The sequence below is a fragment of the Streptomyces sp. UF-297 genome (assembly GCF_058245575.1).
Genome location: NZ_JBSIBZ010000053.1, coordinates 1 through 57,671 on the forward strand (window position 1 = coordinate 1; position 57,671 = coordinate 57,671).

General features: G+C 69.6%; 44 protein-coding genes and 3 pseudogenes (1 of these 47 running past the window's edge). 24 read left to right on the forward strand and 23 right to left on the reverse strand.

Annotated features, from left to right (window positions below):
- From AC4IJH_RS26420 to rsmI, 4 genes and pseudogenes are all read right to left on the reverse strand, one after another.
- A pseudogene (locus AC4IJH_RS26420) lies at positions 1–390 on the reverse strand (hypothetical protein); the annotation flags it as partial.
- 148 nt (positions 391–538) lie between these two features.
- Complete coding sequence (locus tag AC4IJH_RS26425) at positions 539–1,408, reverse strand: TatD family hydrolase (RefSeq protein ID WP_490854357.1); 870 nt, start codon at positions 1,406–1,408, stop codon at positions 539–541.
- A 51-nt stretch (positions 1,409–1,459) separates the two neighbouring features.
- Positions 1,460–1,948 carry a hypothetical protein gene (locus tag AC4IJH_RS26430; protein WP_490854358.1) on the reverse strand — a complete coding sequence of 163 codons (489 nt, stop codon included), beginning with the start codon at positions 1,946–1,948 and terminating at the stop codon, positions 1,460–1,462.
- Positions 1,949–2,118: 170 nt separating this feature from the next.
- The gene (gene rsmI / locus AC4IJH_RS26435; RefSeq protein WP_490854359.1) at positions 2,119–2,988 is read right to left on the reverse strand and encodes a 16S rRNA (cytidine(1402)-2'-O)-methyltransferase; all 870 of its coding nucleotides are present in this window, start codon (positions 2,986–2,988) and stop codon (positions 2,119–2,121) included.
- An 87-nt stretch (positions 2,989–3,075) separates the two neighbouring features.
- Here rsmI and AC4IJH_RS26440 point away from each other — a divergent pair, with 87 nt between their 5' ends.
- From AC4IJH_RS26440 to AC4IJH_RS26455, 4 genes are all read left to right on the forward strand, one after another.
- Entirely contained in the window at positions 3,076–4,797 is a 1,722-nt protein-coding gene (locus AC4IJH_RS26440) for a dolichyl-phosphate-mannose--protein mannosyltransferase (RefSeq protein ID WP_490854360.1), read from the forward strand.
- Between the two features lie 130 nt (positions 4,798–4,927).
- Positions 4,928–6,589, forward strand: a complete 1,662-nt coding sequence (locus AC4IJH_RS26445; RefSeq protein WP_490854361.1) for a penicillin-binding transpeptidase domain-containing protein — start codon at positions 4,928–4,930, stop codon at positions 6,587–6,589.
- A gap of 169 nt (positions 6,590–6,758) precedes the next feature.
- Positions 6,759–7,259, forward strand: coding sequence for a YbaK/EbsC family protein (locus AC4IJH_RS26450; RefSeq protein WP_490854362.1), 501 nt, complete (start codon positions 6,759–6,761; stop codon positions 7,257–7,259).
- The gene (locus tag AC4IJH_RS26455) at positions 7,256–8,107 is read left to right on the forward strand and encodes an EamA family transporter (protein WP_490854363.1); all 852 of its coding nucleotides are present in this window, start codon (positions 7,256–7,258) and stop codon (positions 8,105–8,107) included. The genes AC4IJH_RS26450 and AC4IJH_RS26455 overlap by 4 nt, the downstream gene beginning before the upstream one ends.
- Positions 8,108–8,210: 103 nt before the next feature.
- Here AC4IJH_RS26455 and AC4IJH_RS26460 read toward each other — a convergent pair whose 3' ends face one another.
- The 5 genes from AC4IJH_RS26460 to AC4IJH_RS26480 form a co-directional block, all read right to left on the reverse strand.
- Positions 8,211–8,993, reverse strand: coding sequence for an SDR family NAD(P)-dependent oxidoreductase (locus AC4IJH_RS26460; RefSeq protein ID WP_490854364.1), 783 nt, complete (start codon positions 8,991–8,993; stop codon positions 8,211–8,213).
- A gap of 110 nt (positions 8,994–9,103) precedes the next feature.
- A complete protein-coding gene (locus AC4IJH_RS26465) occupies positions 9,104–10,312 on the reverse strand; it encodes a serine hydrolase domain-containing protein (protein WP_490854365.1) in 1,209 nt (402 codons plus the stop codon).
- Positions 10,313–10,508: 196 nt separating this feature from the next.
- Complete coding sequence (locus AC4IJH_RS26470) at positions 10,509–11,306, reverse strand: energy-coupling factor ABC transporter ATP-binding protein (RefSeq protein WP_490854405.1); 798 nt, start codon at positions 11,304–11,306, stop codon at positions 10,509–10,511.
- Entirely contained in the window at positions 11,303–12,064 is a 762-nt protein-coding gene (gene cbiQ / locus AC4IJH_RS26475; RefSeq protein ID WP_490854366.1) for a cobalt ECF transporter T component CbiQ, read from the reverse strand. Before cbiQ ends, AC4IJH_RS26470 begins: the two co-directional genes overlap by 4 nt.
- A 1-nt stretch (position 12,065) precedes the next feature.
- Positions 12,066–13,184, reverse strand: coding sequence for an energy-coupling factor ABC transporter permease (locus tag AC4IJH_RS26480; RefSeq protein WP_490854367.1), 1,119 nt, complete (start codon positions 13,182–13,184; stop codon positions 12,066–12,068).
- Positions 13,185–13,429: 245 nt separating this feature from the next.
- Between AC4IJH_RS26480 and AC4IJH_RS26485 the strand changes: the two genes are divergently transcribed.
- From AC4IJH_RS26485 to AC4IJH_RS26495, 3 genes are all read left to right on the forward strand, one after another.
- The gene (locus tag AC4IJH_RS26485; protein WP_490854368.1) at positions 13,430–15,457 is read left to right on the forward strand and encodes an MDR family MFS transporter; all 2,028 of its coding nucleotides are present in this window, start codon (positions 13,430–13,432) and stop codon (positions 15,455–15,457) included.
- 115 nt (positions 15,458–15,572) lie between these two features.
- The gene (locus AC4IJH_RS26490) at positions 15,573–18,848 is read left to right on the forward strand and encodes a S41 family peptidase (RefSeq protein WP_490854369.1); all 3,276 of its coding nucleotides are present in this window, start codon (positions 15,573–15,575) and stop codon (positions 18,846–18,848) included.
- A 179-nt stretch (positions 18,849–19,027) separates the two neighbouring features.
- Complete coding sequence (locus AC4IJH_RS26495) at positions 19,028–19,639, forward strand: hypothetical protein (protein WP_490854370.1); 612 nt, start codon at positions 19,028–19,030, stop codon at positions 19,637–19,639.
- 91 nt (positions 19,640–19,730) lie between these two features.
- On the opposite strand, the gene AC4IJH_RS26500 is transcribed toward AC4IJH_RS26495, so the two are convergent.
- From AC4IJH_RS26500 to AC4IJH_RS26515, 4 genes are all read right to left on the reverse strand, one after another.
- On the reverse strand, positions 19,731–19,967 hold the full coding sequence (locus AC4IJH_RS26500; protein ID WP_490854371.1) for a hypothetical protein: 237 nt from the start codon (positions 19,965–19,967) through the stop codon (positions 19,731–19,733).
- A gap of 81 nt (positions 19,968–20,048) precedes the next feature.
- On the reverse strand, positions 20,049–20,942 hold the full coding sequence (locus AC4IJH_RS26505) for an SDR family oxidoreductase (protein ID WP_490854372.1): 894 nt from the start codon (positions 20,940–20,942) through the stop codon (positions 20,049–20,051).
- Positions 20,939–21,880 (reverse strand): alpha/beta fold hydrolase, encoded by a 942-nt coding sequence (locus tag AC4IJH_RS26510; protein ID WP_490854373.1) that lies wholly within the window; start codon positions 21,878–21,880, stop codon positions 20,939–20,941. Before AC4IJH_RS26510 ends, AC4IJH_RS26505 begins: the two co-directional genes overlap by 4 nt.
- The gene (locus AC4IJH_RS26515) at positions 21,877–23,412 is read right to left on the reverse strand and encodes a flavin-containing monooxygenase (protein WP_490854374.1); all 1,536 of its coding nucleotides are present in this window, start codon (positions 23,410–23,412) and stop codon (positions 21,877–21,879) included. Before AC4IJH_RS26515 ends, AC4IJH_RS26510 begins: the two co-directional genes overlap by 4 nt.
- A gap of 247 nt (positions 23,413–23,659) precedes the next feature.
- Between AC4IJH_RS26515 and AC4IJH_RS26520 the strand changes: the two genes are divergently transcribed.
- Positions 23,660–24,400, forward strand: coding sequence for a MerR family transcriptional regulator (locus tag AC4IJH_RS26520; protein ID WP_490854406.1), 741 nt, complete (start codon positions 23,660–23,662; stop codon positions 24,398–24,400).
- Between the two features lie 61 nt (positions 24,401–24,461).
- Here the strand turns inward: AC4IJH_RS26520 and AC4IJH_RS26525 are convergent, their stop codons facing one another.
- Positions 24,462–25,259 (reverse strand): exodeoxyribonuclease III, encoded by a 798-nt coding sequence (locus tag AC4IJH_RS26525; protein WP_490854375.1) that lies wholly within the window; start codon positions 25,257–25,259, stop codon positions 24,462–24,464.
- Positions 25,260–25,326: 67 nt separating this feature from the next.
- Here AC4IJH_RS26525 and AC4IJH_RS26530 point away from each other — a divergent pair, with 67 nt between their 5' ends.
- The 4 genes from AC4IJH_RS26530 (at position 25,327) to AC4IJH_RS26545 (ending at position 28,393) form a co-directional block, all read left to right on the forward strand.
- Positions 25,327–25,803 (forward strand): GNAT family N-acetyltransferase, encoded by a 477-nt coding sequence (locus AC4IJH_RS26530; protein ID WP_490854376.1) that lies wholly within the window; start codon positions 25,327–25,329, stop codon positions 25,801–25,803.
- Positions 25,804–25,897: 94 nt separating this feature from the next.
- Positions 25,898–26,869: an ABC transporter ATP-binding protein gene (locus AC4IJH_RS26535; RefSeq protein ID WP_490854377.1), complete on the forward strand. Its 972-nt coding sequence runs from the start codon at positions 25,898–25,900 to the stop codon at positions 26,867–26,869.
- Positions 26,866–27,924 carry an ABC-2 membrane transporter-related protein gene (locus tag AC4IJH_RS26540; RefSeq protein ID WP_490854378.1) on the forward strand — a complete coding sequence of 353 codons (1,059 nt, stop codon included), beginning with the start codon at positions 26,866–26,868 and terminating at the stop codon, positions 27,922–27,924. Before AC4IJH_RS26535 ends, AC4IJH_RS26540 begins: the two co-directional genes overlap by 4 nt.
- A 73-nt stretch (positions 27,925–27,997) precedes the next feature.
- Positions 27,998–28,393, forward strand: coding sequence for a GntR family transcriptional regulator (locus tag AC4IJH_RS26545; RefSeq protein WP_490854379.1), 396 nt, complete (start codon positions 27,998–28,000; stop codon positions 28,391–28,393).
- 160 nt (positions 28,394–28,553) lie between these two features.
- Here AC4IJH_RS26545 and AC4IJH_RS26550 read toward each other — a convergent pair whose 3' ends face one another.
- The 3 genes from AC4IJH_RS26550 to AC4IJH_RS26560 form a co-directional block, all read right to left on the reverse strand.
- Entirely contained in the window at positions 28,554–29,051 is a 498-nt protein-coding gene (locus tag AC4IJH_RS26550) for a DUF1269 domain-containing protein (RefSeq protein ID WP_490854380.1), read from the reverse strand.
- Positions 29,052–29,149: 98 nt separating this feature from the next.
- Positions 29,150–30,448 carry an ATP-binding protein gene (locus AC4IJH_RS26555; protein ID WP_490854381.1) on the reverse strand — a complete coding sequence of 433 codons (1,299 nt, stop codon included), beginning with the start codon at positions 30,446–30,448 and terminating at the stop codon, positions 29,150–29,152.
- A gap of 121 nt (positions 30,449–30,569) precedes the next feature.
- Positions 30,570–31,013 (reverse strand): hypothetical protein, encoded by a 444-nt coding sequence (locus AC4IJH_RS26560; protein WP_490854382.1) that lies wholly within the window; start codon positions 31,011–31,013, stop codon positions 30,570–30,572.
- Positions 31,014–31,313: 300 nt separating this feature from the next.
- On the opposite strand from AC4IJH_RS26560, the pseudogene AC4IJH_RS26565 reads away from it, so the two are divergent.
- Positions 31,314–31,754, forward strand: a pseudogene (locus tag AC4IJH_RS26565) (MerR family transcriptional regulator); the annotation flags it as partial.
- Positions 31,755–31,786: 32 nt separating this feature from the next.
- Here the strand turns inward: AC4IJH_RS26565 and AC4IJH_RS26570 are convergent.
- Positions 31,787–33,868 carry an endo-beta-N-acetylglucosaminidase gene (locus AC4IJH_RS26570; protein ID WP_490854383.1) on the reverse strand — a complete coding sequence of 694 codons (2,082 nt, stop codon included), beginning with the start codon at positions 33,866–33,868 and terminating at the stop codon, positions 31,787–31,789.
- Positions 33,869–34,079: 211 nt separating this feature from the next.
- Between AC4IJH_RS26570 and AC4IJH_RS26575 the strand changes: the two genes are divergently transcribed.
- On the forward strand, positions 34,080–34,664 hold the full coding sequence (locus tag AC4IJH_RS26575) for a M23 family metallopeptidase (RefSeq protein WP_490854384.1): 585 nt from the start codon (positions 34,080–34,082) through the stop codon (positions 34,662–34,664).
- 464 nt (positions 34,665–35,128) lie between these two features.
- On the forward strand, positions 35,129–36,310 hold the full coding sequence (locus tag AC4IJH_RS26580; RefSeq protein ID WP_490854385.1) for a Cmx/CmrA family chloramphenicol efflux MFS transporter: 1,182 nt from the start codon (positions 35,129–35,131) through the stop codon (positions 36,308–36,310).
- Between the two features lie 180 nt (positions 36,311–36,490).
- Here AC4IJH_RS26580 and AC4IJH_RS26585 read toward each other — a convergent pair.
- A pseudogene (locus AC4IJH_RS26585) lies at positions 36,491–37,396 on the reverse strand (IS5 family transposase).
- 161 nt (positions 37,397–37,557) lie between these two features.
- Between AC4IJH_RS26585 and AC4IJH_RS26590 the strand changes: the two are divergent.
- The 5 genes from AC4IJH_RS26590 to AC4IJH_RS26610 all read left to right on the forward strand — a co-directional run bounded on the left by AC4IJH_RS26590 (position 37,558) and on the right by AC4IJH_RS26610 (position 49,388).
- Positions 37,558–40,461: a hypothetical protein gene (locus AC4IJH_RS26590; RefSeq protein ID WP_490854386.1), complete on the forward strand. Its 2,904-nt coding sequence runs from the start codon at positions 37,558–37,560 to the stop codon at positions 40,459–40,461.
- Complete coding sequence (locus tag AC4IJH_RS26595; protein ID WP_490854387.1) at positions 40,458–41,549, forward strand: hypothetical protein; 1,092 nt, start codon at positions 40,458–40,460, stop codon at positions 41,547–41,549. Before AC4IJH_RS26590 ends, AC4IJH_RS26595 begins: the two co-directional genes overlap by 4 nt.
- Positions 41,546–47,113 carry a DEAD/DEAH box helicase gene (locus tag AC4IJH_RS26600; RefSeq protein WP_490854388.1) on the forward strand — a complete coding sequence of 1,856 codons (5,568 nt, stop codon included), beginning with the start codon at positions 41,546–41,548 and terminating at the stop codon, positions 47,111–47,113. The genes AC4IJH_RS26595 and AC4IJH_RS26600 overlap by 4 nt, the downstream gene beginning before the upstream one ends.
- 518 nt (positions 47,114–47,631) lie before the next feature.
- On the forward strand, positions 47,632–48,198 hold the full coding sequence (locus AC4IJH_RS26605) for a DUF4365 domain-containing protein (protein ID WP_490854389.1): 567 nt from the start codon (positions 47,632–47,634) through the stop codon (positions 48,196–48,198).
- Complete coding sequence (locus AC4IJH_RS26610; protein ID WP_490854390.1) at positions 48,195–49,388, forward strand: hypothetical protein; 1,194 nt, start codon at positions 48,195–48,197, stop codon at positions 49,386–49,388. The genes AC4IJH_RS26605 and AC4IJH_RS26610 overlap by 4 nt, the downstream gene beginning before the upstream one ends.
- A 215-nt stretch (positions 49,389–49,603) precedes the next feature.
- On the opposite strand, the gene AC4IJH_RS26615 is transcribed toward AC4IJH_RS26610, so the two are convergent.
- The 3 genes from AC4IJH_RS26615 to AC4IJH_RS26625 all read right to left on the reverse strand — a co-directional run bounded on the left by AC4IJH_RS26615 (position 49,604) and on the right by AC4IJH_RS26625 (position 53,506).
- On the reverse strand, positions 49,604–51,439 hold the full coding sequence (locus tag AC4IJH_RS26615; RefSeq protein WP_490854391.1) for a Druantia anti-phage system protein DruA: 1,836 nt from the start codon (positions 51,437–51,439) through the stop codon (positions 49,604–49,606).
- 137 nt (positions 51,440–51,576) lie between these two features.
- Positions 51,577–53,034 (reverse strand): ATP-binding protein, encoded by a 1,458-nt coding sequence (locus AC4IJH_RS26620; RefSeq protein WP_490854392.1) that lies wholly within the window; start codon positions 53,032–53,034, stop codon positions 51,577–51,579.
- Positions 53,035–53,122: 88 nt separating this feature from the next.
- The gene (locus AC4IJH_RS26625; protein ID WP_490854393.1) at positions 53,123–53,506 is read right to left on the reverse strand and encodes a hypothetical protein; all 384 of its coding nucleotides are present in this window, start codon (positions 53,504–53,506) and stop codon (positions 53,123–53,125) included.
- Between the two features lie 254 nt (positions 53,507–53,760).
- Between AC4IJH_RS26625 and AC4IJH_RS26630 the strand changes: the two genes are divergently transcribed.
- Positions 53,761–54,204 carry a hypothetical protein gene (locus AC4IJH_RS26630; protein WP_490854394.1) on the forward strand — a complete coding sequence of 148 codons (444 nt, stop codon included), beginning with the start codon at positions 53,761–53,763 and terminating at the stop codon, positions 54,202–54,204.
- Positions 54,205–54,433: 229 nt separating this feature from the next.
- Positions 54,434–54,904, forward strand: coding sequence for a hypothetical protein (locus tag AC4IJH_RS26635; protein WP_490854395.1), 471 nt, complete (start codon positions 54,434–54,436; stop codon positions 54,902–54,904).
- 188 nt (positions 54,905–55,092) lie between these two features.
- Here AC4IJH_RS26635 and AC4IJH_RS26640 read toward each other — a convergent pair whose 3' ends face one another.
- Positions 55,093–55,524 (reverse strand): helix-turn-helix domain-containing protein, encoded by a 432-nt coding sequence (locus tag AC4IJH_RS26640; RefSeq protein WP_490854396.1) that lies wholly within the window; start codon positions 55,522–55,524, stop codon positions 55,093–55,095.
- On the opposite strand from AC4IJH_RS26640, the gene AC4IJH_RS26645 reads away from it, so the two are divergent.
- Both AC4IJH_RS26645 and AC4IJH_RS26650 read left to right on the forward strand, forming a co-directional pair.
- A complete protein-coding gene (locus AC4IJH_RS26645; protein ID WP_490854397.1) occupies positions 55,516–56,427 on the forward strand; it encodes a site-specific integrase in 912 nt (303 codons plus the stop codon). The two genes, AC4IJH_RS26640 and AC4IJH_RS26645, sit on opposite strands and share 9 nt — an antisense overlap.
- A gap of 26 nt (positions 56,428–56,453) precedes the next feature.
- Positions 56,454–57,671, forward strand: the 5' portion of a protein-coding gene (locus AC4IJH_RS26650; protein ID WP_490854398.1) for a hypothetical protein. 531 nt of this gene lie beyond the right edge of the window; the window shows 1,218 of its 1,749 coding nt (coding positions 1–1,218); its start codon is at positions 56,454–56,456; its stop codon lies off the right edge, out of view.

Here is a 57,671-nt window from a genome sequence, read left to right on the forward strand (position 1 = left end):
AAGAGACTGGCGCCGGGCGGCGGCCCGGCCGCCGGGGTCGGCCTCGGCGGCCGGTGCCGCCCCGTCGGGAGCCGCGGTCTGGCGGGGCACCCGGCCGCGCGCGCTGACGTGCGGTTCGTAGGGCGCGTCGTCGGGGGCGGCGGGCTCCGGGTCGGCGCCCGCGTACGGCTCGTAGGGGGCGGGCGGCTCGGCGGCGGGCGGGTACGGCTGCCCGTAGGGGCCGTACGGGTCGAACCCGGCGCCGATCGTCTCGTGCGCCGCGTACGCCGCGTGCGCCGCGCCTGCTCCGTCCGGCGCGAAATCGTGCGCCGGGTAGGCCTCGTACGACGGCTCGGCGTGCAGGCCGCGGCTGCCGCGCGCGGCACGGTGGCTGCCCTGCGAATGACTCACGACGCTCCACATGGCACGGGGTCCGGTTGACGGCCCGGAATGTAGCGGAGCGGAAGTAACTCTCCAAAGCATGCCCACTACGGAGCGTTGCGGCGCTATCCTGCCGCGCCACACTGCCGCGACCGTGCTGTGGCCGCTCCGTGGCCGGTCAGTAACCGAAGGCGCGGGCTGTATTGGCGGCCACGGCCGTGGCCAGCGCTTCCTCGGACAGGCCCTTGACCGCCGCCATGGCCCGCAATGTGACCGGAATGAGATACGGCGCGTTAGGCCGTCCGCGGTACGGGGCCGGGGTCAGGAAGGGCGCGTCGGTCTCCACCAGGACGAGTTCGGCGGGCGCGACGGCCAGGGCGTCCCGCAGCGGCTGAGCGTTCTTGAACGTCACGTTTCCGGCGAAGGACATGAAATACCCCGCTTCGGCGCACTCCTTGGCCATATCGGCGTCGCCGGAGTAGCAGTGGAAGACGACGGTGTCCGGTGCGCCTTCCTCACGCAGCACCCTTAGCACGTCCTGGTGCGCCTCACGGTCGTGGATGACCAGGGCCTTGCCGTGCCGCTTGGCGATCTCGATGTGTGCGCGGAAGGAGCGTTCCTGCGCCGCCATGCCCTCGGGGCCCGTACGGAAGTAGTCCAGGCCCGTCTCGCCGACGCCGCGCACCTCGGGGCGGGCGGCCAGCGCGTCGATCTCGGCGAGCGCCGCGTCCAGCGCCGCCTCGCCGCCCGGCACCCGGGCGCCCTGCCGGGACCAGCCGTCGGGGTCACCGAGCACGATGCGCGGGGCTTCGTTGGGGTGCAGGGCGACGGTGGCGTGCACGCTCTCGTGGGCCGCGGCCGTCTCGGCGGCCCAGCGCGATCCCGCCAGGTCGCAGCCGACCTGGACGACGGTGGTCACCCCGACCGAGGCCGCTTTGGCCAGGGCGTCCTCGACCGTGCCCTCCTGCATGTCCAGGTGGGTGTGCGAGTCGGCGACCTGGACGGTCAGGGGCTCGGGCAGCGGCGGGGCTTCGGCCTTGTTGCTCATGGGCGCGATCCTACGAAAGCCTCGCAGGACCGCGCCCAGGAGATCACCGCGTCACTTGCGGTGGTGGTGCTGGAAGGGGTGCAGCAGGTCGGACAGGTGCCAGTGGTGCTCGCCCGCCCGTGCCGGGTCCTCCCCGCCCGGCTCCGCGCCTTCGGGTCCGGCCGGCGCTTCCTGTACGGAGCCGGTGCGCGCGGCGGGATGCCGCTGGTGCAGGCTCGCCAGGGCGTCGGAGACCAGGGAGACCTGGCCCGCCCGCATGATGCGCACGACGTGTCCGCCGCAGTTCAGGCAGGTGGGGCGGGTCAGCGGCGAGGGGACGCGCTCGCCGTCGGCGAGATAGACGGCGTGCGTCCGGCCCTCGGCGTCCACGTGGTGCTCTATCTCGTAGGACTGCTCCCAGCCGTGGCCGCAGCGCATGCACGCGAAGGCGTACGCCTCGTGGGCCGGGGGCTCGGTGCTGGGTGTGGGGTGTGCTTCGCCGGTGGTCCGCGTCGTACGCGCCGTACGCGTCTCTCCCTGGGTTCCCGCTATTTCGCTCATGGCCGCTCCTCTTGTCCTGTGGACAAGGTCTCCGGGGACGAACGTCCCACCTCCCAGTGGACGCCTTTCCCGGCCGCCGCGCAGCAGATCTTGTGCCTAGTTGGCGCAGATTTGGCAGGACCTAGGGATACCGGCCTCTTGCGCGGGCCTGGCTTTACCTTCCAGGCTAGTCATTTACTTTCGCCGCGTCCCGTTCGAGCCGCATTCTTTGCCGCGACGACGGCGTCGAAGACGTCCCGCTTGGGTACGCCCACCTCGGCGGCGACCGCCGCAATGGCCTCCTTGCGGCGCTCCCCCGCCTCCTCGCGCACCTGCACCCTGCGCACCAGCTCCTCGGGGCCCAGGTCCTGCGGCCCCGGCTCGCCCGCCCCCTCGACGACGACGGTGATCTCGCCGCGTACGCCCTCGGCCGCCCACGCCGCCAGCTCGCCCAGCGGGCCGCGCTTGACCTCCTCGTACGTCTTGGTCAGCTCGCGGCACACGGCCGCCCGCCGGTCGGCGCCGAAGGCCTCGGCCATGGCGGCCAGGGTGTCGTCCAGGCGGTGCGGCGCCTCGAAGTAGACCAGGGTGCGGCGCTCGTCGGCGGACTCCTTCAGGCGGCCCAGGCGCTCCCCCGCCTTGCGCGGCAGGAAGCCCTCGAAGCAGAAGCGGTCCACGGGCAGCCCGGACAGGGCGAGCGCGGTCAGCACGGCGGACGGGCCGGGGACCGCGGTGACCTTGATGTCCCGCTCGACGGCGGCGGCGACCAGCCGGTAGCCGGGGTCGGAGACCGAGGGCATACCGGCGTCCGTGACCAGCAGCACCCGCGCGCCGCCCGCCAGCGCCTCGGCCAGCTCGGGGGTGCGGGCGGACTCGTTGCCCTCGAAGTAGGACACGATCCGCGCGGTGGTGTGCACGTCCAGCGCCTGTGTCAGGCGGCGCAGCCGCCGGGTGTCCTCGGCGGCGATGATGTCGGCCGCCGTCAGCTCGGCGGCGAGCCGGGGCGGGGCGTCCGCGGTGTCGCCGATGGGGGTCCCTGCGAGTACGAGCGTTCCAGTCACGCCCCCATCCTCCCAGGGCGCACCACGCGCCGCCGCACCCGGCGGCGTGCATCGGTACACCACAGGGCCCTTCCCTACGATGGCCCGGTGACGAGTGAGACCGCGACAGACGACCCGCGTGCCAAGGGGCTCGCCGAGCCGCCCCACCAGTGGCAGCGGCGGCTGCGCCGCTTCGGCTACGCGGCCCGCCCGCAGGCCGGTGTCCGCGAGCGGCTGGTGCCGGCCTTCCCCGAGCCGTCCACGCGGCTGTGGGCGGTGCTGGGCCTGGGCCCGAAGGCGGCGGGGCGGCTGGCGCGCTTCTCCGGCTGGGGCGGCCCGCTGCTCGTCGCGCTGTTCGCGGGGCTGCTGCGCTTTTGGAAGCTGGGCAGCCCCGGCAAGGTGATATTCGACGAGACGTACTACCCCAAGGACGCCTGGTCGCTGCTCCAGTACGGCTACGAGGGCACCTGGGCCAAGAACGCCAATGACGCGCTGATCGCCCATCCGCCCAAGATCGAGCTGACGCCCGACCCTTCCTATGTCGTGCATCCGCCCATAGGGAAATGGGTCATCGCGCTGGGCGAGTGGGCGTTCGGCATGAACCCCTTCGGCTGGCGGTTCATGGTCGCCCTGCTCGGCACGCTCTCGGTGCTGATGATCTGCCGCATCGGCCGCCGGCTGTTCCGGTCCACGGCGCTGGGCTGTCTGGCGGGCGGTCTGCTGGCCGTGGACGGGCTGCACTTCGTGATGAGCCGCACCGCGCTGCTGGACCTGATCGTGATGTTCTGGGTGGTGGCGGCCTTCGGCGCTCTGCTGCTGGACCGCGACCGCACCAGAGCCCGGCTGGCGGCGGCGCTTCCCGTGGGGGAGGACGGCCTCGTACGGCCCGACGCGCAGGTGGGCGACAACCTGCGCCTGGGGTGGCGCCCTTGGCGGATCGCGGCGGGCGTCTGTCTGGGCCTGTCGGCCGCCACCAAGTGGAACGGCCTGTACTTCCTCGCCGCCTTCGGCGTGCTGATGATCCTGTGGGACGTGGCCGCGCGCCGCACCGCGGGCGCCACCCGCCCGCGCCGCGCCGTCCTCAGGCGCGATGTGCTGCCCGCGTTCGGCTCCACCGTCGTCCTGGCGCTGGCCACCTACCTCGCCTCCTGGTCGGGCTGGCTGGCCACCGACCGCGGCTACTACCGCGACTGGGCGCTGACCCCCGACGGACGGGCGAACTCCTTGCCCCTCCTGCCGGACTGGCTGAACAGCCTGTGGCACTACCAGCAGGAGGTCTACACCTTCCACACCGGCCTGACCACGCCGCACACCTACCAGTCCAACCCCTGGAGCTGGCTGGTGCTGGGGCGCCCGGTCTCCTACTTCTACGAGGACCCCAAGGCCGGCGTCGACGGCTGCACGGCGGCGGAGGGCTGCGCCCGCGAGGTCCTGGCGCTGGGCACGCCCCTGCTGTGGTGGGCGGGCTGCTTCGCGCTGCTGTACGTGCTCTACCGCTGGCTGTTCCGGCGCGACTGGCGCGCGGGCGCGATCGCCTGCGGTGTCGCGGCCGGCTATCTGCCCTGGTTCCTGTACCAGGAGCGCACCATCTTCCTCTTCTACGCCGTGGTGTTCGTCCCGTTCCTGTGCCTGGCGCTGGCCATGATGATCGGCGCGATCCTGGGCCCGCCCGGCTCGGACGAGCGGCGCCGGACCGTCGGCGCCATCGGTGCGGGCGTCCTCGTCCTGCTCATCATCTGGAACTTCATCTACTTCTGGCCCATCTACACCGGCTACCCCATTCCCAAGTCGGCCTGGCACCACCGGATGTGGTTCGACACCTGGGTCTGAGACCGGCGGTGAGGGCGCTCACCTGCCGGTCCCCGTAACGAGGCTCACTCAATTACCCCGTGTCCCATAGAGTGCACAGCACGTTCTTGTGTCGTGGTCAAGGACGAGGCTCCAGGAGGGGATCGGTGTCATGCGCCGTGAGGTGAGGTACGGGCTGATCGGCGGGGCGGTCGCCCTGGTTGTGGGCGGGGTGAGCGGCTGCTCGATGTTCGGCGGCTCCGACGCCGAGGGCAAGCCGCAGCAGGTACGGGCCGCGGCCGACGACGGCAAGCCCGGCGGCAACGACCCCAAGGCGCAGACCGGTCCGCTGACGCAGGACGAAGTCCGCACCACCGCCGAGGAGTTCCTGGCCGCCTGGCAGTCGGGCGACACCGCCAAGGCCGCGGAGCTGACGGACGACGCCCAGGCCGCGGGCGCCGCGCTCAAGTCCTTCGCCGGGCAGGCGCACTTCTCCAAGGTGACGCTGACGCCGGGCAAGCCGGGCGGCGGGAAGGTGCCGTACTCGGTCGCGGCCGAGATCGACTACAAGGGCGCCAAGACCCCCTACTCCTACGCCTCTTCGCTGAGCGTGAAGCGGGACGCCGGGACCGGAAAGCCGGTTGTCGCCTGGCAGCCCGCCGTCGTCCACCCCAAGCTCGGCAAGGGCGACGTCCTGCGCACCGGTGAGTCCGCCGCGCCGCCCATCAAGGCCGTCGACCGCAACGGTGTGGAGCTGACCAAGGAGGCGCACCCGGCGCTGGCCGGGGTGCTGGACAGCCTGCGGGACAAGTACGGCAACAAGACCGACGGCAAGCCGGGCGTGGAGTTCTTCATCCAGCGGGCCAAGAGCACCAAGAGCGCACAGCAGCCCAACGAGACGCTGAAGGTGCTCTCCAAGGGGACGCCGGGCACGCTCAAGACCACACTGGACGCCAAGGTGCAGGCCGCCGCCGAGAAGGCCGTCCAGGGCAAGGGCCGGGCCTCGGCCGTCGCCCTCAAGCCCAGCACCGGCGAGATCCTGGCCATCGCCAACTCCCCCGCGCAGGGCTTCAACGTGGCCACCCAGGGGTCCCTGGCGCCCGGCTCCACGATGAAGATCGTGACCGCGGCGATGCTGATGGACAAGGGGCTGACCGCGCCGGGCAAGGCGCACCCGTGCGAGAAGTTCGTGACGGTGGGCGGCTGGAAGTTCCAGAACCTGAACAAGACCGAGATCAAGAACGGCACCTTCGCGCAGAGCTTCGCCTCCTCCTGCAACAACGCCTTCATCTCCCAGGCCGAGAAGCTCAGCGACGACGACCTGACGAAGTACGCGCGCGACGTCTTCGGGATCGGCCTGAACTGGCAGGCGGGCATTCCCACCTTCGACGGGCGGGTGCCGGTGCAGAGCGACGCGCAGATGGCCGCCTCGCTGATCGGCCAGGGCGGGGTCCGGATGAACCCGCTGAACGTGGCGACGCTCGCCGCGACCGCGCAGACCGGCAGCTTCCACCAGCCCTACATCGTCTCCCCCGCCCTGGACGGCCGCTCGCTGGCCAAGGCGCCCGCCGCCATGAAGCCGGGCACCGCCTCCGGCCTGAAGTCGCTGATGAAGCTGACCGCGACCTCCGGTACGGCGGCCGAGGCGATGAACGGGATCGGCGGCGACATCGGCGCCAAGACCGGCTCGGCCGAGGTCGACGGGCAGAAGAAGCCCAACGCGTGGTTCACCGCCTTCCGCGGGGACATGGCGGCGGCGGCCGTGGTCCCGGCCAGCGGGCACGGCGGCTCCAACGCCGGGCCGGTGGTACGCACCATCCTCAGCGCGGGGTAGGACGCGCCCTCCGCAGCGCGGGGTGAAGCGCGCGGTGCGGTGCGGGACGAACTCCCGTACCACCAGCGCGAGATGGGCTCCCGCCCCACCCGTACCACCTGCTGAGATGGCACCCCGGCCGACTATTTCCGGTCGCATGGCCCGCACGCCGTTGGTTAGCGTGCGGGCCATGAGTCATTCTCCGGACAGTTCTGACACCCTCGCCCACCCCCGATTCGCCGAGGCCCTGCGCGAGCTGGGGCTCCAGGTCGAGGTGCGCCGCTTCCCCGAGGCGACCCGTACCGCCGCGCAGGCCGCCGAGGCCATCGGCTGCGGGCTCGGCCAGATCGTCAAGTCGCTGGTCTTCGCCGCCGACGGCCGGCCCGTACTGGTGCTGATGGACGGCGCCTCGCGGGTGGATGTCGAGCTGGTACGGGCCGAGTTGGGGGCCGCCGAGGTCGCACGGGCCGACGCCGGTCTCGTACGGGAGACCACCGGCTATGCCATCGGCGGCGTGCCGCCCTTCGGGCACCGCACCCGCACCACCGTGCTCGCCGACCGGGGGCTGCTCGCGCACGGCACGGTCTGGGCCGCGGCGGGCACCCCGCACACCGTCTTCCCGCTCGACCCCAAGGCACTGGTCGAGCACGCGGGGGCGCGGGTGGTGGATGTGCGCGAGCGCGGGGCATGACCCCGCTGGTGGTGGCGGCGGTGCTGATCGCCGCGGTGACGCACGCGAGTTGGAACGCCATCGCGCACGGCATCAAGGACCAGCTGCTCGCCTTCACGCTGGTCGGCGGCGGCGGGGCGGTGTGCGGGGCGGTGCTGGCGTGTTTCACGCCGGTGCCGGCCGGGGCCGCCTGGCCGTACCTGATCGGCTCGGCCGTGCTGCACGTGGTCTACCAGGTGCTGCTGATGCAGTCCTTCCGGCTCGGTGACTTCGGGCAGATGTACCCGATCGCGCGCGGCACCGCGCCGCTGGTCGTCACGGTGCTGGCCGCCGTCTTCGTCCACGAGGTGCCCGACGGCTGGGCGCTGGCCGGGGTGGCGCTGGCCTCGGCGGGTCTGGTCGGCGTCGCCCTGTGGGGCATCCGCGGCTCCGGTGCCCGGCCGCACTGGCCCGCGATCGCCGCAGCGCTCGCCACGGGTCTGTCCATCGCCTCGTACACGACGGTGGACGGCGTGGGCGTACGCGCCTCCGGCAGCTCACTGGGGTACATCGCCTGGCTGATGATCCTGGAGGGCCTCGCCATCCCGGCGTACGCGCTGGCCACCCGGCGGCGTCAACTGGGCGCCCAGCTGCGGCCGGTGGCGGTGCGCGGGCTGGTCGGCGGGGCGCTGTCGATGGCCGCCTACGGGCTGGTGCTGTGGGCGCAGACGCGCGCCCCGCTGGCACCCATCGCCGCGCTGCGGGAGTCCTCGATCATCGTGGGCGCGGCGATCGGCGCGGTGTTCTTCAAGGAGCGCTTCGGCGCACCGCGGATCGCGGCGGCGGGGCTGATGGTGGTGGGCATCGGGCTGATGCTGCACACCAGTTGAGCAGCTCCGCTGCGCTGCGGCAGGGGCCTGTCGCCGAAGTCCCGTCGTCCGCCCGCAGGCCGGACGGGACTGTGACGGCAGGCCCTGCGGCCTGCGCGGTGTCTCAGTCGCCGCGCAGGGCCCGGGACAGGTCGGTGTGGGCGGTGAGGATGCCGCCGTCGACGGGGAGGGTGACGCCGGTGATCCAGGAGGCATCGGTGGAGGCGAGGAAGGCAACGGCGGCCGCGATGTCCTCGGGGCGGCCGACCCGGCCCAGCGGATAAACGCCTGCCGCGCGCTCCAACGCGGCCCGGCTGTCCGCCCAGTTGGGGGTGTCGACGGTGCCCGGCGCGACGAGGTTGACGCGCACGCCGCGCGGCGCGGCGTGCGCGGCCAGGGTACGGGTCAGGCTCTCCAGGCCCGCTTTGGCCGCGCTGTAGGCGTGGTTGCCGAAGGCGTGGATGCCGTTGACCGAGCCGATGCTCACGATCGCGCTCCTGCCGGGGGCGGCGGCGAGGTACGGGAGCGCGGCGCGGGCGCAGCGGAAGGCGCCGGTGAGGGTGATGTCGAGGTCCCGCTGCCACTCGTCGTCGGGTTCGTCCTCGAACAGCGGGCGGTCGGGGGTGCAGTGAAAGGCGTTGTTGACCAGGACGTGCAGGCCGCCGAAGCGTTCTGCGGCGTGCGCCACGGCGGCCTCGACGGCGGCGCGGTCGCTCACGTCGCAGGCCAGCGCCTCGGCCCGGCCGCCGCTTTCCCCGATAGCGGCGGCGGCCCGCCGCGCCCGCTCGCCGTCTTGGTCGGTGACCAGCACGCCCGCCCCTTCGGCGGCCAGCCGCCCCGCCGTCGCCGCACCGATCCCCCGGCCCGCGCCGGTGACCAGCACGCCGTACCCCTCGAACCGCCGCACGCGCTCACACCCTTCACCGGGGCCGTCTGCCGGGCGCAGCGTAGGGGACGGGATCGGGCGGGGGTAGGCCCCACGCCCGCAGCTTCACATCCGCGCTTCCAGCGGAGCGCTCAGGCCGCCGTCACGCTCGTGCGCAGGGCGCGGACCAGGGACTGGGCGCGGGGGTCGGCGGTGACGTTCTTGTGCATGCCGTTGGTGACGTAGCCGAAGGAGATGCCGGACTCGGGGTCGGCGAAGGCGAGGCAGCCGCCGCGGCCGGGGTGGCCGAAGGAGCCGGGGGCCAGGAGGGGGGAGGCCGGGCCGTGCAGCATGAAGCCCAGGCCGAAGCGGGTGTTGACGACCAGGGTGCGGTCGGGGCCGGCCGACTCCTCGGTACGGGCCAGCGTCAGCGTCGCCGGGGCGAAGAGGCGGGGGTGGTCCTCGACCGGGCCGATCAGGGCGGCGTAGCAGCGGGCCAGCGCGCGGGCGGTGGCGACGCCGTTGGAGGCGGGGAGTTCGGCGGCGCGGTAGGCGGGGGCGTTCTCGTCGGGGAGGGGGGCGATGGCGGCGAAGGCGCGCCGGGTCAGGGAGGCGGGGTCGGCGTAGGCGGCGGAGACGTTCGCCTTGGGGCGTACCCGAAGACCCGCAGAGGCGGGCGCGGCGGGGGCCTCGATCTCGGCCATCCGCCCGGCCCGGCTCTGGCGGGAGCCGGGCAGACCGACCCACAGGTCCAGGCCGAGCGGCCCGGATATCTCCTCGGCGATCCAGGTGCCGATGGTGCGCCCGGTGACGCGGTGGACGAGTTCGGCCAGCAGCCAGCTGTAGGTCTGGGCGTGGTAGCCGTGGTCTGCGCCGGGGGTCCAGGCCGGGGCCTGGGCGGCGAGCGCGGCCGGGCCGCTGACGCCGTCCAGGGCCTGGTCGGGGGTGAGCGGGGTGTCCAGTACGGGCAGTCCGGCGCGGTGTGACAGGAGGTGGCGCACCAGCACCCGCTCCTTGCCCGCGGCCTTGAACTCGGGCCAGTACGTGCCCACGGGGGCGTCCAGGTCCAGCAGTCCGCGCTGGTGCAGCAGCAGCGGGACGATCGCCGCGATGCCCTTGGTGGCGGAGCGGATGACCTGGGCGGTGTCGCGCTCCCAGGGGGCGGCGAGCGGGGAGGCGTCGTCGGCGTGCTTGGTGCCCGCCCACAGGTCGGCGACCTTGCGGCCGTGCCGGTAGACGGCAACGGCCGCGCCGCGCTCGCCGCGCTGCGCGAAGTTCGCCGCGAAGGCGTCACGGACCGGCTCGAAGCCGTCCGCGACCGTGCCCTGGACGTCCACCACTGATTCCCGCTTCCCACTCATCCGTCGCGTTTGTGACCTATCAATGGTGCAACGCGTGGATCAGTGCTCGTGACCCGGACCACGGGGGCCGTGGGGATCGTCACAGCGGGTTTGTCACCCACGGCGCCCTACGGTGCGGCGCGTAAGGCGTGCCACGGCCGCGCGGGCCCTACGGCAGGAGAGAGGGCCGACGACTGGAGCGAGGCAGCGCCGGCGCTCACCGCGGCACGGTCACCGAGCGCGGGTCGAAGCCGAAGGGCAGCTCCAGGCGGTGGGTGCGCATCAGTTCCCTGTCGCACAGCAGGTCCTGGGTGGGGCCGTCGGCCGCGGTGACGCCGCCGGAGAGCACCACCGAGCGCGGGCACAGCTGAAGGGCGTACGGCAGGTCGTGCGTGACCATGAGCACGGTGATGTCCAACGACCGCAGGATGTCGGCCAGTTCGCGGCGCGAGGCGGGGTCGAGGTTGGAGGAGGGCTCGTCCAGTACGAGGATGTCCGGGCGCATGGACAGGACGGTGGCCACCGCGACCCGGCGGCGCTGCCCGAAGGAGAGGTGGTGCGGGGGCCGGTCGGCGAAGGCGGCCATGCCGACCTGTTCCAGCGCCCGGGTCACCCGCGCGGCCAGTTCGGCGCCGCGCAGCCCGGCCGTGGCGGGGCCGAAGGCGACGTCCTCGCGGACGGTGGGCGAGAAGAGCTGGTCGTCGGGGTCCTGGAAGACGATGCCGACGCGGCGGCGGATCTCGGGGAGATGGCGCTTGGCGACGGGCAGCCCGGCGACGGTGACCGTACCGGCGCCCGCGTCCAGGATGCCGTTGAGGTGCAGGACCAGGGTGGTCTTCCCGGCGCCGTTGGGGCCCAGCAGCGCGACCCGCTCGCCGCGCCGCACGGTGAGGTCGACGCCGAAGAGGGCCTGGTGGCCGTCGGGGTAGGCGTACGCCAGGCCGCGTACCTCCAGGGCGGGCGGGGCCGCGTCGCGGGGGCCGGAGGCGGCGGTCATCGGGTCCACGGCGGTCATAGGGTCCATCCCACGAGGCAGACGGCGAGGGCGGTCAGGGGCAGCGCGGCGGCGCGGGTCCACTGGGCGCCGGTGGCCGCTGGCCGGTCCGCGGCCGGCCAGGTGCCGGTGTAGCCGCGGCTGAGCATGGCGAGGTGGACGCGTTCGCCGCGTTCGTAGGCGCGGATGAACAGGGCTCCGGCGGACTTGGCCAGCACGCCCCAGTGGCGCGGGCCGCGGGCCGTGAAGCCGCGGGAGAGCCGGGCGATCCGCATCCGCCGCAGCTCGTCGCCGACCACGTCCCCGTACCGGATCATGAAGGCGGCGATCTGTACGAGCAGCGGCGGCATCCGCAGCCGCTCCAGGCCCAGCAGCAGCGCGCGCAGCTCGGTGGTGGCGGCCAGCAGGACGGAGGCGGCGACGCCGAGGGTGCCCTTGGCGAGGATGTTCCAGGCGCCCCACAGGCCGGGCTCGCTCAGCGCCGTCCCCAGGATGTGGACACGCGGCCCCTCGGCGACGAAGGGCATCAGGACGGCGAAGGCCACGAACGGGACCTCGATGAGCAGCCGCTTGAGCACGAAGCGGGCGGGGATGCGGGCTGTGGCCGTCACGGCGGCGAGCAGGAGGGCGTACAGGGCGTAGGCCCACATCGCGGTGCGGGGAGTGGAGACCACGACGAGGACGAAGCAGAAGGCTGCGGTGATCTTGCAGTGCGGGGGCAGGCGGTGGACCGGGCTGTCGCCGGCTCGGTGGAGCTTGTGGAGGTGGCCGGTGCCCATGTCAGGCGGGCTCGTTCTGTGGGGCGGGCGCCTGGGCGGTGGTGCGGCGGCGGTGGCGGACGAGCACGAAGACGCCGGTGCCCGCGGCGAGGGTCGCGCCGACGCCGATGACGCCGGCGAGGCCGCCGGAGAGCCAGGGGGTGTCGACGTTCTCGACGCCGTAGTCGGCGAGGGGGGAGTTCTTGGTGACGGCGCCCTTGGTGTCCGCGGCCTTTTTGTCGATGCCGTGGTCGGTGGCGACCCGTTCCAGGCCGTCGGGGCTGGTGGAGGCGTAGTAGCTGATGCCGCCGGCGCAGAGCAGGGCGGTGGCCAGGCCGGTCAGCCAGAGGTGGCGGGTGCGGAGGCGGGTGGGCGGCTGCCCGCCGGTGGGGGTGCCGCTGTGCCCGCCCTGCCGCCCCGGCGGCAGACCGCCCACAGCTGGGTGGGGTGCGGATGCCGTGCGGATTTCCAGGGGTTTGGCCAGGCCTCGGGCGGCGTATACGAGGTCGGGGCGGACGGCCAGGACGGCGGCGACGGTGAGGGCCGTGATGGCGGCCTCGCCGATGCCGATCAGGACGTGTACGCCGACCATGGCGGCGAAGACCTTGCCGAGGGCGACCTCGGTGGTGCCGCCGAGCGCGTACAGGCCCGTGAAGGCGACCGCGGCGGCCGGGACGGAGACCAGGGCGGCGGCGAACGCGGCGACGGTGACCGAGCGGCGGGTGCGCGGCAGCACCTTGGCCAGGCCGCGGAAGAGGCCGTAGGCGACCGGGACGGCCACCACCGCCATGTCCGTGACGTTGACGCCGAGCGCGGTCAGCCCGCCGTCGGCGAAGAGCACCCCCTGCATCAGCAGCACCACGAAGATGCACAGCACTCCGGTGTACGGGCCGACCAGGATGGCCGCCAGCGCACCGCCCAGCAGATGCCCGCTGGTCCCGGCGGCGACGGGGAAGTTGAGCATCTGGACGGCGAAGACGAAGGCGGCGACCAGGCCCGCCAGCGGCGCCGTACGGTCCGCGCCGGGGCCGTCGGCGAGCTCGCGGCGGGCGCCGCGCAGGCTGAGGGCGACCGCGGCGGCGGCCAGGCCCCCGGCGGCGAGGGAGACGGGGGCGTTGATGAATCCGTCGGGTACGTGCATGAGCGGGCCTCTCCGATCGGAGCGGGACACCTTCGGCCGGCCACCCGCGCTGCGGGCACCTTCGAGCCAGGCGACGCATCATTCGAGCCACGCGACGTCCCCATGGTGGTGGCCACTGCGAACGCCTTGCAAGAGCGCCTGGGGCGCGAAAGGGAGGCGCCCGCACTCCCGCGCACCACCGGGCCCACTCACCCCGGCACCACCAAAAGGTGGCGGGAGCGGGCGACTGCCCGAAGTCTGGGGTCATGACCACGGCCACCGTCGCCACCCCCGCCTCGCCGCCCGCGCTCGGCCGCCGCCGTACCAACCTGGTGTTCGTCACGATCGTGCTCGGCATGCTGCTGGCGGCCCTGGACCAGACGATCGTCTCCACGGCGCTGCCGACGATCGTCGCCGACCTGGGCGGCGGCGGGCACATGGCGTGGGTGGTGACCGCGTACCTGCTGGCCGAGACGGTCTCCACGGTCCTGGTCGGCAAGTTCGGCGACCTCTTCGGGCGCAAGGTGGTCTTCCAGCTCAGCGCCGTCGTCTTCGTCGCCGGATCGATCCTGGCGGGCGCGGCGAACAGCATGCTCGTGCTGGTGGCGGCCCGCGCGGTGCAGGGCATCGGCGGCGGTGGCCTGATGGTGACCGCGATGGCGCTGATCGCGGATGTGATCCCGCTGCGCGAGCGGGGCAAGTACCAGGGCGCGCTGGGCGCGGTGTTCGGTGTGACGACGGTGGTCGGGCCCACCCTGGGCGGCCTGTTCACCGACCACGCCTCCTGGCGCTGGTGCTTCTACGTCAACATCCCCATCGCGGTGGTGATGGTGGTGATGGCGGCCCGCACCATCCCCGTCGTCCGCTCCGCGGTGCGCCCGCTCATCGACTACATGGGCATCGTGCTGGTGGCGCTGGGCGCCTCCGGGCTGGTGCTGGGCCTGGAGTGGGGCGGCAACGAGTACGCCTGGGGATCGCCGGTCGTCATCGGCCTGTTCGCCGGCTCCGTGCTGCTGCTGACCGCGTTCGTCTTCGTGGAACTGCGCGCCAAGGAGCCGATGCTCCCCATGCACCTGTTCCGCAACCCGGTCTTCACCATCTGCTCGGTGCTCAGCTTCATCGTCGGCTTCGCGATGCTCGGCGCGATGACGTACCTGCCCACGTATCTGCAGTACGTGGACGGGGTCTCGGCGACGATGTCGGGCGTGCGGACGCTGCCGATGGTCGTCGGTCTGCTGGGCACCTCCATGCTCTCCGGCATCGTCGTCAGCCGCACCGGCAAGTACCGGATCTTCCCCATCGTGGGCACCGCCGTGATGGCGCTGGGCCTGTATCTGATGTCGACGATGGGCGCGGGCACCGGCGTGTGGCTGGAGTCGCTGTACATGTTCGTGCTGGGCCTGGGCATCGGGCTGGCCATGCAGGTGCTGACCATCGCGGTCCAGAACACCGTCGCCTACCACGAGTTGGGCACCGCGACCTCCGGCGTCACCTTCTTCCGTACCCTCGGCTCCTCCTTCGGCACGGCCATCTTCGGCACCCTCTACAGCAACCAGCTCGAACCCAACCTGAAGCAGGCGATGGCGCAGCTGCCCGGGGTGGCGCCGGAGGCCGTGGCCAGCCCGCAGGGTCTGCACAGGCTGCCCGCCGCCCAGGCCAAGCCGGTCATCGACGCCTACGCCGACACCGTCAACTACGTCTTCCAGTGGGTCGTCCCGGTCGCGCTGGCCGGGTTCCTGGTCGCCTGGTTCCTCAAGGAGGTGCCGCTGCGCGACAGTGCGCGGGCGGCGGCGGGCGACATGGGCGAGGGCTTCGCGGCGCCCGATTCGGCGGACGCCGACCGGCAGTTGGAGCGGGCGCTGGCCCGGGTGATGCGCAAGGCCGAGGACCCGGTGAGCCAGGAGATCCTGGCGTCCTCGGGCAGCCCGCTGACGCCCGGGCAGGCGTGGGCGCTGGGCCAGGTCCACTGGCGCACCCGTATCCAGGGCGAGACGTCCCTGGCCGCGATCGCCAAGGCGCACCGGATGCCGGAGGAGGTGCTGCGGCCCGCCTTCACCGATGTCACGGGCGCGGGGTACGCGGCGCAGGAGGAGAGCCGGCTGACCGTCACCGCGGCCGGGCAGGCGGAGATCGACCGGCTGATCGGGGCGTGGCGGCACTGGCTGGACGGCAAGTTGGAGGGGTGGACGGCGGAGGATCCCCAGGACCGGGCGAAGCTGGATCGGGCGCTGGACAGCATCGCGGCCCAGCTGCTGGAGGAGGAGTCGGCCCAACGGGAGCGCACGGCGGTGTAGGCCCGCCCCTCAGGGGCGCGGGGAACTGCGCGACCGGCCCCCACCGGCCCACAGCTTGGCGGGCGATAAGCGATGCCAAGTTGCCACCGCGTGGTCGGGCCGAAACGATGGACGGGTGAGCGACGCCGCCTACCTCCGGTTCCCGCACCTGACCGACGACCTGCTCTGTTTCGCCGCCGAGGACGACCTCTGGGTGGCGCCGCTGCCCGCCGAGGGCGAGGGGGCGGGCCGGGCCTGGCGCCTCACCGTGGACCGCACCCGGGTCAGCCATCCGCGCTTCTCCCCAGATGGCACCGAGATCGCCTACACCACCTGGCGCAGCCTGGACCCGGAGGTCCATCTGGCGCGGGTGGAGGGCGGCCCGGCCCGCCGCCTGACCTACTGGGGCTCCACCGACGCCCGGGTCTGCGGCTGGATGCCGCCGGACGCCCAGGGCCGCAGCGACATCCTCGCGGTCTCCTCGCACGGCCAGCCCTTCTCGTACTACTCCTGGGCCTACCGCCTGCCCACCGACGGCAGCCCCGGCGGCAAGCTCCCCTGGGGCCCGGTCTCCGACATCGCCGTCGCCGACGTCGACGGCCAGCGCCAGACGCTGCTGCTGACGGGCAAGCCGCCGCACGAGCCGGCCGCCTGGAAGCGCTACCGGGGCGGCGCGACGGGCCGGATGTGGCTGCACGGCACGCGGCTGCTGCCGGATCTGTGCGGGCATCTGGACTCGGTGATGTTCGTGGCCGAAAGGATCGCGTTCCTGTCCGACCACGAGGGCGTCGGCAACGTCTACTCCTGCCTGCCCGACGGCACGGACCTGCGCCGGCACACCGACCATGACGCCTTCTACGCCCGGCACGCGGCCACCGACGGCTCCCGGATCGTCTACCAGTGCGCGGGCGAGCTGTGGCTGGTGGAGGACCTGGCGGCGGGGGCGGCGCCGCGCCGTCTGGAGGTCCGTCTCGGCGGGCCGCGCGCGGGCCGGCGCCCGTACCAGGTCCCGGCCGCCTCGCACGTCACCTCCCTGGCCGTGGACGCCACCGGCCGGGCGAGCGCGGTGGGCGTACGCGGCAGCCTGTACTGGCTCACCCACCGCGACGGCCCGGCCCGTACGATCCACGACACCCCGGGGGTACGGGTCCGGCTGCCCGAGATGCTGGGCTCCACCGGGCGCATCGCCTACATCACCGACGCGCTGGGCGAGGACACCATCGAGATCGCGGACCTGCCCAAGGCCAGCGGCACGGGCGCGCCCCGGCGCCTGGCCTCCGGCAGGCTGGGCCGCGTACACGAGCTCCTCTCCTCCCCGGACGGACAGCGCCTGGCCGTCGCCTCGAACGACGGCCGGCTGCTGCTGGTGACCGTGCCCGACGACGACAACGGCACCGGCACCGCCGAGGACGTCGGCGAGCTGATCCGGTCCACCAACGGCCCCGTCCGCGACCTGGCGTTCTCGCCCGATTCGCAGTGGCTGACCTGGTCGCACCCGGGCATCGGGCGGTCGCTGCGGCAGATCAAGATGGCGCGGCTGAGCGACCGCACCATCGTGGATGTGACCAACGGCCGCTTCGAGGACGAGCAGCCGGTCTTCACCCGCGACGGCCGCTATCTGGCCTTTCTGTCCTGGCGCGGCTTCGACCCGGTCTACGACGTGCACACCGGCGATCTGTCCTTCCCGCTGGGCTGCCGCCCCTACCTCGTACCGCTGTCCTCCGCGACCCCCTCCCCCTTCGCGCTCTCCCCCGACGGGCGGCCCGCCGCGGGTGGTCTGGACCCGGACCAGAGCGGCGGTGACAGCGAGGGCCCGGTGCTGGTGGAGGTGGAGGGGCTGGAGAGCCGGGTGACGCCCTTTCCGGTGGCCGCCTCGAAGTACTCCGCGCTCTACCCGGTCAGCGGCGGCGGCCTGGTGTGGCTGCGCTGGCCGATCTCCGGCGCGCTGGGCGAGACGTTCGCCAACCCGGACAACACCTCGGGCCAGCCCACCCTGGAGCACTTCGACCTGACCAAGGCCAAGCGGACCGAACTGACCAGCGCCCTGGACTGGTTCGCGCTCAGCGGCGACGGCTCGCGCCTGGTCGTCAACGACGAGGGCGAGCTGCGCGCGGTGCCCGCCACGGAGAGCGGCGACGCGGACTCGACGGTCTATCTGGACCTCAGGCGCATCCTGCACGACGTGGACCCGGAGGCGGAGTGGCGCCAGGCCTACGACGAGGCCGGGCGGATCATCCGCGCCTACTTCTGGGAGCCGCGGATGTGCGGCATCGACTGGGACGCCGTACTGGACCAGTACCGCCCGCTGGTCGAACGGGTCGCCTCCCCCGACGAGTTCGCCGATCTGCTGCGCGAGGTGCTAGGCGAGCTGGGCACCTCGCACGCGTACGTCACCGGCGCCCGCCGCAACGAGGGCCCGCCGCACTACCAGCGCGCGATGGGCCTGCTGGGCGCCAATTTCGTACGCCGCGGGGAGCGCTGGGTGGTCCAGCGCATCCTGCCGGGCGACTCCTCGGACTCCAAGGCCCGCTCCCCGCTGGCCGGTACGGGCATCCGCGAGGGCCAGGCGCTCACCCATGTGGACGGCCGCCCGGTGGACCCGGTGGCCGGGCCCTTCCCGCTGCTGGCCGCGGCCGGCGGTACGACGGTGGAGCTGGCCTTCGACCCGGGCGAGGGCGAGGGGCCCGCGCGCCGGGTCGCGGTGGTGCCGCTGGTCGACGAGCGGCCGCTGCGCTACCAGGACTGGGTGGCCAAACGCCGGGAGGTCGTACGGGAGTTGAGCGGCGGCAGGTGCGGCTATCTGCACATCCCCGACATGGGCGGCTCCGGCTGGGCGCAGTTCAACCGCGATCTGCGCATGGAGGTCTCCCGCCCGGCGCTGATCGTGGACGTACGGGGCAACGCGGGCGGCAACATCTCCGAGCTGGTGGTGGAGAAGCTGACCCGCACCATCGTGGGCTGGGACCTGACGCGCGATGCCCAGCCGGTGTCCTACGCCAGCAACGCGCCGCGCGGCCCGGTGGTCGCGGTGGCCGACGAGATGACCTCCTCCGACGGCGACATGATCACCGCGGCGTTCAAGCTGATGGGCATCGGGCCCGTGGTGGGCGCGCGCACCTGGGGCGGGGTGGTCGGCATGACCGGGCGGCACCGGCTGGGCGACGGCACCTCGATCACGGTGCCGATGAACGCCGCGTGGTTCGACGCGTACGGCTGGGGCGTGGAGAACCACGGCGTGGAGGTGGACATCGAGGCGCTGCGCTCGCCGCTGCACTGGGCCGAGGGCCGCCATCCGCAGCTGGGCGTGGCGGTCCGTACGGCACTGGAACTGCTGGAGCGCCACCCGGCCGCCACACCGCCCGACCTGTCCGGGGTGCCGGACCGGCGCCGCCCCCAACTCCCGCCGCGCTAGCGCGACTTCTCCCCCGGCGCGCCCGGGGCACCTGTGCGGCCCGCCCGGACGCCGTCCGGGTGTCCGGTTCGGCCCGGTCCGCTTGCCGGACGGCGGCCGGGACGCCAGTGTCTGGTGGTGTCCGCAAGCGGCGCGGGGCGCCAACTGCCCCGCGTTCTCGACCACATGGGGGACTTTCGATGCAGACGCGTACCCGCATCCTGGCGCCGGCCGCCGCACTGGCGCTCGTCGGCGGGCTCACCGCCGCCGCGGTGGCACCCACGCAGGCCACCCGCACCACCGCCGCGGCGGCCGGCGCCACCTACCTGTACTTCGACAAGAACTGGAGCAGCCCGGGCGACTCCCGGCTGCATCTGATGAAGAGCGCGCCGGGCGCCGAGGACACGGTGCTCGCCACATACCGGGCCGGTTCGGGCAACGGAGGCAGCCGGGGCACCGACGAGTGCGCCAAGAACGCGGGCTGGCTGCCGGACGGCACGTACAAGGTGCTGGAGCACACCCGGCACAAGGAGGGCGGGCCCAAGGGGATCAACGGATTCGCGATCCGCGTCCAGGACAAGGTGTGCAAGAACGGCAGGACCCAGCGCGACGCGCTGTTCGTGCACAGCGAGATGAACCCCGACGGCACCCAGGGGCGCAGGATCCCGGGAGAGGACAACCCGTACCGCTGGGACGGGGACAACGACTACTTCTCGCTGGGCTGCGTCAAGGTGACGCCCGCCGACATCAGGGATCTGTTCGCCAAGGCGCAGCGCTACGGCTGGCCCGAGCGGCTCAAGGTGGTCAAGTAGGCGGTGATTGGCGGCCGTTGAGGCCATGGGGCGAGGGGTGCGCCCGGAGCGGTCCGGACGCACCCCTCGTGTGCGCAGTGTGCGGTGCGCGTCAGTTCTCGAAGCGGTCCCGGGCGTCCTGGGCGGCGTCCTGCGCCTGCTCCTGGCCCTGCTGGCCGCGCTCCTGGGCCTGCTGGCCGCGCTCCTGGCCCTGCTGGCCACGCTGCTGGGCCCTCTCCTGGGCCTGCTGGCGGCGCTCGGACACCTCTTCCTGAACGCCCTCGCGTGCCTTCTGCGCCTGCTCCTTGAGCTGCTCGGCCTTGTCCTGGAACTGGTCCTTGATGCCCATGCTGTTCACTCCTAAGAAGGGTGGGGGGATTGGGCTGCGACCAGCCTTACACGACCGGACATTCCGCGCATTTTCTCTCACTCAGCGTGAGCGCTGACGCTCCGTGCGCGCCTTCTCGTCGGCCTCGCCGCCCGCGCCGACCAGCCCGATCCGCATGCCCTCCAGCCGGTCCCCGAAGCGCCGCATCTCGCGCTGGCCCACCGTTCCGATGAGCGCGGGCAGATATCCGCGCACCGACTGCATGCCGCGCAGCCACCACTGCGCGTACACATGCGAGGAGCGGCGCTCGACCCCGGCCACGATGCGGTCCACGGCCGGACCCAGCGGATAGGTCTTGTTGGACGGCCAGGGCAGCCGCGCCCGCAGCTCGCGCATGATGTCGTCCTGGTCGGCGCCGCGCACCATGTCGGTGTCGGTCCAGCTCAGATACCCCACCCCGACCCGTACGCCCTTGTAGGCGACCTCGGCGCGCAGGCTGTGCGCGAAGGCCTCCACGCCCGATTTGGAGGCGCAGTACGCGGTCATCATCGGCGCGGGGGTGATGGCGGCGAGCGAGGCGATCTGCAGGAAGTAGCCGCGGGACTCCATCAGTACGGGCAGGAAGGCGCGCCCGGTGACCGCGCCGCCGATGAGGTTGACCTCGATCACGCGGCGCCAGGCGAGGGGGTCGGAGTCCAGGAACGGGCCGCCGCTGGCCACCCCGGCGTTGGCGACGACGATGTCCACCTTGCCGAAGCGGGCCTTGACCTCGCGCGCCACCTGGGCCATCGCCTCGTGGTCGGTGACATCGGCGTGCCAGTGGTGCGCCTCGCCGTGCAGGGAGGCGGCGACCCGCGCCAGCTCCTCGGGCTCCAGGCCGACCAGCGCCAGGGTCGCGCCGCGCGCGGACAGCTTGCGGGCCAGCAGTTCGCCGACCCCGCGGGCCGCGCCGGTGACCACGGCGACCTGCCCCTGAAGGTTCACGCGTGCACTCACGCCGCCTCCTCCTCGTAGTCGCTGCCGCCGGTGGTCCGTGGGCCCAGGTGGTCGCGGACCAGCTCGCGCAGCAGGCCGCCGACCGCCCCCGGGTCCTCCAGGGGGATCATGTGCCCGCGCCCGGCCAGCTCGGTCAGGCCCAGGAACTGCGGGAGGACGGTGGCCAGCCGGCGGGCCTGTACGGGCGGGGTGAGGCGGTCGTGGGTGCCCGCGAGGATAGCCGTGGGTACCTCCAACCGGGCGGCGGCGCCGGTGAGTTCGAGGTCCGCCAGCACTCTTCCCCAGCGGGCGCGCACGCCCACCGGGCAGGCCTGCACGATGCGCGCACAGGCCTCGGTCTGCTCGGGTGTGGCGCCGGGCCCCATCGTGGCGTACTTCAGCAGCCGCCTGCTCAGCGGTGTGACGGGGCCGAGCGGGGCGCGCGAGGTCAGCAGCAGGGTGTGGGCGCGGCGGCGCAGGGTCCGCGAGCGCAGCGGGAAGACCCGGGCCTCGGCGGCGAGTTGGGAGCTGCCGGTGTTGCACAGCAGGACGGCGGCGGCGCGCTCGGCCAGCCGGCCGCGGCACGCGGCGGCCATCGCGGTCATGCCGCCCATGGAGTGCCCGGCCAGTACGGCGCGTTCGCCCTCCTCCAGCGCGCCGTCCAGGACGGCGGCCAGGTCGTCGGCGAGCGCGCGGGTGGTGTGTCCCGCGGGGCCCGCCGCCGGGCTGCGGCCGTGGCCTCTCTGGTCGTAGACCACCACCTTGTGGTCGGCGGCCAGGTCGCGGACCACCGGGGCCCAGAAGGCGGTCGAGCAGGTCCAGCCGTGCGCCAGGACGACGGCGGGCGCGCCCTGGGGCCCGTGGATCTGGACGTGCAGGCGGGCGCCGTCGGCGGAGGCGAGGGTCAGCTCGCGGCGCGGGGCAGGCGGCGCGTACCTCGCCGCTGCGGCCCGGCTCATGCCGCCGCTCCCGCCGCCGCACCGGTCCGCGCGCGGTCAGCGGGCCCTTGGGGCGGCCGGTGGCGCAGCAGCTCGTACTCGGCCAGGTCCACCTGGCGGGTCACCCGCTTGAACTCGGCGGTGGTGCCGGGCCAGGCGGTGGTGTTGCGGCCCTCGGAATCCAGGTACCAGCTGTCGCAGCCGCCGGTGTTCCACACCGTGCGCTCCATCCGCCGCTGGATCTTGCGGGTCCAGGCGTGTACGGCGGAGGGGCGGGGGTTGAGCGCGACCCGGCCGCCGAGGGTGTCCAGCTGCTGCATGAAGTCGGCCAGGTAGTTCAGCTGGGACTCGATCACCAGGATCATCGAGCTGTTCCCGAGGCCGGTGTTGGGGCCGATGATGAACAGGAAGTTGGGGAAGCCGGACATGCTGGAGCCGCGCAGCGCCTCCATGCCGTCCTTCCACTCCTCGGCCAGCGTCGTGCCGTTGGCGCCGGTCACGCGCTGGGCGATGGGCATGTCGGTGATGCGGAAGCCGGTGCCGAAGACGATCGCGTCGGCCTGGCTCTCGCTGCCGTCCGAGGCGATCAGGGTGCTGCCCCGTACCTCCTTCAGGCCCGCCGCGACCAGGTCCACATTGGGCCGGGCCAGCGCCGGGTAGTAGTCGTTGGACAGCAGGATGCGCTTGCAGCCGATGCGGTAGTCGGGGGTGAGCTTGGCGCGCAGCGCCGGGTCCTTGACGGCCTTCTTCATGTGGTTCCTGGCCAGGCTCTCGATCAGCCCCAGCTCGTTGGGCCGCTTGGTGAAGGCGCTGACCTGCAACTCCCTTATGCCCCACAGCAGTCCGCGGCGCAGCGCGCGGGTCGCGGGGACCTTGGTGTGCAGCCAGCGCTCCGCCGCGGTGATCTTCCGGTCGGCGCGCGGCAGCACCCAGGCCGGGGTGCGCTGGAAGAGGGTCAGGCGGTCCACGGTGGGCTGGATGGAGGGCACGATCTGGATCGCCGAGGCGCCCGTGCCGATCATCGCCACGCGCTTGCCGCGCAGGTCGTAGTCGTGGTCCCAGCGCGCGGAGTGGAAGACCTTGCCGGGGAAGGTGTCCAGGCCCGTGATGTCGGGGACCTTGGGGTCGGACAGCGGTCCGGCCGCGGAGACCACCACATCGGCCAGCAGCGTCCCGCTCGCCGTCTCCACCTCCCAGTACAGCTCCTCGGTGTGCCACCTCAGGCTGCGCACCTCGGAGTTGAAGCGGATGTGCGGCCGCAGCCCGAAGGTGTCGGCGACCCGCTCCAGGTACGCGCGGATGTGCGGCTGTCCCGAAAAGTTGCGCGGCCACTCGGGGTTGGGCGCGAAGGAGAAGGAGTACAGGTGCGAGGGCACATCGCACGCGCAGCCCGGATAGCTGTTGTCCCGCCAGGTGCCGCCCACCGAACCGGCCCGCTCCAGCACCACGAAGTCGGTGATCCCCTGGCGGCGCAGTCGTACGGCCGCCCCCAGACCACCGAACCCCGATCCGATCACCGCCACCCGCACATGCTCGCGTTCACGCCCGGCCATGCCGCCGCCTCCCGAGGTCGTCCGACTCCGATGTATGCGATGTATCCGATGGAACTGCGCCAGCAATCACTGGCACAGTTGGAGGGTAGGGCAGGCCCGTACCGAGCGGTAGGGGTTGTACGTACGGAAGTTACCGCCGGTCGCACCTCGGCCGGACACCGGGGAGCGGACATAGGGTGAGGCCGTGGCGAAGAAACAACAGGCGCACGACCAGACGGCCCAGGAGCACCCCCCGCGCGAGTACCGCATGGCCGAACTCGCCGGGGAAGCGGGCATCACCGTGCGCACCCTGCGCTTCTACCGCGAGCGCAAACTGCTGCCGCCGCCGCGCCGCGAGGGCCGTATCGCCTGGTACAACGACCACCACCTCGCCCGGCTGCGCACGATCGCCGCCCTGCTGGAGCGCGGCCACGCCCTGAGCGGCATCTCCGACCTCCTCGCGGCCTTCGACAGCGGCCGCGACGTCGGCGAACTCCTCGGCCTGGAGAGCACCCTGGTCACTCCCTGGTCGGAGGAGACCCCGGTGCGCCTGACGCCCGAGGAGCTGGCCGACCACTTCAAGGACGACATCACCCCGGACAACCTCTCCGCGTCCCTGGACATCGGCTATCTCGCCGTCGACGGCGACGAGTTCGTGCACATCAGCCGCCGCCTGCTGGACGCCTCCACCGAGCTCGTCGCCAAGGGCGTCCCGCTGGCCGCCGTGCTGGACGCCGGCCGCCAGGTCCGCGCCCACGCCGACGCGCTGGCCGAGCTCTTCACCACCGTCGTCCGCACCCACGTCCTGGGCGGCATCCTGGACCGCGCCGCCTCCGGCGCCCCCCTGGACCCCGCCGAGATCGCCCGCGTCACCGCCACCATCGAACAGCTCCGCCCCCTGACCAAGGGCATCGTCGAAGCCGAACTCTCCATGGCCATGGACCGCCGGGTGCGCACCGAACTCCAGGCGTGGCTGCGCGCCTGCGAGGACCGCGCCGACGAGCAGTGAGCGGGCGAGCAGTAAAAAGCCCCGGCTCCCGAATCGGGAACCGGGGCCGCCGCGCCACCGCCTACAGGTCGTAGACCACCGTCACCGGCGCGTGGTCCGACCAGCGCAGGTCGTAGCTCTCGGCGCGCTCCACGTACGCCTTGACCGCGCGGTCGGCGAGGCCGGGGGTGGCCGTCTGGTAGTCGATGCGCCAGCCCGCGTCGTTGTCGAAGGCCTTGCCGCGGTAGGACCACCAGGAGTACGGGCCCTCCACGCCGGGGTGCAGGGAGCGGACGACGTCGACGTAGCCGGCCTCGTCGAAGACGCGGGTGAGCCAGGCGCGCTCCTCGGGGAGGAAGCCGGCCTTCTTCCGGTTGGCCTTCCAGTTCTTCAGGTCGGCTTCCTGGTGGGCGATGTTCCAGTCGCCGCAGACCACGACCTCGCGCCCGTCGGCGGCGGAGCGGGCCTTCAACTCGACGAGATAGGGCAGGAATTCGGCCATGAACCGTTCCTTCTCGTCCTGCCGCTCGGTGCCCACCTCGCCGGAGGGGAGGTAGAGGCTGGCCACCATCACACCCGGCAGGTCGATCTCCGCGTACCGGCCGCTGCCGTCGAACTCCTGCGAGCCGAAGCCCACCCGTACCCGCTCCGGCTCGCGCCGGGTGCAGATCGAGACGCCCGCCCGGCCCTTGGCCGCGGCCGGCGCGTGCACGGTGTGCCAGCCCTCGGGCTCCCGGACCTCCTCCGGCAGCTGGCCGGGCTCGGCCCGTACCTCCTGCAGGCAGATCACATCGGCGGTGGTCCCCGCCAGCCACGGCACGAACCCCTTCTTGGCGGCGGCGCGCAGCCCGTTCACATTCACGGAAGTCACGGTGAGCATTCCGGCACAATACCGACTCCCACGGCGCACTCGCGCCGACCGCTGGCACGCCCGTACGATTCCGCGGATGGAGATACGTACCGTCGCCTACGACCACCCCGACGCGGTCAAGCTGAACGACATCGTGCAGCAGGAGTACGTCCGGCGCTACGGCGATGTGGACCTCACTCCGCTCGCCCCGACGATGTTCGAGCCGCCGCACGGCATCTATCTCATGGTGTACGAGGACGGCAGGCCGCTGGCCACCGGGGGCTGGCGCCGCCAGGACGCCAACGACGAGGGCTACGCGGACGGCGACGCCGAGATCAAGCGGATGTTCGTGGTCGACGAGGCGCGCGGGCGGGGCCTGGCGCGGCGGGTACTGGCCGCGCTGGAGGCGGACGCGCGCGCCGCGGGACGCACCCGGATGGTGCTGGAGACCGGCATCGAGCAGCCGGAGGCCATCGCCCTGTACACCTCCAGCGGGTACGCCCCGGCGAAGAAGTTCGGGCTCTACCGGGAGTACGACTCCAGCCGCTGCTTCGCCAAGCCGCTCACGGGCTGAGGGACCGGGCGGCCGGACCCACCTTTTGTTGACACCGTTCCCGGCCGCTCTCCATACTCATTCCACTAATCAACTAGCTAAAGGGGGGGTACCGGTGAGCCCTTGGGCGATCGAGGCCCACGGCCTGGGGAAGAAGTACCGCCGCGGCTGGGCGCTGCGGGACTGCTCCTTCCGCCTTCCGGCCGGCCATGTCTGCGCGCTGGTGGGCCCCAACGGCGCCGGCAAGAGCACGCTGCTGGGGGCGGCCTGCCGTCTGGTGCGGCCCACGACCGGGACACTGCGGCTGGGCGGCCTGCCCGTCACCGACCCGGGCGTCATGGAGCACGTCGCCCACCTCGCCCAGGACAAGCCGCTCTACCCGCGCTTCACGGTGGCCGAGACGCTGCGGCTGGGCCGCGAGATGAACCCGCGCTGGGACCAGGCGGTGGCCGAGCGGATCGTACGGTCGGGGAATCTGCCGATGGACGCCCGCGTCGGCACGCTCTCCGGCGGCCAGCGCACCCGCGTCGCCTTCGCGCTGGCCTTCGGCAAGCGGCCCGCGCTGCTGCTGCTCGACGAGCCGATGTCCGACCTGGACCCGCTCGCGCGGCACGAGCTGTCCGGGCTGCTGATGGCCGAGGCCGCCGAGCACGGCACGAGCGTGGTGATGTCCTCCCACATGCTCGCCGAGATGGAGGAGATGTGCGACTACCTGCTGGTGCTGGCCGAGGGGCGGCTGCGGATGGCGGGTGAGACCGAGGAGCTGGTCGCGGGGCACACCCTGGTGACGGGCGTGGCGCAGGACGACGGCTCGGTGCCCGCCGGGCTCGCCGAGCGGCACACCGTGGTCGAATCCCGGGTCACCGGGCGGCAGTTCACCGCGCTGGTACGGCCCTCGGGCCCGCTCCCCGACACCTGGCAGACGCACGCGCCCAGTCTGGAGGAGGTGCTGCTGGGCTGCCTGCGCTCGCCCTCCGCACCGCCGTTGATCATGGATGAGTGCCGTACGGGGACGGACGGGCCGGGCGGGCCGGACGACCAGGGCGGGCAGGGCAGGCACGACAAGCAGCAGGGAGCAGCGGCATGAGCAGGACGAAGACCACCACCGTCGGCGCCACCTCTGCCGCCTCCCCCGCCTCCGCTCCCGCTCCCGTTGCGGGCGCCCGGCGCGGGCTGCTGCGCGGCGTGGCCTGGCTGGTGTGGCGCCAGCACCGCGCCGCGCTGTGGACCGGCATCGCCGTCACCGCCGTCGCCTGCGCGGTGTTCACCTACCGGCACGCGGACGTGAGCGCCTTCATGGAGCACGGCGCGGGGGCGGCGGCGGGCGGCTCCGGCAACCCCGGCAACCCCGGCGACAAGGCCCTGGAGTCCGCCTCCCAGGCCTTCCACAACGCCTACGGATCGCTGTTCGAGAGCGCCCTGGCGCTGCTGAGCTCCCTGCCCTTCGTCGCCGGAATCTTCCTCGGCGCTCCGCTGATCGCGGGCGAGCAGGAGCACGGTACGGTCCGGCTCGCCACCACCCAGTCCGTCTCCCGAGGCCGCTGGATCGCCGCGAAGCTGGGGCTGCCGCTGCTGGTCGTGGCGGTGTGCACCACGCTGCTGACGGTCACCTTCACCCGCCTGTGGAAGCCCGTCCACCAGTTCGTCGATTCCGGCGACTGGTTCCACAACTCCGTCTTCGACGCCACCGGTCCGGTGCCGGTCGCGCTCGCCCTCTTCCTGACCTCCCTCGGCATCGCGGTGGGCATGGTGGTCAAGCGGGTGGGGCTGAGCATGGCGATCACCTTGGTGGGGTCGCTGGGCTTCCTGGTCATCTGGAGCGAGCTGCGCCAGTCGCTGGCCCCCCTGCGCAGTACGACGTTCACGGAGGGCGGCGGCGGGCCCGACCTGCCGCCCGACGCGGTACGCATCGACGAGTGGGTGGCCACCGCCGACGGCAGGCTGTACGGCTACGGCACCTGCATGAACGACGCCGCGCCGGACGCGTGCCGGGCCAAGCTGGGCATCGTCAACCGCGTCGCCCAGTACTTCGACTTCGGGCAGATGGCGGGGATGCAGTGGCTCGGCGCGGGCATCCTGCTGGCAGCGACCGCGGCCATACTGGCCGTTGTCGTGTGGCGGGTACGCCGGTGGCCCCTGTGAGATGCGGCCCGATGGGCGCTTTGACACTTCTGACCCCCGCCCGGATCATCAAGCTCACAACAACGGCGGAGAGGTGGTGACCGTGGTCGAGTTCCGCATCGACCGGCGGAGCGGGGTCGCCACCTACCTCCAGATCGTCCAGCAGGTCCAGCAGGCGCTGCGGCTGGGCATCCTGGTGGAGGGCGACCGCCTGCCCACGGCGGCCCAGGTGGCCGCCACCACCAAGGTCAACCCGAACACCACGCTCAAGGCCTACCGCGAGCTGGAACGCGAGGGCCTGGTCGAACCCCGCCCCGGCCTCGGCACCTTCGTCAGCCGCTCCCTGGCCCGCCCGCAGTCCGCCGCCGACACCCTCCTGCGCGAAGAACTCCGCGCCTGGATGACCCGCGCCCGGTCCGAAGGCCTCACCCGCGAAGACGTCCAAGCCCTCGTCAACGCCGCCTTGGACACCCACTACGACCCCAAGTAGCGCCAGGCGCCGTCGCCCCGACGGCCGACCGACCGCCACGCCACCACCCGCAGCGGGCCTTCCCGGTACGGGAAGAAACGTCCGCCGCGACGGCGCGCGACCACAACGGCGGTGTCCGGCGGTGCCGGGCCGGCCCCGAGGAACCGGACATTCCCGCGCGCTACGCGCGCATCGCCTCCTCCACCCGCCGGCGGACCTCGGTGGCCGGGTAGCGGGTGGCGGGGGTGCCGAGGGGGGCGAGGGCGTCGTCCACCGGGGAGGGGGAGGGCTCGGCGAGTTCGGCGATCAGGACGGTGCTGCCGGGCGGGACCTCCGCGGCCAGGATTTCGACGGCGGCGCTGGAGTCGCTGGCGCGGCGGACGTCCTGCGACCCGCCGAGCAGGCCGCCCGCGCCGAAGCCGATCAGTACGCCCAGAGGGCCGCCCAGCAGGCCGAGGAGGCCGCCGACCAGGCCGCCGACCGCGAAGCCGGAGGCGCCGGCGGTGTTGTCGACGCCGTCGGGGAATTCGAGGGTGCCCTCCGCGTCGCGCGCGATGACCACCGCCTCACGCAGTTTGATCACGCCCTCGGCGTGCTCGTGCCGCAGGGCGTCCAGCGCCTGTTGCGCCGCGCCCTTCCCGGCGTCGGTCAGGTCCATGAAGAGCACGTTCTCGTCCATCGCGGCGGCTCCAGAGCGTCCGGGCAGGCGGGTGGGGCGGGCGGCGGTGGGCCGTGCCCCGTCACTCCACTGTTCGCGCGGACGGGCCGGGCCGCACCTCAGGAGGCGTCGTCCGGAGGGGGCGGGGAATCCGCAGGGGGCGGGGAGCCCGGGGCGGGCGACCCGGTGTCGGCCGGAGCCGGGCTCAGGGCGTCGCGCAGGTCCAGGGTCGCCAGCGCGCCGCCGTCCGCCGCGTTGGCGAAGGTGAGGCGGGCGCCCAGGACCCGGGCCTGGCCCGCGGCGATGGTCAGGCCGAGGCCCAGGCCCTGGTTGCCGCCGCAGCCGCCCTTGCCCGTACGGAAGCGCTGCGGCCCGTGCGCCAGCAGCGTGGCGGGGAAGCCGGGCCCGTGGTCGCGTACCCGTACCGCCCCGTCCTCCACCTCGACGAGGACCGGCGCGGCCCCGTGCCGCAGCGCGTTGGTGACGAGGTTGGTCAGGATGCGCTCCACCCGGCGCGGGTCGGTCTCCACCAGCCCGTCGGCGAGCGCCCGTACCTCCACCGCCGTGCGGTCCTCGATCGGCGCGGCGGCCACCGCGCGCCGCGCCAGCTCCGCCAGCGACCGCAGCTCGGTGTCCGCCTCCTCCGTACGCGCGTCCAGCCGGGCCACCTCCAGCACGTCCTCCACCAGGCTGCGCACCCGCTGCGCCCGGTCCCGGACCAGCTCGGTGGGGCGGGAGGGCGGCAGCAGGTCGGCCGCCGTGACCAGCCCGGCGACCGGGGTGCGCAGCTCGTGGGCGATGTTCGCGGTGACCTCCCGCTCGGCCTGGAGGCGGGCGGCCAGCGCGTCCGCCATGGTGTTGACCGCGGAGGTCAGCTGCGCGATCTCGTCCTTGCCGCCGCGCGGCAGCCGCGCGGTCAGGTCGCCCTCGGCGATGCGCTGCGCGGTGGCCGCCGAGGAGGTCAGCCGCCGCCCCAGCCGGTGCGCGACCAGCAGCCCGACGACGCAGGCCAGCGCCGTACCGGCGGTCCCGGAGAGCCACAGGATGTTGTCCAGGCTGCGCACCGCCGCCCGCTCGCGGGTGTACGGGCGCTTGAGCGCGATGATGTCGCCGTTGAGCTTGCTGGCCGCCCACAGCATCGGCTTCCTGCCGCCCAGGTCGAGGTAGACCCCGCGCTTGCCGTGGTCGACGGCCTTCTTCAACGGCCCTGGAAGGTCAACGGGATTGATCAGCCCGCGCCCGGTGTCCACGCCCGCCGCCCGGTCCTGCACCGTGGTCTGCAGCCGCCCGTCGATGCTCTCGGCGGCGGCGTCGAACTGCGAGTCGACGGTCCGGTTGTGCACGAGCAGGCCGATGAGGACCGCGACCGCGGCGGCGGTGGCCGCGATCGCGATGCCGATCTTGGCGCGAAGTCCCATGAGTCCCTGTCCGTGTCCCCGTCCGTGTCCCGGTCGGTCTCTCCGTCCGTACGCCCCTCCGCGTCGCCGCCCGCCCCGCGGCCGTTCTCCCCTCCCACCCCGTCCCATCCGTCCCCGCGGGCTAGAACTCGGGCAGCGGCAGGGTGATCCTTCCCAGCTCGGCCGCCTGCTCGGGCGGGAGGCTCTCGGAGACCACGGTGGCCCGCGTGTAGTACGCGACGCGCTCCTGCCGCAGCAGCCCACTCAGTGTGATCTTGGCGGGGTACGGGTTCCTGGTGCACTCCGGCAGGCACCAGCTGCCGCTGACCCGTCCGGTGGCTTCGGCGGTCGCCCGGCCCCACGAGGACCAGCGCAGCTCGGAGACGCTGGCGAACTCGGTGAGCCCGAAGGACGTGGGCCGCTGCAGCGGCTGCCCCATCGCGTCCGCGACATAGACGGGCCCCGCCTGCGGCGTCGGCGACACGGCCGGACCCTCGACGCGCAGGCCGTGCGGCTGGGCACAGCCGGACAGCAGCACGGCGGCCAGGGCCGCGGCGGCGCGGAGGGTCGCGGTGGGTGATCGCACGGATTCCTTGGTCAGGGCGAATGGGCTCTTCGCGACAAATGTATCCGCGACCGCCCGGGACGGCCCCACGCTAAGTAGCGCATCTCACGGACGCCCCACGGGTGTGTAACAGCAGCACATCGTTACGGGCGCGGGCCGGGCCCGGCTACGGACACGTCCCCAGGGCCCCGTACACGGGCGTACCCCACCCCGCCTGACCCTCACCTGACGTCAGGCTCCACCCTGGCCCGGCAGGACAGCGGCGCGATCGCCGCCGGACAGCGGGCGCCCGACGGCGCGCACGGAACGAGGGGCACCGCCATGGGGTATTCGGTCGGACAGGTCTCCGGCTTCGCGGGGATCACGGTGCGTACACTGCACCACTACGACAGGACCGGGCTGCTCTCGCCCAGCGGCCGCAGCCCGGCCGGCTACCGCCTCTACAGCGACGCCGACCTGGCCCGCCTCCAGCAGATCCTCTTCTACCGCAGGCTCGGCTTCTCCCTGGAGGAGACCGGCACGATCCTCGAAGATCCCCAGGCCAACGCCCTGGACCACCTGCGGGCCCGGCACCGCCTCCTGAACGAGGAGATCACGCAGCTGCGGCGGCTGGTCGAGGTCGCCGAGCACGCCATGGAGGTCCAGCGCACGGGCGTGGAGCTCACCCCCGAGGAGCGCTTCGAGGCGTTCGGCGAGGTCGCCTTCGACCTGAGTTACGCCACCGAGGCGCACCTGAAGCGGCAGCACAGCGAGGGGCACCGGCCCGGCGGCCCCGTCAAGTCCCCCTCGCCCCGCTACCAGGCGTACGTCACCACCACCGCCTCCGAAGAGACGTACAGCTCGCCGACCGCCCGCACCTCCAGCCGGGTGCCGCTCTCGCCGCCCTCCCGGCGCACCGCGGGCACGTACAGGGCGCTCCCGCACGTCCCGCCGAGGAAGCGGCGCCCGCCGCCCGGCAGCACCTGGTGCACCGTGTAGTGGCGTACGGCCGCGCCCTTGGCCCCCGCCTGCCAGGTGAGCCGCAGCTCGGCCACGCCCTGCGCGCCGCGGGCCGCTGCGGCGATCCGCCCGTCGCGCGGCGCGGACGGCCGCTGGGCACCCGGCTCGGTGTCCCGTACGGCCAGGCTCCCCAGCCGCCACCGGGCACCGCCGGTCCCCTGAGCGGTCAGCCGCACCCCGAGGGCATGGGCCGTGCCCCCGCCCCCGACGCGTACGGACGAGGTCACCCACCCCTGCCCGGCCCGCACCCGCCCGGCCCGCAGCCACCTCGACTCCCCTTGCCCTCCCGGCGTTTTGGGCTGCTGCACCTCCACCGCCAACTCGACATCCACCGGCACCGACCCGTCCTCGGCCCGGTGCACGATCTCCACCACGGTCCCGGCCCGCAGCGGCAACCGGGTGCGGAACAGCTCCAGTTCGGCCGGTTTGTCCAGCGCCCCCTCCACCAGCAGGCTGCTGCCGCCCCGCCACGCCGCCGCGAAGTCGAAGCCCACCCGGGGCCGCTGCCCCTGTGTGCGCACCGCCCACCGGCGGGAGGGGAGCCGGTCCTGCAGCCCGAGGTGGTTCCACTCGCTCCCGGACGTGCGCACCCCGTCCTCGTACCAGGCCGTGCCGTGCCCGGTGTTGAAGCAGGTGGCGAAGGGCACGCCCGTCACGGCGGAGCGGTCGGCGACCAGCCGCGCGGCCGGGCGCCAGTTCCCGGGCCCCGACGGCGCGGACGGGTCGGCATTGGCGCCGCACCAGAACTGGTCGTCCCTGGCGTGGAATTGGCCGGGCGCCTGGCCCGCCTTGCGCGTCCACTCGGGCCGGTACAGCCCGTAGGAGACCACCTGGTCGCGCCCCTGCGGCACGAAGGCGTCCCAGTCCACCCGGGTGTTCCACCCGTTCGCCTCCACGTCCACGCCCGCCCACAGCTCGTAGGGGGAGCGCCCCAGCCGCTTGGCGTACGCGGCCGAGGACGCCAGGCGCGCCGCGCTCCATCGGAAGTCGACGAACAGCGTCCCGGCCAGCTTCTGCGCGCCCCGCTGGAAGAACATCGCGTTCTTGTCGTTGAGCGCGCCCTGCCACCCCACCCGCCCGTCCGCGTTGAACGCGTCGTACCAGGTGATCCGCAGCTCCGGCGCCCCGTCCCGCAGCGCCTGCACGAAGTCGGCCATCTCCCGTGCCAGGGCGGCGTCCCCGCCGTCGGTCTCCCCGTTGAGGAACCACCCGTCGAACCCGTAGCCGCGCGCGACCTGGATCAGCTTGTGGGCCAGCGGAAAGCGGCCCTGCGCGTCCCGCTGCACCAGCTCTCGGGTCCACTTCAGCTCGCCGCCGTAGGCGACCGGCGGCAGGAACACATTGCCCAGCACCGGTACGCCGTTGCGGTGCGCGGCGTCGATCACCGGGGCGTTGGGCGCCAGGATGATCCCCTCGCCCGAGGACCCGCCCCAGAACACCAGCTCGTCCAGGAAGGCCCAGTGCGTCAGCGCGTAGTAGTCGGCCTTCGGCCCGCCCTGCGAGGGGTTTTGGGCCGTCGGCCCGAAGGAGACCAGCGCCGAGATCCGTGCCTGGTCCGCCCGCGCCGTCCCGTTGGCGGGCACGGGCGTGAACCGCTCGGCCAGCGGCACCGCGGAGGCGTTGTACGGCAGATCGGGGTCGTCCTGCGGCCGCCACGCCTTCAGGCTGCGCCAGACCGCCCCCGGGTCGGGCTCGCGCCCCTCGGGGAAGCTGTCGGGGAACCAGTACGAGGCGTACGGCTGCAAGGAGGCGGGCGCCTGCGACGGCGCCTGCGCGGCCCCCGCCCGCCCGCCGCCCACCACCGGTATCGCCGCCACCGCCGCCGCCCCGGCGATCAGCCCCCGCCGGGACACCCCCGCCCGCCCTCTGTCCGTCACAGCCCTCTCCTGACTCCATCCGCGCCACGACCGCACCGGCGCCAACGTTGTCGCGCCGAAATCCCCACGTCAATGCCCCCAACACCGCTTTCTCACAAGCCCTTTCACGCCACAGGGCCCACCCGGCGGGCACCGCATATTGGTTCAGTCCATTCACCTGAGCGGGCGCCCCCGGATGCGTCCGCCCCGTGACAGGCGTGTCCTCACATCTATGACTCCTCAGCCCTCTGCGACCCCGTCGCGCCCGCCGCACCGCCTCCTGCTGCACGCGATAGCCATGGCGGCCATCACCACCGTCCTGGCCCTGGCCGGGACCCAGATGGCCGCCGCAGGTCCCCCCGCCCCCTGGACCCGCCCGCTGTCCGCCGTCCCGTACGTCTCCGCCCATTACGGCATCCGCGGCAACTGGCTGGCCGGCCATCACACCGGCATCGACTTCGCCATCCCCTCCGGCACCCCCATCGCCTCGGTGGGCTCCGGCACCGTCGTCCTGGCCCGCCGCTCCGGCGACTACGGGAAAGCCGTGACGATCCGTATGCGCGACGGCCGCTACACCCTCTTCGCGCACCTCTGGCACATCTCCGTACGCGCCGGCCAGCGGGTACGCGCCGGCACCCGCATCGGCTACAGCGGCGCCACCGGCCGCGCCACCGGCCCCCACCTCCACTTCGAGGTGCGCGCCCGCCGCGGCTACGGCAGCGACATCAACCCCCTGCACTACCTCTGGCGGCACGGCGTACGCATCACCCCCCGCACCCTGCCCCACCACGCCCCCGAGGCCCGCTACCACGACTGATCCCCCGCCGCGCCTCCGCCCCGGAATTCCCGTGGACGCGGCGCCGCACGATCACTACGCTGGCCCCCATGTCCAGCCCCGAGGCGTCAAGACGCTAGCCACCGGCCGTCCGGTGGCCGACCGCACCGTCGCACCCGAGCTCCGCAGCCCCTGACGCTGCGCGCCCAGCTCCCCGCGCCCGCGCCCGCGCCCACCGGACCGCCCCGCCACGGGCTGTTCCCGGCCTGCCCTCCGTCACCACGCTGACCCCGGCAGACCGCTGCGCACACGGCAGCCCGTACGGCAGGCCCCGCGCCGGCACCCCGCCGCCCCTCGACGTCCTCGGCCGTCCCCCGCGCCCTCGGCATGCCCCGCGACGCCCGGTACGCCACCGACGCCGAACCCGGCACGCCCGCGCGCCCTGCCGCCGCCCCCTTGCCTTCACGGTCCTTATCGCGGGCCTCTTCACGGTTGCGAGCTTCGCTGTGCCCTTCGCTCTCTACGTCCTCGGACTGGCGGTCTTCGCCCAGGGAACGTCCGAGTTCATGCTGTCCGGCCTGGTGTCGGACATCGCGCACGACCTGCAGGTATCCCTCCCCGCCGCCTCCGCCCTGACCTCCGCCTTCGCGGTCGGCATGATCATCGGCGCCCCCTCGATGGCCGTCCTCAGCCTGCGCTGGTCACGCCGCCGCGCACTGCTGACCTTCCTGGTCGCCTTCCTGCTCGTGCACGTCGTCGGCGCCCTCACCACCAGCTTCGCGGTACTCCTGGCCACCCGCGTCGTCGGCGCACTGGCCAACGCCGGGTTCCTCGCCGTGGCCGTGGCCACCGCGGCCGCCATGGCAGGGCCGGACGCCAAGGGCCGCGCCACCTCCGTCCTCCTGGGCGGCGTCACCCTCGCCTGCGTCGCGGGCGTCCCCGGCGGCGCCCTCCTCGGTCAACTCTGGGGCTGGCGCGCGGCGTTCTGGGCCGTGGCCCTCCTCTCCGCCCCCGCCGTCCTCGCCATCCTCCGCTCCGTCCCCACCACACCCAGCATCCCCAGCTCCCCCTTCGCGCCCACCACTCCACGCGCCCGCGTCGAACTCCGCGCCCTGCGCAGCCCCCGCCTCCTGACCACCCTCCTGCTCGGCGCTCTCGTCAACGGCGCCACGTTCTGCACCTTCACCTTCCTGGCCCCGCTGCTCACCCACGTCACCGGCGTCGGACCGGCCTGGGTGCCCGCCCTGCTGGCCCTCTTCGGCCTGGGCTCGTTCCTCGGCGTCACCGTCGGCGGCCGCCTGGCCGACACCCGCCCCGTCCCCCTCCTGGTGACCGGCGGCCTGGCCCTCCTGCTGGGCTGGGTCCTCTTCGCCCTCACCGCCGCCGACCCCACGGCGACCTTCGCGCTCGTCCTCGTCCAGGGCGCCCTCTCCTTCGGCGTCGGCTCCACCCTCATCTCCCAGGCCCTGTACGCGGCCGCCGGCGCCCCCACCCTGGCCGGCGCCTTCGCCACCGCCGCCTTCAACGTCGGCGCCGCCCTCGGCCCCTCCCTCGGCGCCCTCGCCCTCACCACCCCGCTCGGCTACCGCGCCCCCCTGTGGACCAGCGCCCTCCTGATCGCCCTCGCCCTGACCACAGCCGCCGCAGCCACCACGGCCCGACTCCCCCGAGCCGCCTTCCGGAAATGACAAAGACCCCGCCGATCATGAAGATCGGCGGGGTCTTGTCTACTTCGCTGTGGGGCGTTCACGGGTCGCGTCTACCTGCGGTGACGCTACTTTGAGGCAGGCCTCTTCCCGCGAGGACGAAGATCCCTTCCCATACCGTCATGTTCACGCCCAAGGGGTGCAGTTCGAAGCCCAGTAGGGCTAGGTCGTTTCTGATGGCTCTTGGACGGTGACGTGGAGCCAGATGACGATCGCGGCGATGGTCAGGGTGCCGTTGAAGATGTAGTCGCGTTTGTCGTAGCGGCTGGCGACGGCACGGAACTGTTTCCACTTGCTGACGCATCGCTCGGCGGCACTGCGGTGACGGTACTGGGCCTTGTCGAAGGCCGGTGGGCGTCCGCCGGCCCGGCCCTGGCGACGGCGTCGTTCACGTTGATCGCGGGGCTGGGCAATGGTCGCATTGATGTGCCGTTGCCGCAGGTAAGCACGGGTGTCACGGCTGGAGTCCGCCTTGTCGCCACGCAGACGGCCCGGACCACGCCTTGCGATCCGCAGTCGCTCCAGCACCGGGACGAGCATGGGGTTGTCACCCCGCTGGCCTGGCGAGGTCAACCAGGTCAGCGGCCGGGCCCGGTCGTCGGCAAGGAGGTGGATCTTGCAGGTCAGCCCGCCCTGGGAGCGCCCCAACGCCTCGCGCCCATCGGCCTCCACACGCGCCCCGCCCCCTTTTGCGGGAAGTCCTGCGGGGGTTGGTGCCGGGCCCCAGCCGCATGCTGATGCGCCCGGCACGAGGTGGAATCGATGTTCACCGCCCACTCCGCATCCTTGTCGGCCGAGCGGGCCAGGGCCCCGTCCGGATCGGCCGCGTCGGCCTCGATCTGCAGCTCGGCCAGGATCCTCAGCCAGGTGCCGTCCGCCGACCAGCGACGATGCCGCTCATAGACGGTCCGGCAAGTCCGGCCACGGCACCCCCGTACGGGCCCGGAACAGCACCCCGTTGATCACCCTGCGGTGGTCCCCCCACTGCCCACCAGGGCTGCCATTTCCAGGCAGCAACGGACTGATCTTCCGCCACTGCGCATCAGTCAGTTCATGACGCCGCACCATACGAAGCGCATGCCCGACCCTGATCCACCCAGCCAGCACGAGCCATCAGAAACGACCTAGGGGCAGATCTGATCACTTGGGGCCGAACTTGCGAGAGCTGCTCCAGATGTAGAGGTTCTGTCCGACAATGCCCCTACGTGTTAAAGCGAGGCTCAAGAGAGGTGACACCGGGCGTGGGGGGTTTGGCGCGTGACGCTGCCGTAGAGGTCCTCAAGTACCTGCACAAGCGACTGCATGACCACTTCCGGACGCTTCACGAACATCGCCGGGCACTCCAGCCGGCGGCTCCTGTCTTTGCGCTGGAGCACGACCTCAGCAACAGCGACTTCGAGTTGCTCCTACATGCGGTGCGTGGGGCTGTCAGGCAGGGACTCGATGATCGCTTCCGTGCTTGGTGGTTGCCCTTTGTAGTACACGCAGCAGAGATCGGCTATAAGTACGTTGGAGACGAGTACTGGCCGCTCTTCGCCCAGGAAACACCGGGCTGGGAAAGCAGTCCGGGTTGGAGCGTGACCACCAACCGCCAGCGCATCAAACAGTGGTTCAAGCGATTCGCAGCCGACTACGGCGGGGCCGAGCCGAAGGGAGGCTTTGCAACCAACTTCAGCATCATTGCCTGGCCAATCACACACGCCGTCATACCCGCCGATCTCCAACGGCAGTTGGCGCAGCTTCTGTTTGAGTCGCGCGCGGTATTGACCGCAGAGCTCCTTAGTGATCCCCACGCTCTGGGCGCATGTCTGGCCTCGCGCACCGGTGGATATAGCGAGCGTTTCCAGATCTTCTGCAGCAACCAGAGCCTCCTCGGCCAGGTGGCCGCCGCAATTCTCTCAGGCGACGACGAGGACTCCCCGTACCTAGTGCGATCGACACTCGCTCGCCTGGTCGACGACCTGACCAACGAACGTCAGTCACGAACCTGGTTGGCCCGCGCCAAGCACTCGGCCAACTTGGTCCGCTCAAGCGGATTTCTCCCCCGGAACTCGAGCATGGGACCCGTGCACCGGGGGCAGCCACTCGCGGCCGTCACCAACCCGAAGCTTCTCCTGCGGCAGGAAGATGGTGGTTGGCGCCCCTATTTGGAACTGCCTAATCTCACGCCGCTGCAGGCTCAGCACGATCAAGTCGGTCAGGAGCTTCGGAATCTCCGCCCGAAAGTTGAGGGCCATCGTAAACCGCTTCCCCGCGGCAAGCTGCTGTACCCGAGTGAAGTATCGCTGTCCACCTGGCCACGGCCCGAGGGTCCCATTATCCAACTGGAGCGGGGATCATCGGTCGTGAACAGCCTGATCGCGGAGCATTGCTCCATCACCCAGGGCCCGTGGTGGGTTTTCCGGAAGCAACCGGATGGGCTGGCCCTGGAGGTCAAGGGCAAATTTGTGCGGCCGGGCCACGAGTATTGCCTGGTCGGACGACTCGATAGTGAACCGCCCGCGCTACCATTCGTCACTAAAGCGACGGTTCTGGCTGAAGGAGCGCACGCCTTCGAGGTGAAGGTGCCAGAAGTTGTGGACGAAGCGGAAATTTCCAAGCTTGCGGCGACCGAGCTGTCGGTGGTGACAGATGTGTCGATTCGCCCCGTCGGTCTCGTCCCTGGGGCCTGGGACGGGGAAGGTGCCGTCGAGTGGCTGGCTGGGGACCCGGCGCTGCTCGCGGTGCGTTCCAGCCGAGCCATGGAAATGTGCGCTGTGACCGTCGATGGTGGGCTCCCAATTGCGCTCGAGTGGCCTGTCACTAAGGCGGAATTAGTCTTTGCCCTTGAGGATCTCACCGTGGGCACTCACGAGGTCGACATTGCACTATTGGGCACAGACAACGGTGCGGCGGTTAAAAGCGGCTCACTCGCGATCACGATCCGTGACCCACACATAAACCTGGATGAAACTACTGAGGGCGCAGGTATCCGGCTGTTTGCCACACCAGCGCGTCCGAAACTGACCGAGCTCTGGGATGGTCGGGCGAGCCTCTCGATCGACGGTCCGCCAAGCACGAAAGCTGAACTGGTGATCGTGCTGCGTGACGATGCCGGCAACGCACTGGCACAGGCACAGCACAGTATCTCGCTTCCTTTCAGCGATAGCGCATGGGAAAGGTTGGCAGATCAGGAACTGCACAAGAGAAAACTGCTCGCCGCCTACGACGAGGCCGAGTCGTGCGAAGTGTCGGTGTCCCGAAGCGGAGTGGGCTTCGCGTCCCTGGTCTGCGAACGCGGCTTCCATCCGCTTCGCTGGGTGCTTACCAAGCGGCACAACGGCGAGCATGAGGCACGCCTGATCGATCGAACAGGCGGGGATGACACTCAGGTGCTCATGTTTTCGGCGGAGGCGCCTCTGGTCGGCGAGCGCTGCGATTCCCGTCGACCAATTGCCGTCCCGACGAATGGAGGGCTGCTGCAGGCGACGTCTCGCAATGTGACCGCGGCCTTCGTCTTGCCACCCGAGCCAAACCGGCTGCGCCAGAGACCAAACGACTGTCCGACCATCGTGTACGCAGAAACGTCGCTCTCCGAGATGAAGCGACTCATCTTTGGTCACCGCCGGTGGCTCGACGCCGATGCGCCAGCAGATCCGTTCACTCGTCATCAGCGGGAACAGGTTCTCAGCGCAATCACAACGGCCCTTGTGTCCCTTGCCGCCGGAAGCAGGTGGGCTAACTTGGAGCGCAAACGCATTCCTGTCGGCGATCGCAAGCCGCCTGATGTGTTGGACGAAATGCAGGAACTCGTGGGTCAGGCTCCGAAGCAGCGTGCTGCGGCCCAGCAGATTGCCAACCACCTCTGGAAATGGGCGGACTCACCGGCAGCGCTGAGCGAAGGATTCGCCAGTGCGATTCGCATCATCGCTGCAGCCAGTGGCATCGACGATCCGCATACCGCAGCAGACTTCTTGCTTCCTCTTGTGACCAGACCGGGCTCTCTCGCGAGTTGGGACGAGGCCGAACGAGACCAACTCTTGGAGTGTGTGCTGCGGTCTCCTGTGCTCATTCGGGCAGCTCGCTTCGCTGTGCTCGGGACGGAAGACCTACGAGAGGCGTCGAACAAGTCGGTTGTCGGAGGTAGCCGATGAACACAACTCCCGTCAGTGGTCCCCATGCGGCGGAGCGCGCGGTCCGTGCGCTGGGGCTGGATGAGACTGCTACTGACCTGTTCTCGACAGAAGCGATATGCGCCTCGCTTCGCCGCGCGGCTTCATTCCTGTGCCCGACGACACGGCGTCGACTCGTGGAAGCAGTCCTTGAGGCCGTTAGCCCGCTCGACGAGTCGTGCTTGGTGACTCGTGGCCAGGTCGCGGAGCAGTTGGATTTCTTAGTGTCGATTGGTGACCTGGTCGAACTCCCTCGCCAGGAGGATCGCGGCAGTCGCCAGCTCTATCTGGCTCCTCCCTCGTATGTGGTGAAGGCTCCTGGGCTGTACCTCTTGCTAGGTGTACGCCCAAACGCCTCCCCGCTCGTGGACGAGTCTGTGGGCGCGGAGGTGCTGTACGAGGGCCATACACGATCCATAGAACTGCCCCCCGAGGTGGGCCCTATCCGATTGCGGGCCGCTGGCCTGCATGAGATCCGACGTGAGCACTGGCTCCAACACCCGAGGGCGGATCACGCAGTTGCTGTCGTCGTTGCGATGCGTCAGCGTCTGGATCAGGCCGCAGAATCTGGCGATGTCAGCGCTCTAACAATCATCGATCCTGGGGCATCAGTTCACTACTACCGCGGCCGCTGGCGACCACCCGCGGACGACGACTCCGGCGACTTCGTTGCTCGCCGGCCTCAGGCCTACGGTGCAGACCTGTGGTGCCTTGTACGGATTGAGCGTGGTGTGCCCCTCGCGCTCGTGGATCTGCCGGTTGACGCCTCTGATGTGCCAGCCCGCGACGAAGCGTGGCGCTTCCAGGCAGCCATCGATGCCGTGACGGGAAACCCGCAGGTAATGCACGTCCGGTCCGCTACAGGGGCGCCCGGGAGCCGAATGTTGAACTTGTTCGGACCTGTGCCCGGCTGGGCTCAGCGCTACCTCGAGCTCGTGGGAACCCCCGTCTCACGGGCCAGAGGCGCATTGATCTCGTACCGCGTACCGATGTCGGCGATCGGCGAGATGTCGGCGTTCGTCACTGACATGCTGTGGATGCACGTCAGAGAAGAGGGAGGGGTGGCGTGACAGTGGAAGCGCCAACGATCGCGGAGACGGTCAGCAAGATTCAGGCGGCCCTTCGGGACTACATCGAGGCGACCTATCACGTGGGGCATCCCACCGTGATCGATCAGCGCCGTGTGCTGCTCGAACAAGAGGGCGTGCTGTTCCGAGCGCCCTTCATCGAGAGCACTCCCCGCTACCAGACGAACCGAAGTTTTGGTGATCTCGAACTCGCTGCACCTGTCCAAGCGCTCTTCGGCAGCTTGACAACAAACGTTGGTGACCTGAAGCCACTGCTGTATGACCCGCCCTATACCCACCAGGCTGAGGCACTTGAATGGACGACTCGTGACGGCCTTAGCCTTGCGGTCACCACTGGTACCGGCTCAGGAAAGACGGAGTCGTTTCTCCTCCCGATGCTGGCGAAGCTTGCAGCGGAGGCGGCGAACAAGCCTGAATCGTTCGCAGCTCCGGCTGTGCGGTCCTTGATCCTCTATCCGATGAACGCGCTGGTGAATGACCAGTTGGGTCGACTTCGGCTCCTGCTCGGCGATCCGCGCGTCACAGCCCAGTTCAGCGAGTGGGCCGGCCGCCCAGCACGCTTCGCCCGTTACACCAGCCGAACCCTGTACCCCGGCGTACGGAAGGTCAAGAAGGACCAGGCACGGCTTCGCTCGATCGAGGACTTCTACGTTCATCTCATCAACCGGGCAGACGACCCAACGTCGCAGGGGCACGGCGAGGCGGCAGGTCTCATCGACAAGCTGCGATCGCGCGGAAAGTGGCCGGCCAAGCCAGATCTGAAGACCTGGTACGGCGATAGTGGCTCCCGTTGGAAGAACAAGGATGGCGAGTTCGTCCGTGCCATCCTCCAGCCCAACGATCCTGAACTCCTGACGCGCCATGAGGTGCTGGGCACACCTCCGGATGTCTTGATCACGAACTACTCGATGCTTGAGTACATGCTGATGCGCCCACTTGAGCGGCCAGTGTTCGATGCGACGCGGGCTTGGTTGGCGAACAACCCCGATGAGAAGTTCCTCCTCGTCATCGATGAGGCCCATCTCTACCGCGGCGCGGCCGGCGCCGAGGTTGCCCTCCTGCTGCGCCGGCTTCGCGCAAGGCTTGGGATTGCCCCCGAGCAACTACAGGTGATCTGTACGAGCGCGAGCTTCGCGAGCCCTGAGTACGCGCGTCAGTTCGCTGCACAGTTGAGCGGCAAGTCCGAGTCCGACTTCAAGACGGTAGAAGGCCGTCTCGCTCTCCGGGAACTCGCTGGGCCTGGGAGCCTCCAGGACGCTCAAACTCTCGCTGCCGTACCGATGCACGATTTCTACGAGGGTGAGGAAGACGAGGCCCGCATCGCCGCTGTTCAGGGGCTTCTGGACTATCGAAAAGTTGCCGTGAAAGAGGGCGCCACGGTAGGTGAGCTGCTACACGATGCTCTCAGCGGATTCGGCCCGATGAATCTGCTCGTCAACGAGACGATGCAGCGGGCACAACCGGTAAGCGAGTTGGGCGCGCTCATCTTCCCGACTGTTGAGAAGCAGCTTGCCAATAGGGCTGTGTCTTCCCTGGTAGCGCTCGGTAGTGCGGCGCGACGGTCGGCGGATGACGCGGGTCTGCTGCCATGTCGCGTGCATGCGTTCTTTCGTGGGCTGCCTGGCCTGTGGGCGTGTCTCGACCCCGATTGTCCGGAGGTTGACCGGGAAGTGCACCCGGAGCCGGGGCCGGTTGGCAAGCTTTACGCCCAGCCGCAGGCAACCTGTGGTTGTGGTGCCCGGGTCTTCGAACTGTACACCTGCAGGCACTGCGGCTCCGCCTATGCACGGACCTATACTGACGACGTAATCGAGCCGTCGTACCTATGGCACGAGCCGGGCGGATCATTCGAGTCCGCGTCGGGTTCCATCCCGGAACTCGAGGCGCTCGATCTACTACTTGAGGACCCCTCCGATGGCGATGTCGAGCCCGCCGACATCGATCTCGTTACCGGACGACTCAATCCAGAAGGGCTCGGTGACCGCGTCCGCAGTGTCTTCATTCCTCGGCTTCGAAGGGGAGAAGTCGTCAAGGGTGACGACGATGGCAGCGATGGTGAGGCGGAAGCGAACGGAGAGTTCAAGCCCTGCGGTGTCTGTGGGCAACTCGCCGGGTTCGGCCGTTCCTCGGTGCAGGATCACCAGACGAAGGGTGACCAGCCGTTCCAAGCCTTGGTGACGCGTCAGCTCGAGGTCCAACCACCGGGTGCCCAGCCGTACAGCGACTTTGCGCCGCTGCGCGGTCGCAAGGTGCTCGCGTTCTCCGACTCCCGCCAGGTTGCTGCGCGGCTTGCACCCAACCTTCAGAGCTACTCGATGCGCGATGTCATTCGGCCCCTGGTCTTGCGCGGGTGGCAGGAACTGGCGAATCAACCGTTCCTGGCGCCGTCGCTCAGCTTGGAGCGTCTGTACGTGGCCGTCATGGTCGGAGCGCGTGTGTTGTCGGTGCGGCTGCGTCCGGAACTACGTCCTATGGAGACGCTGCATGTCTTGGACACGGTCGCGAAGGCAATCGACAAGGGTGCGCTATCGGGCAATGTCGCGGAGTTGGTGCCACTGCTCACCACCGCCAATCCGCCGCAGTCGCTGCTGAGGGCGATGTACGCGACACTAACGGACAAGTATTACGGGCTGTCGTCCCTGGGTCTTGCGTCCCTCCGTGAACGGGTAAACCTCACCGATACATTGTTGACGGAACTGCCAGACATTGACGGGGTCGCAAGCAACGCCGACACCAAACTTGCGCTCGTTCGGTTGTGGCTGGCGCAATGGAACACCCCAACCCGAGGCATCTGGTTCCCGTCGATGACCGAAGGTGACTGGTGGAGGACAAAGGGCGGGGTCAAGCCGCACACGGGTAAGTTTCAGGCGATCGAGCGTTGGCTCGGTTCAAAGGCGGCAAGGAAAAAGTTCGCGGACGACTGGCTGCAGACACTCCTCACAACTTTCTGCGAACCAGTGGTCGGCAAGTTTCGGTTGTTGGCTCAGCACGTTGCCCTGGAACTCGGTGACATGTGGGGATATTGTGAACGCTGCCGCTTCACGCAGCGACCGTTTCCCGGAACAACCCGGTGCGTCAACTGCGGGCACGATCGGGTTCGCACGCTGAATCCCGACACGGATCCGGTCTTCCAAGCCCGGAAAGGCTACTACCGGGCCAGTGCGGCCCGGGCTTTGAGTGACCCGCCCGAGCCACCCTTGAGCATCATCGCCGCCGAGCACACGGCACAGCTCAATGCCGCCCAGTCCGACGCCGTATTCTCCAAGGCGGAAGAACACGAGTTGCTGTTCCAGGACGTCGACCTCGGCTTGACCCGCCAAGGCGAGCAGTCACGCGCTGCCATCGACGTTCTGTCCTGCACGACCACGATGGAAGTCGGCATCGACATCGGCAGTCTGACCGGCGTCGCGCTGCGCAACATGCCCCCATCGCGTGCCAACTACCAGCAGCGCGCAGGACGGGCGGGGCGTAGGGGCAACGCTGTCGCCACCGTACTGGCCTTCGGAAGTGCCGACACACATGACGACCACTACTTCCGTCAGCCAGAGCTCATGATCCGCGGCGAAGTCGACGACCCAGTACTGACGATGAACAACGACGAAATCGCGCGTCGCCATGTCATCGCTTACCTGCTACAGCGCTATCACCAGGATCGGCTGCCAGCAATCGAGCCTGACGAGCAGCCGCAGCTCTTCGAAGTCCTCGGCACTGTGGAGGCATTCGTAGGGACAGCATCCCCCCTGAATCGGACCGATTTGGAAGAGTGGCTGAGGTCCGAGGAGCATGCGCTGCGTGAGGAGATTGCGTCGTGGCTTCCCTGTGAACTGAGCGAGGCGGACCGCGAGGCCGTTCTGAGCGGGGTCGTCACGAACACACTCCGTGAGATCGACAAAGCCCTTGACCTGGACCTCGACGGGAGTCTGCCAGCTGCCTCCGAGGGAGATGCCTCACCGGAGCCCGATGAGGTGGAGGCAGAGGGCCCCGCCGAAGACGGCGCTGAGGAGCCGAGCGCCCGGCGGAGCCAAACAAACCTGCTTGATCGGCTGCTGTACAAGGGAGTGCTGCCGCGCTACGCGTTTCCGACGGATGTCGTGGCCTTCCACGTCTTCGATCTCGATCGGTCAACACCGTTCAAGGCCGAGTTCCACTATGCGCCCAGTCAGGGACTCCCGGTGGCCCTCAGCCAGTACGCACCTGGCAAAGTGGTGTGGGTTGACAACAAGGAGTGGACCTCCGGTGCCATCTACGCACCGGTCCAAGAGGAACGCTTCCAAGCCTGGCGAGAGAAACTGCTGTACTTCGAGTGCCAGGTATGCCACTACGCCAAGCATTACCCTCACGACCCGGCAGAGCGCGGCAAGGAGCGGGACTGTCCCGCCTGCGGTGCCGAGGGCAAGTTCGGCAAGGCAAAGAACTGGATGCGACCGCCGGGCTTTGCGCACCCGGCCGATAAGGCGCCGGGTACAAGCCCAGACGACGCGCCGGCCCGCAGTTACGCCACACGCGCCAAGCTCATGGCTCCCGGGCCGACCGAGGAGACTGCCTGGCGGCGCGTCACCGATCGCTTGGCACAGACGTACCGCCGCGAAACCCTGCTCGTCACCAACACCGGTCCGCGCAACGAGGGATACACCTACTGCACGCGCTGCGGGCTCATCGAGCCGACTGCGACTGCGACTGGGGTGGTCGTCGGTACACACAAGAAGCCTTACCCCGACGAGAAGGCCCCGGACTGTCCCGGCACGGGCTCAACACGGGGCTTGGTACTCGGAACTGACTTCATCTCGGATGTGCTTCTGGTTCGCTTGAAGGTGGCCTCGCCGATCACATTGAGGCCACCTCTGCTGTCGACACACATCGCGCTCCGTACGGTCGCTGAGGGGCTGACGATCGCCGCGACTCAAAGGCTCGATATTGAGGCGACGGAACTACAGGCAGAGTACCGTCCTGCGCTGACTCCCCTCGGTAAAGAAGGCCTTGAGGCCGAGATCTACGTGTACGACACGCTCGCAGGTGGAGCTGGCTTCGCTCGACGGGTCAACGACTACGGAATGGAAATCCTTGAACGGACGCTGGAGCACCTCGAAGAATGCCCGGCGAACTGCGACGAGTCCTGCTACCGCTGTCTGCGTAGCTTCCGTAACCGATTCGAGCACGGCCTCCTTGACCGGCACGTCGGTGCGAGTCTGCTGCGCTACCTGATCCACGGAACCCCGCCGAGTTTGGACGAGGAGCGACTCGAGCGATCGGCCGACAAACTCTACGAGGACCTCATCAGCCGAGCGCTCCACGACGTTTCCTTCACCCGAGGCGTCAAGATCGACATTGAGGGAATTGGAACGATCACCGCGCCTATCCTGGCAAGGCGGGATGACCAGCAGTGGATCCTGGGCGTGCACGGCCCGCTCAGCCCTGAACTGGCGCCGACCGATGGGTTGCGTGCGGCGAAGCAGTCCGGCAACGTCCCAGTCCGTCTGATCGATGACATGGTGATCTCTCGCAATCTCCCGTTCGCCAGCCAGCAGATTCTGCAGGCATTGACCTAAGCGAAAGCAGGATCTGGATCGCCGCCGGCGCCAAGGCGCCGGCGGCGATCCCGTCATTGCCATTCAATACCGCTAGTCCCGTTGCAGAAGCGGAGAAGTCAAGTCTGCGACAGGAGACGCCGATGGTGCGCGTCGAGTCGTGTAGCGGCGACCGCAGGTGAGGGCACAGGTGCCGGCCGGATTCAGTGCCTGCCTGCCAGACGAGCCTGGCAGGACGTTGGTGACCTTCGCCAAGGCCAGCTCCCTGGGCCTCCGAGTCCTCTTCGCGACCGCCACATCGAGCTGATGGGGAGTCAAATGATCGCGACTGCTGGGTCGACTGGTTGTGCGCACGACCTGCATGTTCGCCGTGATCGCTGCTACACCACTGGGCGGAACATGACCGAAGCTTGGATCCCGCATCACCGACACAGTGCTCGGGGGCCGCATGCAAACGTTCGTGTGGCGAAGCCTTCGAACGGAAATGAATAGACTTTAGGGTGACTTTGACTGCTGGCAGGGATGCCAGGAGGGGACATATGCCGACAGACGACCTCGAAGAGCCTATGGGTGAAGACGATCTCGCAGAGGGGCAAGTGCCTATCACGGCGCTGCAGGAACATTTCAGCGTCTCGTTCACGCGAATGATCGCCTACGCTGCCGGATGCTCCATAAAGCCTCACGAGACCGACTACGAGGGCGTTGACATTACGATCGTTTCCTCAACGGAGTATCGCGGTTACTACGGTCCGCAGTTCGAGCTTCAACTTAAGTGCACTCATCAAGAAAGCCTGCTCAAAGATGACAGCATGACCTGGCGGATGAAGGCAAAGCCGTTTCGGAAATTGACACGCAGAAAACGGTACATCCCCGCCTATCTCGGCGTACTCCTTATCCCGCGCGAACCAGAGCCATGGCTCCGAACCGACGAATGGGGGTTGTTCACGCGTAGCCGCATGTTCTGGGAGTCTGCCGATAATCTGAGACATGATGGCCCGATCAAGGAATACCACACGGTGCATTTGCCACGCCGAAACCTGTTCACAGGCGAGCAGCTTTTGGGCATAATGAAAACGATCGGCGATGCAGAGGAGGGTTCGCGGTGAACCGATCTACACTCGACAGTTACCGCGATATTGCATCTGCGTTGACCCCTCTCGCCGTTTCCCAGTTCCTGGCTTCTCATGACTGGGAACTGGAACACCAGCAGCCAGATGTTCGTCAGGTCTGGCGCTACGGCTCGGGCCACTTGTCCACCGCGCCACGCGTCATGATCCCGCTTGCTACGGACTTCGCCGATTTCATGCCACGCTTCGTAGATGCGCTCGCGTCGCTCGCACACATTCACGACTGGGACGCAGGTCAACTGCTGGAGCGAGTCATCTCTACACGCGCGGACCTCTTTTTCGTTCGCCTCGACCAAGGCATGATTGACGGCACGATCCCCTTCCAGCAAGCCGAAAAGACGCTGCAAGCCATTTACAAGATGATGAAGGCGGCAGCAACCACAACCGCTGACCCCAATCACTCACATAAGGGACGGAGGCCAGCAGCAGTAGGCGAATTTCTGGATGAAGATGTACGGCTCGGGCACACGAAGCGTGGAAGTTTCGTGTTCACTGTCGTAACACGCCTAGGAGACGCTAACCCTCAGGCTATCGACGACCTCGAGCGCCCAACTATTGCCTTCCCTCGGCGGGTCATGGAAACCCTGGCTAGAGGGCTTGAGACCACAAAGCGCCTGACGCAATCCTGGGACCAGGGGGCCCTCGAATTCCCAAGCAGTCTGGGGCTAAGTGCAGGCCTAGTCGAATCACTCGAAGATATGTCGCAGCCCGAGCACCTTCGTTCACTGGACTTGTCTTTCCAATGGGCGGCAGCTGAAGGTAAGCCGGACGTAGGACTCGCAACCATTGTGCTGGACCGCGATGTGATTGATGAGCTCCCGCGAGTTCGGGAGCGACTCGTACGAAGGGAAGAGCCCGTACGACGGGAGACTTTGGTCGGACTCGTTAAGTCACTCACGCGGGATGATGCAACGCCCAGCAACGATGAATCAGCAATCATCACCGTCGCGGCGGAGGTAAGTGGTAAGACTCTGCGAGTCCAGGTTCCACTGACAGGAGAGAACCACGGCTGGGCAATAATGGCTTATAGGCGCCAACTGCCCTTTACTGTGACCGGAGACCTCTCATACGAACGCCGCGCATGGCGTCTGACGGGCGAAATCGAAGTCGATTCGAGCTTCCTGCAGCATCTCTCGGGGTCGTCAACACCCGACTTGGGCGAGGCATGAAGCCAGCACTGCAAGCATCAGCATCGATCCCTTGGTGGGTGCAATACCCCGGAGCCCGGGATATTGCACCCAGCGGACGCAGGCGATCCCATGACAACCCTGTGCCGGGCGCCTGTGCTTGACGCCATAGGGGGACGCCGATTCCACCGCGTCGGCAGGTGTCCCAGGCTGCTGGCGGGCCGGCGCCGACGTCTGGGATAGGTGGTAGCGACCTCTTAATTGGAGATAGGAAACATTTCCTCTCCGGGTGCCGGCATTCCCTCTCCTACGGGCAACGGTACCCGGGCACCGTGCTCCACTGGACGGACCAACCGATGCGAGCGCATGGATTCAAGAACATGCCCCTGTGTGGCCCGCCGTCGGCACCAGCGCTCAAGCCACCACTCGGAGACTTTGGCGTCCGCTTCGGTCAGTTCGGGATTCAGCAGGTACTTCGGCTCGCCGTCGATGCCGAGCGAGTAGTCCCGCAGGTTCTCAACCAGAGGAACGCCGTAGAGGATCCGCTCACGTCCATGCTTGAGAAGTTCGTTGGCTGGCCAGCCAAGCGCAGCCAGCCCTACCCGGACTTTACGCAGGCGGGGGCTGACACCCTCGCCGAAGAGGCTGTTGATCCGGACGAGTGAGCCTCGCAACGCCGAGACTCGAACCAGGGCTTCGACGGTCTCATCGGAGAAGTGAGACGTCCCGAAGGAGCGTGACCGTCCGAGCTCGTGAAAGCCCATACGGCTGTCGCTATCGCCGCCCATGACGTCCGCGGGCCAAAACAGCCGATTGTACTGACTTGAACCGGTGCCGTAGAGCGACGTGGTTCCGACAAAGGAGAGCCGGGGTTCACGCAGTATCGGACGGCCGGCCATGGCCGACGCAATTTCACTTGGGCGTGCATACTTCTTGCGGTAAGCGGACAGCACCTGGGGCGAGACGGCAAGCGCCCCCACCAGCTTCCCCGCAGCTAGCGCGTTGTAGGGCGCCACGGCGCCGCAGACAGTGAGGTCGGCGATGACAGTACCGACCCGCTCTCCCCGTGCGCGACGCACCACTCGGCGCATCTGCGAACGAGCCTTCGGGTCCGAGAAGGCCTTGGTCAGTCCTTCGATCGTGGGCGGGGAGAGATAGCCTCCAAGCAGGCTGGCGATCTCTAGGGCTTCTGCGAGCGCTGACGAACGCTTGCTCCGAAATAGGTCAGTTTCGGCGCGCTCCACCCACGCTTCACGGTCGATGTTGCGGACGGCACGGATCGTGCTTGCCTGGTGGTGCCTCTGACGGTGCCGATCGGCATCGGCTCGCAGCCGAGCGATGACCTCGGGCGTGGGCGCTGCCAGGTCGGTCGGTTGGAGAATCCCATCGCGAAGGAGATCGTCAACGTAGATCTCGCTCTGCTGGCCCTCGATCCGCTGAGCCAGCCAGCCAGCAATATCAGCTGTGGGCTCAGCTTGCACCTGCTCGAGGAACTGATCCGTCTCCCAGCCCATCCAGTGGTCACGTTCGGCAATCTGGACTACTGGGCTCGAGATGGCCGCCAACCCAATCACGGTGTGAAACTCTGTGGCTGCGTCCCGGACCAAAATCGGCATCGAGCGGCCAGGCACGGTCGCGTAGGCGTTGGACCATGTGTGGCGAAAGTAACGCCAGATGTCGTGAAGCTTGAATCCGGTCAGCTCGCAAATCGATGAGTCGACGATCTGAACGTAGGGCTTAATGACGTCCGCAGACGCGCCGGCGCGCTGAACCGCGTCCGCCAGCTCGCGGCCGTCACGCATCAGGTTGAAGACGGAGACCAACCGGTCGCCGTGCTGGTGCGTGCGCTCCATTCCCTCGACGAACCGGCGGACGCTGGTCTTTCTGAGCTGTTCATCACGACGGAGATGCTCCTGACGCCGGATCCGAGCCTTCTCCACCTTGCGGTCGCCGTGAACCGAAGGCGGGGTAAAGACGGCGCTAGCCCTGTCCACTCGAACCGTCCAGCCTTGATCCACAAGATCGATGGCGACGTGAGCAGCTGCCGCGAGCAGAGGCTGGTCGTACAAGTTGTTGATCTTGGCTGCCTTCATCCATCGATCGTGGTCGCCTACGGCCTCAGCTCCCACCGGCGTGCTCGCAAGCTGGGTGCAGAGCCGGGCAAACCCTTGTCGTTCCCGGCGGGAGGCATCGGCCGGAAGGCTGAGAGGAACGAGCTTGGCCTCTTCTTTCATGACTTTTGGAGCATCCGTCCGTAGGTCCTGCTCCACATGCGCAGGAGATCGTCGCAGTTGTGGCCGTCGCGGCTGAGAAGTGTTGTGGTGCGGGCGAAGGACAGGAGGAACAGTTCGAGAGCAGTACGGAGTTCTCCTGCCGCCTCATCACTCAACGTCTGGAGCGGACGGTACAACGCTGCGAAGGCAGGGTGGTCAACGTTCAGCGTGACATCGAGCGTGCGCCGCTTCAGAGAGGAGGCGAACATCTTATCGATCGAGAGTTGCTCGGATCCAATCCGGTAGCTCAGGGCGCCCGAGCCCTTCCCCGCCGTAGGGATGACAGGCAGATCGGCATCCGCGGCCGCCGCTACCCGGCACGACGCCTCCGTGGCCGCTTGAAACTTGACCTCCTCGAAGGCTTGGCGGACACGCGAGTTCAAAAGCCGGGCGATCGCCTCCAACTCCGGCCCGAGTGCCTCCTGGAGTACCTGGGAAGGCCGGATTCCCTGCTTGTTGATGGTGATGCCAAAGTGCTCATCGAGTACGGGATCAAACTCGATCTCGCAGCGCCACCAGTCGTCGTAGTTCTCTTTGCGCTTCGCCCCCATGAGGTGCCAGCCGCTCGCGATCTCGCGACCGGCGCGGAGGATGGAGACACCGGCTCCGCCGACGATGCCGCTGCGCCGCTTGGTCACGTTATCGAGGTGATGCCAGTGCTGTACCGGCAGCATCGCGAACCGGACGGTAACGAAGGCCGTTTTGCCCGACGACGCTGCCAGTTCGTAGCGGAGCGGCTCGAACGCCAATCCTGCGCTGTGCCCCTCCATCTTCGCCGTGAAAAGCATGGGATCGACCGGATCGACCCGCTTCCCATTGAGGGTCAACGTGAGGTCCCCGTTGCTGAGGAAGCGACGGTAGATGCGTCCAAGGTCCCGCCGCAGCGCACGCTCGAGCCAGGCGAGGCGCCGGTACTCGATACGGTCACAGTGCTGCCAGGTCACCAGGCAACCCGACCCCGTTGTGGCGCCAGGCTGACGGCGAGCCCGAAGATCGACTGGAGTCCCGGCGGCGATGGCGTCGACGTCCAAGCAGACCTGGTTGGCTGTCTGACCGTTCTGCCATGAGGTCACCTTTACTCGCCGCGCCTGGCTGAGGGACGCAGCGGGCAGCCCCATACCGAACCGGCCGAACGACTGCCTTTCATCGAATCGTGACGAGCCGCCGAAGCGAAGGCATGCCTCGAGTTCGGAGCGCGACATGCCTTCCCCGTCGTCCTCGACACGGATCTCCGGAAGACCTCCTGGTTTGGGTCTCGTGACCGTGACCGCGACCTCCGTCGCTGCCGCCTGGAGCGAGTTGTCGATGAGTTCTGCGAGGGCAGTCGAGAGGCTTGCGTAGCCCGACTCACGGACTGCGCGGATGAAGTTAGAGGAGACCAGGAGGTCGTCCTTACGTTGCGTCTGCCGGCCCATCGCTTCTCCCGATGACTTGCTCAGATTCCTGCGTCGAGAGTAGCTGCATCGAGGCCGCCTGGAAAGCAGGTCATCTGGTACGGCAAGCTCACTCAGACCTGGTCACGATCGTGACCGTGATCCGCTTCGTCTTGGCCGGTTCGGTCAAGTCCACGCCTGAGCCGTCGACCATGAGGAGGCGGACGGTGGGACGCCTGATCCCGGCAGCGAGCCGGTAGGGCTCAGCAGATTCGAGTGTTACAACCCGCCCCGTACGCTGCAGATCGAACGAGATGCGGTGCCCGGTCGTGTACACGTTGATGATCCGCTCAACGATGTCCACGTCAGTCACTGCATCCCCCACGACCGCGTCCGGCAGCGGTGAAATGGACTTGAGTGAGTTGACGCCAAGCACCTGGAGCGTGGCGATCTTCTTCGCCTTGAGTCGCTCCAAGAGCGGTGCGATCTGGGCTGCTGACTGGATGGTGGCCATGTGAGCATCATGACTGAAGAGACAGGACGTATGCGCCAGGTTGGCCAGGTGCTGTCTAGGCGGAGTGAGCCTGTCACGATCCTCAAGATTTCTGCAGAAACCACGGTAGCTTCCAGGAGAATCACTCGATCGTGGCGTTGCCTGCCCAGCAACTTTCCGGCCTGCGCTGTCAGGTACACCCTCGCCACCATCAGCCGCCCCCCGTTCGCTCCATCCGGATGGCTATTTAACTAGCCACCTTGGATGCTGCGGATATGGAGAATTCAACCCCACACCCGATGCGAAACGTGAAACTCGTCGCGATCGACTCCCTGCACCGTGTCGCCCTCGTTCGCCATCCGAACTCCCGCTGGTGGTTCCTCCCGGAAGCGGCGGTCAACTCGGACGAGGACTACGTCGATGCGCTCGTCCGCCTCCGCCTCACACACCTCGGAGGCCTCCCGACGCGGTGGGGCAACGTCGTCGGGAATCACCTGCATCCCGCCACCTCCGGGGCCGAACCGAAGCTGAAGACGCGCTACTTCATCGCGCGAGTCGACGCTGAGCCCCCGAACGACGACAGGAGCGCGTCACCGCTCTGGGCTCCCCGCGGGGTGATCCGACTGTGGCTGCCCGAAGCCGAGGCTGACCGTGTCTGCCCGCTGATCGACGGCTACCTGGATGGATGGCTGCCCGACGGGTCGATCACGTTGAGCTGACGCGACAGGTCGTTGCAGCGATCTCGCCTGGGGATCAGACGCATGGAAGGTTTCCTTCCCTGATTCCTAGATCTTGCCCTGCCGGAGTCATCAACTGGCCTAGAGTGACCGCGAGTTGCCGGGAAGGTCGGGGTGAGAGGGAAGCATGGGGCGCCAATCAGGCAAGCATCAGTCAGTCCTTGACACCCTTGCACTCGTACATGAGCAACTCCAGGCGCAGGCAGGCGTCGTGGAGGAACTTGAGTCGCAACTCGGCGATGAGAAGGAAAAGTTGAAGCGGCTGGAGGCTCTGAACGAGTCACTGATGCAGTTCTTGCCCGATCTGGGCGTGCCCGCGACTGACAGTGAAGCGGTTACGGCCGCACCCGCGGACGAAAGACGCCGCGGCGTCGACGAGTCCGAACTCTCTACTCAAAACGCCTCGCAGGCCTTCGCGGGCATCGACGGCTCGCTCCTCATGCAGGACATGCCGCTAAGCATCTTATCGACCGCTGGCCGCCCTCTTCGCGTCGGAGACCTGGTCGACGCTATCTCTCTCTTGCGGGAATCGGGCAAAACGGATCGACTAGGCAACTCCAAGCGCCCCGACTCTGTGGTGGGATCCGCGCTAGATCGCCTGATTCGCAAGCAACTAGTCGTGAAGGTCGACCGCGGCCTGTACACCGTCAAGCGCACCAGCGCCGGGATGGAGGCCGCCTAACGAAGCAACGCCCCTGATCGCCGATCCAGGGGGTGGCACCGCCGGGCTGGCACCCGGCGGCACCGCGCGCGCCCCTGATCATGGTTCACGCACTCCCGAGCGTAGTGGAGACGCTTCCCGCTCGGGGGCGCGTGGCCTATTTCGTCATGCCATTCCTCTGCGGAATAGACGGAAAGAAGGCTTACGTGTCATTTCACATCCCCCGCGACAGCCGAGGCGCGGGCACTCGCCCCCGGCCACAGAGCCACTCCCAGCCCGTCCTCGAGACGGCTCACGGTGACGACGTCCGGCCAGCTGTCCCCCCTCAGCAGGTTGGTGATGACCTGCCGATTGATGCCGCTGCGCAGCGCCAACTGGCGCAGGCTTAGCCCGCGGGCCCGCATCTCCCGCTCCAGAGTCCGCGCGAGGGCCTGGACGACCTCGGCCTGGGGGTGATCGGGCAACGGCGCGTGGGGCCACAGGTCAGGCTCCACGGCAAGGTCCCGCGGGGCGGTACTGCGGTGCGTGCCACCGGGCATCGGGATGCACTCCTCCAAGTCGACGTGCACTATGTCCAGAAATGCGGCTATTTGATTAGCCGGTATTCGTGGCATGCCGTGCTGGAGACCGAGATGAGCCATGCGATCCTGCGCTACCGACCCAAAGACGCGCCCCCCGAGTGGGAGGCCGTCGCCGACGGCGTGCGCATGCTCGTCGCGACGGTGGCCGACCACGTCCCCTACCGTCTGACCACCGTGCTGCGTGTGGTGGCGATACTCGCCCTCAGTGCCGAACGGGCCGGCATGCCACGCGACCCGGCCGTCTGGCTGGAGCAGTCGACCATCACCCGCTGCCTGCTCACCGACAACAAGCTCGCAGGCGGCACCATCCAGACCTACGCGTCCTTGCTCGGGCGCGTACGCGAAACCCTGGTGTGGGTGGAACGCGGTGAACCCGCCCGCCCCCATCTGCGTGCAGACCGGTCGCGCGCACAGCCGTACAGCACCAGCGATCTGACGCGCCTGGACACCTGGGCCGACAACCTTCCGCCCACGCCGACCGGCCGTGGCAACGCCCTCGCAATGCTGACGCTCGGTGCCGGATGCGGCCTGTTCCCCGCCGAGATGCTTGCCGTGCGCGGCACCGACATCTACGTACTGCCCAGCGATGCCGTCGTCGTACGGGTTCCCGGCACAGATCGCCCGGTCATCTGCCGCTCGCTCTGGGAGCAGTCCCTGGCCGAACTCGCACGCAGGGCCGGCAACGGCTACCTCTACACACCGGACCGTCAGGTCGAACACCCCAAGAACGCGATCAGCAACTGGGTGGCCAGGAACAGGCCAGGAGATGCCAAGGTCCCGACCCTGGACATGCGGCGCCTGCGCGCGACCTGGCTGGTGGCCCTGCTGCGCGACCGGGTCCCGCTCGAACTCATCGCCAAAGCAGCCGGGTTGAAGTCCGTCGCCGCCCTCGCGCCCTACCTGGCATGGGTGCCGGAGATCAGCCAGGACGCCGCCATCCGTCTGCTGCGGGGGTGGGCATGACCCGCAGACGCCCTGCGCACCGGCCCATGCCGTCACCGCACACCGCCACGATCCAGGACCGGCACGTACGGCAGGTCATCGGCCTGATCCGGGCCAGCGGCATTCTCGACGAACTCACCCCGCTGGAAGCCCCCCGCCCCGGCCCACGCGGCCTGCCTGCCGAGACCGTGCTCGTCGGGATGGTCCTGGCTGCCCGGGAACGACCGACCACGAACGTCGACGATGCCTGGGAATGCATGCAGTTCGGCCTGCGCAAGCACTGGCGAAAGTACTTCGGGCTCAGCAATGTCGACGCCGTGGACATCGCGGCCACCCGCGCCTCGGCCAAGCGCTTCTACGACGCCTGGTCCCGCATCACGACTCTGCTGGACCCCGCCCGCCACGACCGGCGTACCCGTATGCGGCCGGACGAGGTGGGGACGTACCAGGACGCCTGGACACGCCCGGACGGTCAGGACGCCACACCGCTGCTGTCCCGGATCGCCAACCGCCTGGTCCTCACTCCTGTCCGCATCGCGGTCGCCCGTGGCCTGATGGACGCATGGGGCGACGACCTGTCCGTGGACGCGACTGCGGTCGCGTCGTGGGCCCGACGCGGCACCCCCAACCACGCCTCCCTCGAGGTGACCGCCGGCTGGCACTTCTCCGGCAGCGGCGAGAGCACATTCGGCTACAGCGCGACCCTGCTGGTGGCTGGGCATAGCGACCCATCCTTCGCTGGCCGCTACCCCCAGCTGTGCATGGGCATGGCCCTCCACGCCCCGAGCAAGGAGATCGGGCCTCAAGCCGTCCGGCTTTTGGAAATCGTCCAGCACCTCTGGCCCAACAAGGGCTTCATCGCAGGCGATCTGGCCTACTCGGACGCGAAGGTCGAGAACTTCCACCAGCCTGTACGCGCCCTCGGATACCGCCTCGTCCTCGACTACAAGACCACCATGGTCAAGAAAGACAAGGACGCCGTAGCAGGGACCATCGCCATCGCCGGTGAACTGCTCTGCCCTCACACCCCCCAGCGGATCATCAACAGCTACCACCAGATGTCCGCCGCCAAGGACAGCGCCCGACGAGACGAGTTGCTTCCGCGCATGCTGGAGGCCGACCACTACGTCCTGCCCCTCAAACAGTCCGCCGACCGACGAGGCCTGGAACGCCGCCAGTGCCCCGCCGCAGGTACCAGCCCACGCGTCAATTGCGCCTGGGCGCAAGAACGCGACGCCAAGAACACTCGTTACCGGCGCCACCGA

Bases quoted from the DNA above. Each gene is read 5' to 3' on its own strand.
- AC4IJH_RS26595 (WP_490854387.1), top strand. From the start codon at position 40,458: ATGAACACAACTCCCGTCAGTGGTCCCCATGCGGCGGAGCGCGCGGTC.
- AC4IJH_RS26615 (WP_490854391.1), bottom strand. From the start codon at position 51,439: ATGAAGGCAGCCAAGATCAACAACTTGTACGACCAGCCTCTGCTCGCG.
- AC4IJH_RS26530 (WP_490854376.1), top strand. From the start codon at position 25,327: ATGGAGATACGTACCGTCGCCTACGACCACCCCGACGCGGTCAAGCTG.
- AC4IJH_RS26510 (WP_490854373.1), bottom strand. From the start codon at position 21,880: ATGAGCCGGGCCGCAGCGGCGAGGTACGCGCCGCCTGCCCCGCGCCGC.
- AC4IJH_RS26495 (WP_490854370.1), top strand. From the start codon at position 19,028: ATGCAGACGCGTACCCGCATCCTGGCGCCGGCCGCCGCACTGGCGCTC.
- AC4IJH_RS26645 (WP_490854397.1), top strand. From the start codon at position 55,516: ATGAGCCATGCGATCCTGCGCTACCGACCCAAAGACGCGCCCCCCGAG.
- AC4IJH_RS26550 (WP_490854380.1), bottom strand. From the start codon at position 29,051: ATGGACGAGAACGTGCTCTTCATGGACCTGACCGACGCCGGGAAGGGC.
- AC4IJH_RS26625 (WP_490854393.1), bottom strand. From the start codon at position 53,506: ATGGCCACCATCCAGTCAGCAGCCCAGATCGCACCGCTCTTGGAGCGA.
- AC4IJH_RS26640 (WP_490854396.1), bottom strand. From the start codon at position 55,524: ATGGCTCATCTCGGTCTCCAGCACGGCATGCCACGAATACCGGCTAAT.
- AC4IJH_RS26430 (WP_490854358.1), bottom strand. From the start codon at position 1,948: ATGAGCGAAATAGCGGGAACCCAGGGAGAGACGCGTACGGCGCGTACG.
- AC4IJH_RS26515 (WP_490854374.1), bottom strand. From the start codon at position 23,412: ATGGCCGGGCGTGAACGCGAGCATGTGCGGGTGGCGGTGATCGGATCG.
- AC4IJH_RS26525 (WP_490854375.1), bottom strand. From the start codon at position 25,259: ATGCTCACCGTGACTTCCGTGAATGTGAACGGGCTGCGCGCCGCCGCC.
- AC4IJH_RS26620 (WP_490854392.1), bottom strand. From the start codon at position 53,034: ATGGGCCGGCAGACGCAACGTAAGGACGACCTCCTGGTCTCCTCTAAC.
- AC4IJH_RS26445 (WP_490854361.1), top strand. From the start codon at position 4,928: ATGCGCCGTGAGGTGAGGTACGGGCTGATCGGCGGGGCGGTCGCCCTG.
- AC4IJH_RS26540 (WP_490854378.1), top strand. From the start codon at position 26,866: ATGAGCAGGACGAAGACCACCACCGTCGGCGCCACCTCTGCCGCCTCC.
- AC4IJH_RS26605 (WP_490854389.1), top strand. From the start codon at position 47,632: ATGCCGACAGACGACCTCGAAGAGCCTATGGGTGAAGACGATCTCGCA.
- cbiQ (WP_490854366.1), bottom strand. From the start codon at position 12,064: ATGGGCACCGGCCACCTCCACAAGCTCCACCGAGCCGGCGACAGCCCG.
- AC4IJH_RS26520 (WP_490854406.1), top strand. From the start codon at position 23,660: ATGGCCGAACTCGCCGGGGAAGCGGGCATCACCGTGCGCACCCTGCGC.
- AC4IJH_RS26425 (WP_490854357.1), bottom strand. From the start codon at position 1,408: ATGAGCAACAAGGCCGAAGCCCCGCCGCTGCCCGAGCCCCTGACCGTC.
- AC4IJH_RS26450 (WP_490854362.1), top strand. From the start codon at position 6,759: ATGAGTCATTCTCCGGACAGTTCTGACACCCTCGCCCACCCCCGATTC.
- AC4IJH_RS26575 (WP_490854384.1), top strand. From the start codon at position 34,080: ATGACTCCTCAGCCCTCTGCGACCCCGTCGCGCCCGCCGCACCGCCTC.
- AC4IJH_RS26500 (WP_490854371.1), bottom strand. From the start codon at position 19,967: ATGGGCATCAAGGACCAGTTCCAGGACAAGGCCGAGCAGCTCAAGGAG.
- AC4IJH_RS26470 (WP_490854405.1), bottom strand. From the start codon at position 11,306: ATGACCGCCGTGGACCCGATGACCGCCGCCTCCGGCCCCCGCGACGCG.
- AC4IJH_RS26455 (WP_490854363.1), top strand. From the start codon at position 7,256: ATGACCCCGCTGGTGGTGGCGGCGGTGCTGATCGCCGCGGTGACGCAC.
- AC4IJH_RS26480 (WP_490854367.1), bottom strand. From the start codon at position 13,184: ATGCACGTACCCGACGGATTCATCAACGCCCCCGTCTCCCTCGCCGCC.
- AC4IJH_RS26485 (WP_490854368.1), top strand. From the start codon at position 13,430: ATGACCACGGCCACCGTCGCCACCCCCGCCTCGCCGCCCGCGCTCGGC.
- AC4IJH_RS26465 (WP_490854365.1), bottom strand. From the start codon at position 10,312: ATGAGTGGGAAGCGGGAATCAGTGGTGGACGTCCAGGGCACGGTCGCG.
- AC4IJH_RS26630 (WP_490854394.1), top strand. From the start codon at position 53,761: ATGGAGAATTCAACCCCACACCCGATGCGAAACGTGAAACTCGTCGCG.
- AC4IJH_RS26555 (WP_490854381.1), bottom strand. From the start codon at position 30,448: ATGGGACTTCGCGCCAAGATCGGCATCGCGATCGCGGCCACCGCCGCC.